50 protein-coding genes, 1 tRNA gene and 2 pseudogenes (2 of these 53 running past the window's edge) are annotated in these 57,671 nt (G+C 60.3%); 31 read left to right on the top strand and 22 right to left on the bottom strand.

Annotated features, from left to right (window positions below; genetic code table 11):
- From CV013_RS10610 to CV013_RS10545, 14 genes are all read left to right on the top strand, one after another.
- On the top strand, positions 1-999 hold the 3' portion of the coding sequence (locus CV013_RS10610) for a thiamine pyrophosphate-dependent enzyme (protein ID WP_102155471.1). The gene continues 231 nt to the left of window position 1, outside the view; the window shows 999 of its 1,230 coding nt (coding positions 232-1,230); the start codon falls outside the window, past its left edge; its stop codon occupies positions 997-999.
- 2 nt (positions 1,000-1,001) lie between these two features.
- Complete coding sequence (locus CV013_RS10605) at positions 1,002-2,015, top strand: alpha-ketoacid dehydrogenase subunit beta (protein WP_102155470.1); 1,014 nt, start codon at positions 1,002-1,004, stop codon at positions 2,013-2,015.
- Positions 2,016-2,019: 4 nt separating this feature from the next.
- Positions 2,020-3,297, top strand: a complete 1,278-nt coding sequence (locus CV013_RS10600; protein WP_102155468.1) for a dihydrolipoamide acetyltransferase family protein — start codon at positions 2,020-2,022, stop codon at positions 3,295-3,297.
- A 14-nt stretch (positions 3,298-3,311) separates the two neighbouring features.
- On the top strand, positions 3,312-4,760 hold the full coding sequence (gene leuC, locus CV013_RS10595) for a 3-isopropylmalate dehydratase large subunit (protein WP_102155466.1): 1,449 nt from the start codon (positions 3,312-3,314) through the stop codon (positions 4,758-4,760).
- Positions 4,757-5,335: a 3-isopropylmalate dehydratase small subunit gene (leuD, locus tag CV013_RS10590; protein WP_102155464.1), complete on the top strand. Its 579-nt coding sequence runs from the start codon at positions 4,757-4,759 to the stop codon at positions 5,333-5,335. The genes leuC and leuD overlap by 4 nt, the downstream gene beginning before the upstream one ends.
- Positions 5,336-5,363: 28 nt before the next feature.
- Entirely contained in the window at positions 5,364-6,407 is a 1,044-nt protein-coding gene (gene leuB, locus CV013_RS10585; RefSeq protein WP_102155463.1) for a 3-isopropylmalate dehydrogenase, read from the top strand.
- Between the two features lie 288 nt (positions 6,408-6,695).
- The gene (locus tag CV013_RS10580) at positions 6,696-7,181 is read left to right on the top strand and encodes a flavin reductase family protein (protein ID WP_102155942.1); all 486 of its coding nucleotides are present in this window, start codon (positions 6,696-6,698) and stop codon (positions 7,179-7,181) included.
- A 182-nt stretch (positions 7,182-7,363) separates the two neighbouring features.
- Positions 7,364-8,353: an MBL fold metallo-hydrolase gene (locus CV013_RS10575; RefSeq protein WP_102155941.1), complete on the top strand. Its 990-nt coding sequence runs from the start codon at positions 7,364-7,366 to the stop codon at positions 8,351-8,353.
- Positions 8,354-8,550: 197 nt separating this feature from the next.
- On the top strand, positions 8,551-10,713 hold the full coding sequence (locus tag CV013_RS10570) for a TonB-dependent receptor (protein WP_102155461.1): 2,163 nt from the start codon (positions 8,551-8,553) through the stop codon (positions 10,711-10,713).
- 320 nt (positions 10,714-11,033) lie between these two features.
- Positions 11,034-11,891, top strand: coding sequence for an enoyl-CoA hydratase/isomerase family protein (locus CV013_RS10565; RefSeq protein WP_102155459.1), 858 nt, complete (start codon positions 11,034-11,036; stop codon positions 11,889-11,891).
- Between the two features lie 191 nt (positions 11,892-12,082).
- Positions 12,083-12,973 (top strand): SDR family oxidoreductase, encoded by an 891-nt coding sequence (locus CV013_RS10560; RefSeq protein ID WP_102155457.1) that lies wholly within the window; start codon positions 12,083-12,085, stop codon positions 12,971-12,973.
- A 5-nt stretch (positions 12,974-12,978) separates the two neighbouring features.
- Positions 12,979-13,977, top strand: coding sequence for a zinc-binding dehydrogenase (locus tag CV013_RS10555; protein ID WP_102155940.1), 999 nt, complete (start codon positions 12,979-12,981; stop codon positions 13,975-13,977).
- Between the two features lie 241 nt (positions 13,978-14,218).
- Positions 14,219-15,037, top strand: a complete 819-nt coding sequence (locus CV013_RS10550; protein WP_102155456.1) for a TetR/AcrR family transcriptional regulator C-terminal domain-containing protein — start codon at positions 14,219-14,221, stop codon at positions 15,035-15,037.
- A gap of 124 nt (positions 15,038-15,161) precedes the next feature.
- The gene (locus CV013_RS10545; protein ID WP_102155454.1) at positions 15,162-16,136 is read left to right on the top strand and encodes an NADPH:quinone oxidoreductase family protein; all 975 of its coding nucleotides are present in this window, start codon (positions 15,162-15,164) and stop codon (positions 16,134-16,136) included.
- 54 nt (positions 16,137-16,190) lie between these two features.
- Here the strand turns inward: CV013_RS10545 and CV013_RS10540 are convergent, their stop codons facing one another.
- Positions 16,191-16,997 carry an SDR family NAD(P)-dependent oxidoreductase gene (locus tag CV013_RS10540; protein ID WP_223805220.1) on the bottom strand — a complete coding sequence of 269 codons (807 nt, stop codon included), beginning with the start codon at positions 16,995-16,997 and terminating at the stop codon, positions 16,191-16,193.
- A 308-nt stretch (positions 16,998-17,305) separates the two neighbouring features.
- Here CV013_RS10540 and CV013_RS10535 point away from each other — a divergent pair, with 308 nt between their 5' ends.
- From CV013_RS10535 to CV013_RS10515, 5 genes are all read left to right on the top strand, one after another.
- The gene (locus tag CV013_RS10535; protein ID WP_102155938.1) at positions 17,306-18,511 is read left to right on the top strand and encodes an acetyl-CoA C-acetyltransferase; all 1,206 of its coding nucleotides are present in this window, start codon (positions 17,306-17,308) and stop codon (positions 18,509-18,511) included.
- Between the two features lie 23 nt (positions 18,512-18,534).
- The gene (locus CV013_RS10530) at positions 18,535-20,715 is read left to right on the top strand and encodes a 3-hydroxyacyl-CoA dehydrogenase NAD-binding domain-containing protein (RefSeq protein ID WP_190276491.1); all 2,181 of its coding nucleotides are present in this window, start codon (positions 18,535-18,537) and stop codon (positions 20,713-20,715) included.
- A 47-nt stretch (positions 20,716-20,762) separates the two neighbouring features.
- The gene (locus CV013_RS10525) at positions 20,763-22,391 is read left to right on the top strand and encodes a fatty acid--CoA ligase (protein ID WP_102155452.1); all 1,629 of its coding nucleotides are present in this window, start codon (positions 20,763-20,765) and stop codon (positions 22,389-22,391) included.
- Positions 22,392-22,442: 51 nt separating this feature from the next.
- Positions 22,443-23,603: an acyl-CoA dehydrogenase family protein gene (locus CV013_RS10520; protein WP_102155451.1), complete on the top strand. Its 1,161-nt coding sequence runs from the start codon at positions 22,443-22,445 to the stop codon at positions 23,601-23,603.
- Between the two features lie 85 nt (positions 23,604-23,688).
- Positions 23,689-24,771 (top strand): CaiB/BaiF CoA transferase family protein, encoded by a 1,083-nt coding sequence (locus CV013_RS10515; RefSeq protein WP_102155448.1) that lies wholly within the window; start codon positions 23,689-23,691, stop codon positions 24,769-24,771.
- A gap of 65 nt (positions 24,772-24,836) precedes the next feature.
- Here the strand turns inward: CV013_RS10515 and CV013_RS10510 are convergent, their stop codons facing one another.
- The 4 genes from CV013_RS10510 to CV013_RS10495 all read right to left on the bottom strand — a co-directional run bounded on the left by CV013_RS10510 (position 24,837) and on the right by CV013_RS10495 (position 28,898).
- Positions 24,837-25,898: an aromatic ring-hydroxylating dioxygenase subunit alpha gene (locus tag CV013_RS10510; RefSeq protein ID WP_102155446.1), complete on the bottom strand. Its 1,062-nt coding sequence runs from the start codon at positions 25,896-25,898 to the stop codon at positions 24,837-24,839.
- Positions 25,899-26,005: 107 nt separating this feature from the next.
- Positions 26,006-26,779: an SDR family NAD(P)-dependent oxidoreductase gene (locus CV013_RS10505; RefSeq protein WP_102155444.1), complete on the bottom strand. Its 774-nt coding sequence runs from the start codon at positions 26,777-26,779 to the stop codon at positions 26,006-26,008.
- Between the two features lie 18 nt (positions 26,780-26,797).
- Entirely contained in the window at positions 26,798-28,036 is a 1,239-nt protein-coding gene (locus CV013_RS10500) for a thiolase family protein (protein WP_102155936.1), read from the bottom strand.
- Positions 28,037-28,112: 76 nt separating this feature from the next.
- Complete coding sequence (locus CV013_RS10495) at positions 28,113-28,898, bottom strand: enoyl-CoA hydratase/isomerase family protein (protein ID WP_102155442.1); 786 nt, start codon at positions 28,896-28,898, stop codon at positions 28,113-28,115.
- Positions 28,899-29,040: 142 nt separating this feature from the next.
- On the opposite strand from CV013_RS10495, the gene CV013_RS10490 reads away from it, so the two are divergent.
- A complete protein-coding gene (locus tag CV013_RS10490) occupies positions 29,041-29,991 on the top strand; it encodes an NAD(P)H-dependent flavin oxidoreductase (RefSeq protein WP_102155440.1) in 951 nt (316 codons plus the stop codon).
- Positions 29,992-30,143: 152 nt separating this feature from the next.
- Entirely contained in the window at positions 30,144-30,515 is a 372-nt protein-coding gene (locus CV013_RS10485) for a hypothetical protein (RefSeq protein WP_102155438.1), read from the top strand.
- Between the two features lie 100 nt (positions 30,516-30,615).
- Here the strand turns inward: CV013_RS10485 and CV013_RS10480 are convergent, their stop codons facing one another.
- From CV013_RS10480 to CV013_RS10470, 3 genes are all read right to left on the bottom strand, one after another.
- Positions 30,616-31,746, bottom strand: coding sequence for an acyl-CoA dehydrogenase family protein (locus CV013_RS10480; RefSeq protein WP_102155437.1), 1,131 nt, complete (start codon positions 31,744-31,746; stop codon positions 30,616-30,618).
- A gap of 214 nt (positions 31,747-31,960) precedes the next feature.
- Positions 31,961-33,220 carry an acyl-CoA dehydrogenase family protein gene (locus CV013_RS10475; protein ID WP_102155435.1) on the bottom strand — a complete coding sequence of 420 codons (1,260 nt, stop codon included), beginning with the start codon at positions 33,218-33,220 and terminating at the stop codon, positions 31,961-31,963.
- Between the two features lie 291 nt (positions 33,221-33,511).
- Positions 33,512-34,852 carry a homogentisate 1,2-dioxygenase gene (locus CV013_RS10470; protein WP_102155433.1) on the bottom strand — a complete coding sequence of 447 codons (1,341 nt, stop codon included), beginning with the start codon at positions 34,850-34,852 and terminating at the stop codon, positions 33,512-33,514.
- A 270-nt stretch (positions 34,853-35,122) separates the two neighbouring features.
- Between CV013_RS10470 and CV013_RS10465 the strand changes: the two genes are divergently transcribed.
- Positions 35,123-36,298 (top strand): alpha/beta hydrolase family protein, encoded by a 1,176-nt coding sequence (locus CV013_RS10465; protein WP_102155431.1) that lies wholly within the window; start codon positions 35,123-35,125, stop codon positions 36,296-36,298.
- 52 nt (positions 36,299-36,350) lie between these two features.
- Here CV013_RS10465 and CV013_RS10460 read toward each other — a convergent pair whose 3' ends face one another.
- On the bottom strand, positions 36,351-36,722 hold the full coding sequence (locus CV013_RS10460; protein WP_232806587.1) for a DUF1330 domain-containing protein: 372 nt from the start codon (positions 36,720-36,722) through the stop codon (positions 36,351-36,353).
- Positions 36,723-36,797: 75 nt separating this feature from the next.
- Here CV013_RS10460 and CV013_RS10455 point away from each other — a divergent pair, with 75 nt between their 5' ends.
- Entirely contained in the window at positions 36,798-37,307 is a 510-nt protein-coding gene (locus CV013_RS10455) for a redoxin domain-containing protein (protein WP_157935765.1), read from the top strand.
- A gap of 69 nt (positions 37,308-37,376) precedes the next feature.
- Entirely contained in the window at positions 37,377-38,897 is a 1,521-nt protein-coding gene (locus tag CV013_RS10450) for a class I adenylate-forming enzyme family protein (protein ID WP_102155426.1), read from the top strand.
- A gap of 8 nt (positions 38,898-38,905) precedes the next feature.
- Here CV013_RS10450 and CV013_RS10445 read toward each other — a convergent pair whose 3' ends face one another.
- The 8 genes and pseudogenes from CV013_RS10445 to CV013_RS10410 form a co-directional block, all read right to left on the bottom strand.
- A complete protein-coding gene (locus tag CV013_RS10445) occupies positions 38,906-39,760 on the bottom strand; it encodes a MaoC/PaaZ C-terminal domain-containing protein (protein ID WP_102155424.1) in 855 nt (284 codons plus the stop codon).
- Positions 39,761-39,959: 199 nt separating this feature from the next.
- Positions 39,960-40,305 (bottom strand): annotated as a pseudogene (locus CV013_RS10440) (hypothetical protein); the annotation flags it as partial.
- Positions 40,306-40,468: 163 nt separating this feature from the next.
- Positions 40,469-40,909, bottom strand: coding sequence for a carboxymuconolactone decarboxylase family protein (locus CV013_RS10435; RefSeq protein ID WP_223805221.1), 441 nt, complete (start codon positions 40,907-40,909; stop codon positions 40,469-40,471).
- A 122-nt stretch (positions 40,910-41,031) separates the two neighbouring features.
- Positions 41,032-42,234, bottom strand: coding sequence for a 5-aminolevulinate synthase (gene hemA / locus CV013_RS10430; protein ID WP_102155419.1), 1,203 nt, complete (start codon positions 42,232-42,234; stop codon positions 41,032-41,034).
- Between the two features lie 58 nt (positions 42,235-42,292).
- Positions 42,293-42,368 (bottom strand) — tRNA-Cys (locus CV013_RS10425).
- A 6-nt stretch (positions 42,369-42,374) separates the two neighbouring features.
- Positions 42,375-42,665 carry an aminotransferase class III-fold pyridoxal phosphate-dependent enzyme gene (locus CV013_RS10420; protein WP_102155417.1) on the bottom strand — a complete coding sequence of 97 codons (291 nt, stop codon included), beginning with the start codon at positions 42,663-42,665 and terminating at the stop codon, positions 42,375-42,377.
- Positions 42,662-43,495 (bottom strand): pyridoxal kinase, encoded by an 834-nt coding sequence (gene pdxY / locus CV013_RS10415; protein WP_198591859.1) that lies wholly within the window; start codon positions 43,493-43,495, stop codon positions 42,662-42,664. Before pdxY ends, CV013_RS10420 begins: the two co-directional genes overlap by 4 nt.
- A 5-nt stretch (positions 43,496-43,500) precedes the next feature.
- On the bottom strand, positions 43,501-44,283 hold the full coding sequence (locus tag CV013_RS10410) for a benzoate/H(+) symporter BenE family transporter (RefSeq protein ID WP_102155411.1): 783 nt from the start codon (positions 44,281-44,283) through the stop codon (positions 43,501-43,503).
- A 96-nt stretch (positions 44,284-44,379) separates the two neighbouring features.
- Here CV013_RS10410 and pdxR point away from each other — a divergent pair, with 96 nt between their 5' ends.
- From pdxR to CV013_RS10385, 5 genes are all read left to right on the top strand, one after another.
- Complete coding sequence (pdxR, locus tag CV013_RS10405) at positions 44,380-45,888, top strand: MocR-like pyridoxine biosynthesis transcription factor PdxR (protein ID WP_456243243.1); 1,509 nt, start codon at positions 44,380-44,382, stop codon at positions 45,886-45,888.
- An 87-nt stretch (positions 45,889-45,975) separates the two neighbouring features.
- A complete protein-coding gene (locus CV013_RS10400; protein ID WP_102155409.1) occupies positions 45,976-46,695 on the top strand; it encodes a glutamine amidotransferase in 720 nt (239 codons plus the stop codon).
- Between the two features lie 97 nt (positions 46,696-46,792).
- Positions 46,793-48,100, top strand: coding sequence for a serine hydroxymethyltransferase (glyA, locus tag CV013_RS10395; protein ID WP_102155404.1), 1,308 nt, complete (start codon positions 46,793-46,795; stop codon positions 48,098-48,100).
- Positions 48,101-48,126: 26 nt separating this feature from the next.
- Entirely contained in the window at positions 48,127-48,936 is an 810-nt protein-coding gene (locus tag CV013_RS10390) for a YggS family pyridoxal phosphate-dependent enzyme (protein WP_102155402.1), read from the top strand.
- Complete coding sequence (locus tag CV013_RS10385; RefSeq protein WP_102155400.1) at positions 48,933-50,144, top strand: MFS transporter; 1,212 nt, start codon at positions 48,933-48,935, stop codon at positions 50,142-50,144. Before CV013_RS10390 ends, CV013_RS10385 begins: the two co-directional genes overlap by 4 nt.
- Positions 50,145-50,159: 15 nt before the next feature.
- On the opposite strand, the pseudogene CV013_RS15705 reads toward CV013_RS10385, so the two are convergent.
- The 4 genes and pseudogenes from CV013_RS15705 to CV013_RS10365 all read right to left on the bottom strand — a co-directional run.
- Positions 50,160-50,888: pseudogene (locus tag CV013_RS15705) on the bottom strand (DUF3363 domain-containing protein); the annotation flags it as partial.
- Between the two features lie 319 nt (positions 50,889-51,207).
- Positions 51,208-51,318: a cytochrome bd-I oxidase subunit CydX gene (gene cydX, locus CV013_RS10375; RefSeq protein ID WP_102155398.1), complete on the bottom strand. Its 111-nt coding sequence runs from the start codon at positions 51,316-51,318 to the stop codon at positions 51,208-51,210.
- A gap of 23 nt (positions 51,319-51,341) precedes the next feature.
- On the bottom strand, positions 51,342-52,484 hold the full coding sequence (gene cydB / locus CV013_RS10370; RefSeq protein ID WP_102155397.1) for a cytochrome d ubiquinol oxidase subunit II: 1,143 nt from the start codon (positions 52,482-52,484) through the stop codon (positions 51,342-51,344).
- A gap of 20 nt (positions 52,485-52,504) precedes the next feature.
- Positions 52,505-54,094, bottom strand: a complete 1,590-nt coding sequence (locus tag CV013_RS10365; protein WP_190276493.1) for a cytochrome ubiquinol oxidase subunit I — start codon at positions 54,092-54,094, stop codon at positions 52,505-52,507.
- Positions 54,095-54,216: 122 nt separating this feature from the next.
- On the opposite strand from CV013_RS10365, the gene CV013_RS10360 reads away from it, so the two are divergent.
- A complete protein-coding gene (locus CV013_RS10360; protein ID WP_102155393.1) occupies positions 54,217-55,773 on the top strand; it encodes an ATP-binding cassette domain-containing protein in 1,557 nt (518 codons plus the stop codon).
- The gene (locus CV013_RS10355; protein WP_223805224.1) at positions 55,770-57,350 is read left to right on the top strand and encodes an ATP-binding cassette domain-containing protein; all 1,581 of its coding nucleotides are present in this window, start codon (positions 55,770-55,772) and stop codon (positions 57,348-57,350) included. Before CV013_RS10360 ends, CV013_RS10355 begins: the two co-directional genes overlap by 4 nt.
- A 62-nt stretch (positions 57,351-57,412) precedes the next feature.
- Here the strand turns inward: CV013_RS10355 and CV013_RS10350 are convergent, their stop codons facing one another.
- Positions 57,413-57,671, bottom strand: the 3' portion of a protein-coding gene (locus tag CV013_RS10350; RefSeq protein ID WP_102155389.1) for an amidohydrolase. It continues 1,169 nt past the right edge of the window; the window shows 259 of its 1,428 coding nt (coding positions 1,170-1,428); its start codon lies beyond the right edge, outside the window; the stop codon is at positions 57,413-57,415.

The following is a 57,671-nucleotide window of genomic DNA, read 5'->3' as shown; positions in this document are numbered from 1 at the left end:
ATCAAGGGGCTGCGCGCGATGATGCTGACGCGGGCATTCGACGACCGTCTGTTTCGCGCGCACCGTCAGGGTAAGACCAGCTTTTACATGAAGTCCACCGGCGAAGAGGCGATCGGGGCCGCGCAGTCGCTGGCGCTCGACCAGGGCGACATGAGCTTTCCCACCTATCGCGTTCTAAGCTGGCTGATGGCGCGAGACTATCCGCTGACCGATCTGGTGAACCAGATTTTCAACAATGCCAAAGACCCGTTGCAGGGCAGGCAACTGCCGATCCTCTATTCGGCGCGTGACTACGGTTTTTATTCGCTGTCGGGCAATGTTGGCAGCCGGTTCGGCCATGCAGTGGGTTGGGCGATGGCGTCCGCCTATTCGGAAGACGATAAGATCGCGCTGGCTTATATCGGCGAGGGGACCACGGCCGAAGGCGACTTCCATGAGGCGCTGACCTTTGCCTCTGTCTATCACGCGCCTGTCGTGCTTTGCGTGACCAACAATCAATGGGCGATCTCCTCCTTCGCCGGCATTGCCGGTGCCGAAGAGACGACCTTCGCGGCGAAGGCGATCGGCTACGGAATTCCGGGGCTGCGGGTGGATGGCAACGATTTCCTCGCCGTCTGGGCCGCAACGCAATGGGCGGCGGAACGCGCGCGCAGCAACCGTGGTGCGACGTTGATCGAGTTGTTCACCTATCGCGCTGAGGGGCACTCTACTTCCGACGATCCGACCAAGTACCGCCCAGCTGACGAAGCCTCCACATGGCCGCTGGGCGATCCGGTCGAGCGGCTGAAGCGCCACCTGATTGCGACTGGCGTGTGGGATGAGGAGAAGCACGCTTCGCTGGCGTCCGAACTCGACATCGCCGTGCGGGCTGCTGTGAAGGAGGCTGAGAAGATCGGTACTCTGGGTAAATCCAAACCGCCAATCGAACAGATGTTCGAGGACGTTTTCGAGGAACATGACTGGCGGCTGGTCGAACAATTACGCGAAGTGAGGGACTGATCATGGCGGCGATGAACATGATCCAGTCGATCAATTCGGCGCTCGACGTGATGCTTGCGCGCGACCCCAAGGTGCTGATCTTCGGTGAAGATGTCGGCTATTTCGGCGGCGTGTTCCGGGCAACCGACAAGCTGCAGGAGAAACACGGCCTCAAGCGCTGTTTCGACGCGCCGATATCGGAAGGCGGCATCATCGCGACTGCTATTGGCATGGGGGCTTATGGCTTGCGCCCGGTGCCCGAAATCCAGTTCGCCGATTATATCCTGCCCGCGTTCGATCAGCTTGTCTCAGAAGCTGCGCGATTGCGCTATCGGTCCGGGGGCGAGTTCTGGGCGCCGATCACGGTGCGATCGCCTTATGGCGGCGGTATTTTCGGCGGGCAGACCCACAGCCAGAGCCCCGAGGCGATATTTGCACATATCACGGGGCTAAAGACGGTCATTCCGTCCAATCCCTATGATGCCAAGGGATTGTTGATCGCATCGATCGAATGCAACGATCCAGTGATCTTTCTCGAACCCAAGCGACTCTACAACGGGCCGTTCGATGGCCGCCACGACCAGGAGGTAAAATCCTGGGCCGGGCATGAGCACGCCGAGGTGCCTGAGGGACACTACACGGTGCCTTTGGGCAAGGCCGCAGTGGTTCGCGAAGGTGAGGCGGCCACGGTGCTCGCATACGGCACCATGGTCCATGTCGCGCTAGCGGGGATCGAGGACAGTGGCATCGACGCCGAACTGATCGATCTGCGCTCCATCGTGCCGCTCGACATCGATACGATCATCGAGTCCGTGAAGAAAACCGGACGCTGCGTAATTCTCCACGAGGCGTCTCGCTATGGCGGCTTTGGCGGTGAGCTATCCGCTCTTGTGCAGGAGCGCTGCTTCTACTGGCTTGAAGCGCCTGTGGAGCGGGTGGCGGGTTGGGACACGCCTTATCCCCATGCTTTCGAATGGGACTATTTTCCGGGACCAAAGCGCCTCGTCAATGCGCTCAACAAAGTAATGCAGGATTGATCCCATGGCGAATTTCACCTTCAACCTGCCCGACATCGGCGAAGGCATTGCCGAGGCGGAAATCGTCGCTTGGCACGTAGCGGTCGGCGACACTGTTGAGGAAGATCAGCAGATCGCCGACATGATGACCGACAAGGCGACGGTCGAAATGGAAAGTCCGGTTGCGGGAAAGATCATCGAGATCGCTGGCAACGTCGGAGACACGATTGCAATCGGTTCGATGCTCGTGACGATCGAGCTCGAAGGCGAAATCCCTGATGAAATGGGCGAACAGAGCGCCAAAGCCGTTGAAGCGGAAACAGTTGCTGGGTTGCAGGACGACAAGGTCGGGAAGCCAATCGAGCTCGAAAACCCGGACGCAGGCAAATTGCTCAGTACCGATTCCGAGCCGACGCCCGAGCCAGAACCAGTGGTGGAAGCCGTGCGAGGCGATGTCCTCGCTTCCCCCGCAGTGCGCCAGCGCGCGAAGAACCTCGGCATCGACCTTGCCGATGTGAAGGGCCGCGATGGCCGCGTCCGCCATGCCGACCTCGACGCTTTCCTCAGCTACAATGCCAGCGGCGGCTATCTCCCTGCCGGTGGCAAGCGCCAGGACGAACAGGTGAAGGTGGTGGGCATGCGCCGCCGCATCGCCGAGAGCATGGCGGCGTCGAAGCGCGCCATCCCGCATTTCACTTATGTCGACGAGATCGACGTCACCAGGCTGGAGGAACTGCGCGCCGATCTTAACGCGACGCGCGGGGCCAAGCCCAAGCTCACTATGCTGCCGCTGCTGATCGCCGCGATCTGCAAGACGCTGCCTGACTTCCCGATGATCAACGCCCGCTATGATGACGAGGCGGGGATCGTCACCCGTTCTGGCGCGGTCCATCTTGGCATGGCGACCCAGACCGATGCCGGGCTGATGGTGCCGGTGATCCGCAACGCTGAGGGCCGCAATATATGGCAGTTGGCGAGCGAGATCGTGCGCCTTGCTGAAGCGGCGCGCAGCGGCAAGGCGTCCTCGCAGGAACTGTCAGGCTCGACGCTGACGCTCACTTCACTCGGCCCGATGGGCGGCATTGCCTCTACCCCGGTTATCAACCGCCCTGAGGTGGCGATCATTGCTCCAAACAAGGTGGTTGAACGTCCAGTGTTCCGCGACGGGAAAGTCGCCGCCGCCAAGCTGATGAACCTGTCGATCAGCTGTGACCATCGCGTCGTCGATGGTTGGGATGCCGCGAGTTATGTGCAGGCTCTCAGGCGTCTGCTTGAAACGCCTGCGTTGCTGTTCGCAGAATGATTGGATTACAGCCTATGACCAGCAAGCCCCGCACCCTGTACGAGAAGATCTGGGACGCGCATGTCGTCGATCGGCGCGACGATGGCACCTGCCTGATCTATATCGACCGGCATCTCATCCATGAGGTTACCAGCGCGCAGGCCTTTGAGGCGTTGCGCCTCGCCGGTCGCAAGCTGCGCCGGCCTGACCTGATGCTGGCGGTGCCCGATCACAACTTGCCGACCACGGCGCGAGTGGATGCGGACGGCAAGCGCATCCCGATCGCGGATGCCGCATCGGCCACCCAACTGGCCACGCTGGAAAAGAACGCGCCCGAGTTCGGCGTGCGTTACATCGATGCAGTCGCGGCGGAGCAGGGAATCGTTCATGTCGTCGGGCCGGAGCAGGGCTTTTCGTTGCCCGGCACCACGATTGTCTGCGGCGACAGCCACACCTCCTGCCATGGCGGACTGGGCGCGCTGGCCTTCGGTATCGGCACATCCGAAATCGAGCATGTCATGGCCACTCAGACGCTGTTGCTGACGCCGTCGAAGACGATGGAAGTGCGCGTCGAGGGGCAGCTGGGGCCGGGCGTCACGCCCAAGGACGTGATCATGCACGTCATCGGCGTGATCGGAACGGCAGGCGGCACCGGCCATGTGATCGAATATACCGGCAATGTCTTCCGCGAGATGTCGATCGAGGGGCGACTGACCGTTTCCAATATGTCGATCGAGGCCGGTGCGCGCGCCGGTCTGGTGGCACCCGACGAGAAAACCTACGCCTATATCAAGGGCCGCCCGATGGCCCCGACGGGCGAGGACTGGAACAAGGCGCTGGCATGGTGGAAAACGCTGCCGACCGACGCGGGCGCGAGCTACGACAAGGTCGTCGTGATCGATGCCGCCGACATCGCGCCGTCGCTGACCTGGGGCACCAGCCCCGAGGACGTGCTGCCGATCACCGGCGTGGTGCCCGATCCGGCAAACTTTGCCGATCCGTCCAAGCGGGCCGCTGCGCAGAAGTCGCTCGAATACATGGGTCTGACCCCCGGCACACGGATGGAGGACATACCGGTCGAGAATATCTTCATCGGAAGCTGCACCAACAGCCGGATCGAGGATCTGCGCGCCGCTGCGGAGGTGGTGAAGGGCCGCAAGATCGCCGGCAATGTGCGTCAGGCGCTGATCGTACCGGGCTCCGGCCTCGTGAAGCGTCAGGCTGAGGAAGAGGGGCTCGACCGTATCTTTATCGACGCAGGCTTCGAATGGCGCGAGCCGGGCTGTTCGATGTGCCTCGCGATGAACCCAGACAAGGTGCCGCCGGGCGAACGCTGCGCCTCCACTTCCAACCGCAACTTCGTCGGAAGGCAGGGGCCGGGCTCGCGCACCCATCTGGTCAGCCCGGCGATGGCTGCCGCTGCGGCGGTGACCGGCCATCTGGCGGACGTCCGCAAACTCGAACCGCTGGGAGCAGACGCATGAACCCGATCCACGTTGTAGAAGGCAGGGCGATCCCGCTGGGCATGAAGAATGTCGACACCGATGTGATCATTCCGGCGCAATATCTGAAGACGATCACCCGCAAGGGACTGGGCGAGGGCGCATTCGAAACGATCCGCGCGCAACCCGGCAACATCTTCGACGATCCCGAATATGCCGGCGCCAATATCCTGATCGCAGGCGATAACTTTGGGTGCGGATCGAGCCGCGAGCATGCTGCCTGGGCGTTGCTCGATATGGGGATCAAAGCGATCATCGCGCCGAGTTTTTCCGACATCTTTTCGGGCAATGCCTTCAAGAACGGCATTTTGACGGTGGTCCTGCCACAGGAGGTGGTAGACCGTCTGCTGGAGGTCGCGCAGACCGATCCGATCATCATCGACCTTGAGAGTCAGGCGGTGACGACGCCATTCCAGGACCGCTTCACCTTCGAAATCGACCCCTTCCGCAAGCACTGCTTGCTCAATGGGCTCGACGAGGTCGGCATGACTTTGGAGCAGGATGCGGAGATTGCCGCTTTCGAAACGAAAATGGCCATGGATCGCCCCTGGCTTTGAACAATCCGACACAGAAGAGGAAAACGAGATGTTGATTGCCTTGCTGCCCGGAGACGGCATCGGCCCCGAAGTCATTGCCGAGGCGGTTCGCGTGCTCGACAAGGTCGTCGGCGACACGCTGAGCTATGAGACTGCTGATGTCGGTGGCGCGGCCTACAAGAGTGCCGGGCACCCGCTGCCGCCCGCAACGCTCGACATTGCGAAGCGCGCCGACGCGATTCTGTTCGGCGCGGTCGGTGATCCTGAGTGCGATGGGCTGGAGCGGCATCTGCGTCCGGAACAGGCGATCCTGGGTCTTCGCAAGGAACTGACCCTGTTCGCCAATCTGCGCCCGGCCACGCTGTTCAAGGAACTGGCCGACGCTTCGGCGCTGCGGCCAGAAGTGGCGCAGGCGATCGACATGGTGATCGTCCGCGAACTCAATGGCGATGTTTATTTCGGCGAAAAGGCCATGCGTAAGACCGCCTCGGGCCGCCGCGAAGGCTATGACATCATGTCCTATGACGAGGACGAGGTGTCCCGCATTGCGCGCGTCGGTTTCGAGACGGCGCGTGCGCGAAAGGGCAAGCTGTGTTCGGTCGACAAGGCCAATGTGCTCGAAACCTCGCAGCTTTGGCGCGATGTCGTGATCGAGGTTTCGGCAGAGTTCCCCGATGTCGAGCTTAGCCACATGTATGTTGACAATGCCGCGATGCAGCTGGTGCGCAATCCCGGCCAGTTCGACGTAATCGTTACTGGCAACCTGTTCGGCGATATCCTGTCCGATTTGGCGTCGATGTGTGCCGGTTCGATCGGCATGCTACCCTCCGCTTCACTCGATGCAAATCAGAAGGGTCTTTACGAGCCGATCCACGGCTCCGCGCCCGATATCGCAGGTCAGGGCAAGGCAAACCCGCTTGCCACGATCCTGTCTGCCGCGATGATGCTGCGCTATTCGCTCGGCATGGGTGCGGAGGCCGACCGGATCGATGCGGCAGTGGCGAAGGCGCTGGAGAGTGGTGCCCGCACGCCGGACCTCGGCGGCACGCTGACGACGGCGCAGATGGGTGACGCGGTGCTGGCCGCCATCTGACGGGCAAGCACGAAAGGATACCTCACGGTTGCCCTTCGAAGGCTGAAACTGTCCTCCGGCCAGACTCCGGGAATTGACCGAGCGCAACTAACTTGATATTTATCACCCGTATAAAATATGATTCCGGTGAGAGATGCTCTGCGTTGGGGACTGCGGCGAAGCCATGTCCCGACTGCAGATTAGGCGGAGAAGGTAATGTCGAACAAGCTGGCAGCAGTACGATCCTCGGATACGCCGGAGGGCGACGAGGAGTGTCAGGATACCGCTCACTCCGATCACGCCCTGGCCATGATCGACCCTCGCAAGTTTCGCGACGTCCTTTCGGCCTATCCGACCGGGGTCTGCGTGATAGCGGCGCAAGGCACGGACGGGCGCAAGCATGCCATGGTCGTGGGTACGTTTTCCTCGATTTCCCTCGATCCGCCGCTGGTTGGCTTCTGCGCGGCGAAAAAGTCGTCGAGCTGGCAGGGAATCGCCAAAGTGGGGCGCTTCTGCGTCAGCGTGCTGGGTCACGAACAGCTGGAATACTGCAAGCGCTTCGCGGCGAGTTCTCCCGACAAGTTTGCCGGGCTGAGCCACCGTTCGAGCCCCGGCGGGCAGCCCATCCTCGATGATGTTCTGGCCTGGATCGATTGCGAGACGGAAGTGGTCCATGAAGTCGGCGATCACGTGCTCGTGGTGGGGAAGGTTGAACAGCTCGAGAAAGAGCATGACACTTTGCCGTTGCTGTTCTTCGGCGGGAAATATCACAAGATCGAGGGTATAAACAAATAAGTAGATCGGGGCGCAGAACCCGCGCTCTGAATGGCGGATAAAATAGGACCGCTATTAAATACGGCGCCGCCGAAAAAACAAGTTCTATAGAATTCCAGGAGTAGAGGATGAACCGAATGCCCAAGATCGGGAATGGTATCAAACGTGCGCCATTGCATGCTGGAGGCACTCTTCTTGCCGCTATGGCTATTGCATGCCTTCCAGCCCCGGCTGCGTTTGCTTCCAGTGGAGACACAACCGCAGAAGAAAGCGCCGTTTCAACCACCGAGGCGACGCGCATCATTACCTTGGGGACTGTGGCGGGGCCCATCGCTCTCGTGAAGCGATCGGGGTCTGCCAATGTCTTGCAGGTGGGCTCGCGTATCTATCTGATCGACGCCGGGCCGGGTGTGTCGCACCAGTTGGCGATGGCCGGTGTTCAGCCCGCGCAGATCGATCGCATCTTTTTGACCCACCTGCATTTCGACCATGTCGCCGGACTTGCTCCGCTTCTGGGCTATGCCTGGATCGCGCGCACCGGGAAGCCGATTGAGATCTACGGTCCTCCCGCGACCAGCACTTTCGTGAGCGATGCGGAGAAATATCTGTCGATCCCCGAGGGAATATACACGGCCCAGATTCCCCCGTCTCCGACGATTGCCGATCTGGTGAAGCCGCATGACGTTGATGTCACCGGACCGAGCGTGATCTACGAAGACGACAAGGTGCGCGTGACCGCAGTCGAGAATACGCATTACAGCGCTATGCCCGATGGTCGTCGGCCGCTGGGCGCGGCTCGGTCCTACTCCTATCGTTTCGATACCCCTGATCGTTCGGTCGTCTTTACCGGCGACACGGGCCCGTCGGATGCCGTCGTGGAACTCGCAAAGGGCGCGGATGTGCTGGTGAGTGAGGTGCTCGACCTAGAGGGCGTGATCGCGCTAATGAAAAAGACAGCATTTGCAGGGGCCACGGACGCTGAACTTAAGCCTACGATCGACCACCAACGTGAAGAACATCTGACCCCCACCGAAGTGGGGCGCCTTGCTGCACGAGCCGGGGTGAAGATGGTCGTCCTCACCCATGTCGGGCCGGGTTCCGACAATGAAACCGACATGCGCCAGTATACGCAGGGTGTACGCGACGTGTTCGACGGTGTCGTGGTGATCGCGCGGGATGGCAGCGAATTCTGAGATGCTGCTTGGGGGATGGCCTTTCGCCTACTGGTGGATGCAGTCTCGAATGAGTTGACAAATTAACCCCCCTATCATAAAACTTTTAGTGAAAATTCTGGTGTGCAGACTGACCTTTAAGTCGCCTGATGGCGACTAATTTTTGGCAGTTATTTTTTGCATTATAATAATAAATTGAAGTGGATGAGGGTATAAAGATGAAGGCAAAACTGGTATTGTTGTGCGGGGCTTCGGCCTTAACTTTCCTGAGTCAGCCGGTGCTTGCACAGGCGAGCAGTGATTCACAGTCTTCGGAAGCGGTGGCCGAGGAATCTGGCGAAGCTGTCGGTGGTGACATCATTGTCACAGCTCAACGGCGTGAGCAGCGCCTTCAGGATGTGCCGATCTCCATCAGCGCGGTGAATTCATCCACATTGGAAAATACCGGGGTAACCGGTACGTCACAGCTTCAGTCGGTCGTTCCCAACCTGGTTGTGGTCAAGTCGGTCGGTGCTGCCGCTCCGTTCCTGCGTGGGATCGGTTCTTCTTCGGCTGACATTGCCGCAGAGAGTTCTGTGGCGATCTATGTCGATGGCGTCTATCAGCCGTCCGTTTACGCCAACGTGTTTGAGTTCAACGGTCTCGAACGAATCGAGGTGCTCAAAGGTCCGCAGGGCACCCTTTTCGGTCGCAATGCCACAGGCGGTGTTGTGCAGGTCGTTACCAAGGCGCCAAGTTTCAGTCCCGAAATGAACTTTGCGGTCAGCTATGGTAACTACGAGACTGTAAGTGCGGCGGGCTATGTTTCGGCCGGCCTGTCGGACAATGTGGCTGCAAATCTGGCGGTTCAGTATCAAAATCAGAATGAGGGCTGGGGCAGGAACGTAACACTCGGTACAGACGATTATTATGCCCGCGATTTCAATGCGCGTGCAAAGCTCTTGTTTACGCCGGGGGATGCAACCGAAATTACGCTGGCGGGTAACTATGGAAAGTTCACCCACCACAATATTGGACTCCAGAACCCACCCGGCGCGGGGCAGGGATTTCTCGGGCGATACCAGACTGCCGGGAATGACGATGCGTTCGTTGACGGCGAGGGCTACGGCGGATCGCTCACCGCTACGCATGATTTTGGCAGTTTCCAGATAAGGAGCATTACAGCCTATTCGAAATTTGATGCGACCCAGACGATCGATCAGGACGCCTCGCCGCTGCATGTCGTGAGGGGTGATTTCGTCATCGATACGCGTATGGTTTCCGAAGAGTTCCATATTATGGCCCCTTCGGATGCGAAGTTTCAATGGCTCGCTGGTGTCTTCTATTATAACTATGACGCCGCTATTAATCCCACGAAAATTACGGGGCTTGCTTTCTCCCCTCTTCCCGGCGTGTCGTTATTCGGGGTGGATGAGACCCGGTCGATCTCGGGCTTCGCTCAAGGTACATATCCTCTGACGGATAAGCTCAGTGTGACTGCGGGGATTCGGTACACCCGTGACGAGGTGACATATACCGGGTCGCAAAACATCTCGGATTCGCCAGTCGCTCTCGACCCCGAGCAGACTAAGAAACTGGTAACTGAGAAGCCGACGTGGCGGGTTTCCTTGGACTACAAATTCAGTCCCGAAGTGCTGGGTTATATTTCGTATAACCGTGGCACGAAATCAGGCGGCTTCTCTCTTGGAACTGCGCCGTCGTTCAATACGGGGTTCCTGCCCGAGCAGCTCGACGCCTATGAAGCCGGTCTGAAAACGGAACTGTTTGACCGAAAGCTGATATTCAACACGTCGGCCTTCTACTATGATTTCGAGAACATCCAGTTCCAGCGTGTGGTCGCGGGCGTGGTTCAGACTGTGAACGGGCCGTCCGCGAAACTTTACGGGGCAGAGGTAGAGTTGACGGGCAGGGTCACACCGGAACTCACCCTGCGTGCCAACGGGGGTTACCTGCACACGGAGATTGGCGATTTCCCTGGCGCTCCCAATACGAACCGTTTGCCCAATGGCCTTAACGACAATGGCGATCCAACGTACAATGCAAAGGGCAACCGTTTGCCCAATGCTCCAGAGTTCTCGGGGAATGTCGGTTTCGAATATCGCTATCCGATTAATAACGGTGCGATCAGGCTTAGCAGCAATCTGCTGTATGCCGGTAAAGCCTTCAACGAACTGGATAACCGTCTTTTCGTAGATGAGCATGTGGTGCTTTCGGCGTCGCTTGGCTGGGAAGGCGATGATGGGCTTCGCCTATCGGTCTGGGCCAATAACCTGACCGATTCCTACTACTACTCATTCCAGGCCGGAGTGGCGGGGGGATCTGACATCGCGCAGCCTGCTCCGCCGCGTACCTATGGTGTGACTTTGGGGTACAGCTTCTAAGTGCCGATGAATGCTGGCCGTCGGGTTCGCAGATTGCCGGTCTGACATCAGTGAAGTGACGAAGTGTGCAGGGCGCCGACGGGAGGGCAACTTTCCGTCGGCGCATCCTGTCTGTCTCCCGCTCCGGCGGCGCCAGCACATAGCGATTGTCTCAATTTTATTTTCATGTACCTTAATTATTAGTCGCGGCTTCTGGCAGGCGGATTGGCGATCTGGCGCCGTCGGCCTGATTTGGAAGCTGCCGAATATCGGGCGAGGGAGGCAAGGCCACCGAGCGGAGCCACTTCGCGCCTGAATGAGCTATTGGGAAGGATATTGAAATGGTAACCAGGTTCCTGCCGGACGAAGAGTTTGAGAGCTACTCCGAGCGCCTCTCCCCCTTTTTCAAGATGAAGCGCGAAGATGGCATCATCGAGGTGCGGGTGCATACGAACGGCGAGGAGGCTCTGTTCGGTCTCGAACTGCACCGCGCCTTCACACAGATGTTCCGCGCGGTCGGTGCCGACCGCAAGAACGAGGTGATGATCCTCACCGGAACGGGCGATTACTGGGTCAAGTCGGTGGATCACAACACCAGTGTCGGCAAGGAAATCGACGGCGAAGCGCCGCCGCCATTTACCGACCTGATCTACGATTTGTTTCACACCGACGGGACCAAGATCGTCGAAGAGCTGATCTGGAACGTGAACATCCCTGTCATCGGCGCGATCAACGGGCCGGGCTTCCACGCTGAAACACCCTTGCTGGCGGATCTTACGCTGTGCACCCCCGATACGACCTTCGTCGAACCGCATTTCACGCTTGGCCTCGTACCGGGCGACGGGAATTACCTGATCCTGCAGGAGTTGATGGGCCTGAAGCGCGCGAACAAGGCGATGTTCCTCGGCCAGCCCGTCACCGCGCAACAGGCGCTGGACTGGGGTCTGGTGAGCGACATCGTGCCGCGGGATGAGCTTCTCAAGCAATCTTGGGCAATGGCCCGGCATCTGATGGCCCGCCCCCGTGAGGTTAGAGCGCTGACGACCAACGTCGCGCGGCAGCGCTGGAAGAACCTCTTCACCCGCGAATTTGCGCTGCATCTTTCGCACGAGGTCACCGCGGCCATTCTTCGCCCTGCTTCGATCGACGGCCAGCCGGACGTGGTGACCGGCAAGTCGGGCTATTTCGAAATGAAATGATCCCAGCGGGTCCGGGCCTGCCGCGTCATGCGATGCGGCAGGCCCGGACCCGCTCGGCGCGCACCACCGGCTGGGCAGTTTTGCGGGTTCCGGTTGGCTAAAGGCCGCCTTAAATTGACAAATGTAATAATTATTTTGGCTAGCAGGAGCGCTTTCAAAAAAAGCGCATGGCCGATCTAGGGAGAGTTGAGATGAAGGTTCTGGTTACGGCCGCCTATGGCCATCAAGGCAAGCTTCTGATCCCAAAGCTGGCTGCTGCCGGATTCGATGTCCGGGGTGCGCGCGGAACGCCGGGGCGGGACGAAGAAGTGTTGCGCCTAGGGGCCAAGGAAGTCTTCGTCGGCGACCTTAGCGATCCCGAAGTCTATACCGAAGCGCTCGATGGCTGCGAGGCCGTCTACCATATCGGCCCTGGGGCCCATCCGCGCGAGCTGGCGATGGGATATGCTATGGTCGAGGCCGCGAAGAAGGTGGGCGTGCGGCACGTGGTCCTTCTCTCGTTGTTGCAGCCGTTCATCGACATCATCCAGCACCGCTACAAGCTCGATCATGAGCTGGCGCTGGTCAAATCGGGCCTTAATTTCACCGCGCTGCGACCATGCGATTTCATGACGCCGGAAGTCTATGTCGCTCCGGCCATGCACACAGGCACGCTGCCGTTCTTCCATGAAGATGACAGCCGGGTGCATAGCTATCTCTCGCTCGAGGATCTGACCGATGTGGCGGCCAAGGTGCTGATCGAAGGATCGGCCCACTATTTCGCGACCTATGAACTCGCCGGGCCGGACAAGCTCACCCATGCAGGCATGGCGCAGATCCTGACGCGCGTGATGGGCCGCGAGATCACGCCTGCCCCCGGGACCGCAGACGACCTGATCAACGCGCTATGGGCGGATCGCGAACCCGGCAGCGATTTCAGCCATCAGGAGGACATTATCCGGTCGATCATGGCCTGGTATAAGCAATACGACTTCGTCGGCAATCCGCGCACGCTCGAATGGCTGCTCGGACGCCCGGCCACAACTTTCGAGCAATTCGCGACCAAGGCCTATGCCGATCTCTCCGGTGGCAAGGGGGTGTGAAGGCCATGAAAGCCATCTGCTATACCGACGACCGTTCTCTCGAAGTCCGTGAGGTGCCGACGCTGACGGAGCCCGCCGCAGGCCATGTCCTTGTGAACATGGACTCGGCCAGCATCATGCATGGGGACAAGTTCTTCCTCGGCCACCCGCTTCCCAACGGCACCTGGGCAACCGCGCTGCACGACATTTATGGCTCGAACGGAGGCGGCACCATCGCTGCGATCGGGGCCGGTGTCCCGGAGCGATATCTGGAGCGCAAGGTGGCCATCTACAAAGCGCTGAAGCCGAGCGCCGAGGCGACGGGCTTGTGGTGCGAGACGGCTCAGGTTCCTTATGAGACCTGCCTCATCCTGCCCGATAACGTGCGGGTGCGAGACTATAATGGTTCGCTCGCCAACATCCTGACCATCTATGCCTTTCTGGCGCAGGCACAGAGTGAGGGGCATCGCGGCATCATCGCCACGGCGGGCTCTTCGGCAACCGGATTGATCGCCGCGGCTTTGACCCGCCGGATGGGCATTCCGGCCATCTTCCTTGTCAGGTCGGAAGCCTCGCGTGACACACTTGTCGGCAAGGGCATCGAGAACGTCTTGCTGACAAGCGATGGAGATTTCGAGGAGCAACTGCGGGATCTGGCCACTCGCCTCGATACGACCGCCGTGTTCGACGGCGTCGGGGGCGAACTGCTTGGCCGCATCGTGCCGGCATTGCCCGAAGGCGCGACAATCTATGTCGCCGGCATCATGGGCGCGGCAAAGCCTGCGGTGTTTTCCACCATGCACATCGTGGAGAAAAACCTCACCATCAAGCGCTACTCGGTGCTCGAAACGGTGACCTTGTCGGACCCTGTAAAGCTTGCTGCGGCGACCCGGGATATCGAAGCGCTTATCGATGATCCGCTGCTCGCGACGAGAATCGGCAAGGAGTTCGGCTTCGACAAGATCGAGGAGGCCATGACGTACGACTCCTCGGCAGGGCTCAGGCCCGTTCTGGTCACCCGCTGAGGGAAGCGCCGGACCGATTTCGGGTTTCCTCCGGCGGTCGATCGCAGACTGTCACGCTGCATTCGCAGGCCCCAAAACTGTATCGATCAGCTTGCTTCCACCGCGTTTCAAAGTGTGAGTATTGTCCGACCTTCGCCTCGGCAGACCTTTACATGGAGGTCATCCGTCTGACAGAAGGGATAAAATGGTGTCACTGCGCCGCTGTGCGGCGTAATTTTCTTGAAGACAGGGGCTTTGGGGTTTGAGCTGGAACAAGAGCAGCGGGGACGACGAGGACGGCAAGCCAAACCGCAAGCCTGCCCGGGGCGCGGGTCGACGGCCCGGACGTCCGGCGGCCAATGAGAAGGGCGGGGTCAGTCGGCGCAGCATCCTGCAAAAGGCGCTCAAGCTTTCCAAGACGGTCGCGTTGCAGGACCTTTCGATCGTCGTTGTCGCGCGGTCGCTTGAGGTCACGCCGGCGCTGATACACTACTATATCGGCGGGCGAGACTGGCTGACGTCCGGTATCATGAACCTGTTCTACAAGAGCCTGATCAGGAAGTGGCCGGAGGTGACCGGTGACTGGGAGCAGGATGTGCGGAATTCGTCGAGAGCCTTTTTCGACCATCTCGTGGCATATCCGGGGATCGCCGCCTATCTTGTCTTGAACCACCAGTTCCGCGTTTTCCAGCTCACCGCTTTCCGCGACCGCGACTACGGCGCCGAGATGCTAGACCGGTTCGTCGGTAGCGTGCGCGCGGCGGGACTTTCTGCCGAGCGCACGGGCATTTACGGGCAACTCATTCATGAGTTTGTGATCACCACGGCCCATCAGGCCTCGCACGCTCTGCTGCCCGCCGACCATCGCCAATTCCTCGAAGACAAGCTCGCCAGTCTTGACCCCGAGCGGACGCAGAACATCGTTTTCGGCAAGGTGGCTCCGCTCGAACTCAACGCTGACAAGCTGTTCGAGGAAGGGATGTCGATGTTCCTGCTGGGCATCGAACGCGATCGCAAGATCGAAGGCGTGTCCGGCACGACGAAAACCGCCTCGGCCAAGCGAAAAACCTCCGCCAACTAGGCACTGCTGCTGGGGCAGCCCCATCTCTTCCGTGAATTGCTAAAATTGCGGTGGTATCGCGCCGCCAGATATTTTATGCCCATCTCAATTATGCGTCGTTCAGAGCGCAGTTGAGGAGAGAGATATGTTTGCGTGGCAGGCCGAAAAATTTGGCGAACCGCTCGATGTTCTGGAACTGAAGGACATGGAGAAGCCGGTTGCAGGACCCGGCGAAGTGGTGATTAAGGTGGGCGCCGTTGGGCTGGGCCTTCCCGACCAGATGTCGGTGCAGGGCCGCTACCCCTTCGTGACCGAGTGCCCCGCAATCCCCGGGCATTCCTTCTCTGGAACGATCGATACCGCCGGGCCGGACAGCGCATTCTCTCAGGGCCAGCGCGTCATGGCCCGCACGATGTACAAGAACCAGGCCGGAGCGCTTGCGGAGTATGCGGTCGCGCAGGAAATCGACACGTTCCCCGTTCCCGATGCGCTCGATGACGAGCAGGCTGCGGGTTTCGTTGTTCCCTATCACACAGCCTATGTCGGGCTAGTCAGCCGGGGCAAACTTGCCGAAGGAGAGACGCTGCTGGTGCTGGGCGGCTCCGGTGCCAGCGGGTCGGCAGCGATAGAACTGGGCAAGGCGCTGGGGGCGACAGTCGTCGCGACCGCTCGCGGAGAGGCCAAGGCCGAATTCTGCCGGAAGCTGGGCGCCGATCATGTCATCGATACCACCCGGTCCCATATCGGCGAGGCGGTCCGCGAGGTGACGGGCGGCCACGGGGCAGACGTGATCTTCGATCCCGTAGGCGGGGAACCGAGCGACGCGGCTGCTCAGGGCATCGCTTTCGGGGGGAGGCTTGTCCTGATCGGCATTTCGGCAGGATTTCCGACCCTGAGCCCGATCGACATGATCAACCGGACCTATAGCGTGATGGGGGCGGCGCTGCCCAATCGCACGGCGGACGAGCGGAGTCAGGCCATCGCAGACCTCGATGCGCTCGCCACCAGTGGCAAGATCTCGGTGCCCATCGAAGGCCGTTATCCCTTCGCGGAAGCCCCCAGCCTGATTGCTCGCCTTGGTGGCGAGATCATGGGCCGGCACATCATCAAGGTGCAATAGTCTGAAAGCGGGCGGCGGCGTTCCTGCGATGGATTCGCCGCTGCCCGATCCAGCTCAGCGCGTTCCGGCGATCCCGCCGTCGACAGGCAGGACGATGCCTGTCAGATAGGCACCCGCCGCGCTCGACAGATAGATTATGGCACCAGCGATATCGGCGGGGTTTCCCATTCTACGCATGGGGATTTTGCCCGTGAGGCCTGAGTCTTCGTCTTGCAGATGCGCCGTCATGTCGGTGGGGAAATAGCCGGGCGCGACGGTGTTGACGTTGATGTTGCGCGAAACAAGATCCGCGGCGAGCTGGCTACCCAGAAAATGGATCGCAGCCTTGCTCGCGCCATAGCTGTACGCTTGCAGATCGGTGACGCCCGATCCCGCGATCGAACCAATGTTGATTACGCGCGCCGGATCTCCCGTGCTGGCAGCCGCTTCCAATTCGGGAAGCAGTTCCTGAATCAGGCGGAACGGTGCCTGTACATTGACCGCCATCACACCGGCCCATGCCTTGTCCGGAAAGCTGTCGAATGGCGCCCCCCAGGTTCGGCCCGCATTGTTGACCAGAATATGCAGCGCTGTTTCGCCTTTTTGGCGGAAAAGCGCTGCCAGCTCGGTAATTCCATCCGGGCTCCCGGCATCGCCCGGCAGTGCTTCGCATGGGCCCAGCGCGTTGAGATCTGCTGCGGCGGCGAGGGCGTCTTCTTCCTTGCGGGAGGTGATATAGACCTTCGCGCCAGCCCGCAGCAGGCCTGCGGCGATCATCTTGCCAAGGCCGCGCGCCCCGCCAGTGACCAGCGCAACTTTATCGGTTAGCGAGAACAGATCCGCGATGTCTGTGCTCGTCATGCCATTGGCCGTGTTAGCCATTTTAGATCTCCAATTGCTATGATTATTAATAGTTCGACGTGAGCGGGGTGCGTTGTCTCGTCGTGAATTGACCTGCGGGATGGTTGGGTTCGGCACACACTACACGGCCTTTTCTACCCATGTTTCCAAATGTCCCCCTGCCTCTCCATGCGCGGCGGGCATGACTGCCACGCATGCCCCGGCCACATTAACCGATTGCGGTTGACGATATTAGTTTTAATAGGCATGTCAATAAATGACCCGTCCTGATGGCCGTTTTCGGGCGTCAGTTCGGTGGCTATCAGGCGAATAAAATAACAGGATTCAGGATGACAGAGGCTTTAATCTACGATCATGTCCGCACGCCCCGCGGCCGAGGTCGTGACGATGGTTCGCTTCATGAAGTAACCTCGGTGCAATTGGCGACCCAGCTTCTCGTGGCGCTTCGCGACCGCAACGACCTCGATACCGCTCTGCTCGACGATGTCATTCTCGGCAGCGCGCAGCCGGTGGGCGAGCAGGGCGGTGTGCTGGCGCGCGCGGCGGTGCTCAACGCGGGCTATGCGCAGAGCGTCGGCGGCCAGCAGATCAACCGCTTCTGTGCCTCAGCGCTCGATGCAGTGAACCTGATTTCGGCGCAGGTGATGGCCGGGATGGTGCAGGGCGGCATTGGCGGCGGTGTCGAAGCGATGAGCCGGACGCGATTGGCCACCGATACCGGCCCATGGGCGGCGGACCCGGCGATTACCTTCAGCAATCACTATGCGCCGCAAGGCATTGGCGCGGATCTGATCGCGACGCTCGACGGCTATACGCGTGAAGACGTCGACAGCTATGCGATCGAAAGCCAGCGGCGCGCGGCTGAGAGCTGGGCCGAAGGCCGTTTCGATGGCGCTATCGTGCCGGTCCGCGATGTTCTGGGCGAGGTGCTGCTGGACCATGACGAGGCGATCAGGCCGGGCACCACGCTAGAACAGCTCGCCAAGCTGAAGCCCGCCTTCGAGGGCTTCGGCAAGGCTGGTTTCGAAGCCGTGGTGAAGGATCGCTATCCGCAAGTCGAACAGCTCGACTACGTCCACCACGGCGGCAACAGTTCGGGCATTGTCGATGGTTCGGGCATGGTTCTCGTCGGCTCAGCGGAGTTCGGCAAGAACGCGGGGCTCAAGCCGCGCGCAAAAATCCGCAGCTATGCCAGCATCGGGTCCGAGCCGACGATCATGCTCACCGCCCCGGCGGCGGTCAGCGAGAAGGCTTTGGCCATCGCGGGCATGTCCAAGGATGATATCGACCTGTTCGAGCTGAACGAAGCCTTCGCGAGCATGATGCTGCGCTACATGCGCACGCTCGACATTCCGCACGACAAGATCAACGTGAATGGCGGTGCGATCGCCATGGGGCACCCGATGGGCGCGACCGGGGCGATGATCCTCGGCACCGTCCTCGACGAACTGGAGCGGCGCGACCTCAGCACCGCCCTCGTCTCGCTGTGCGCGGCCAATGGCCTGGGCACTGCCACCATTATCGAGCGCGTTTGATCGCCCCATCGGAGCATAATACCATGCGACACATCAAGATTTCCAAGGGCGCCGATGGCGTGGCCACGCTCGTCCTCGACAATGCCGACGCTCCCATGAACGTCGTCTCGCAGGATTTCGTCAGCGAAATGACTGAGGCGATCGAGAGCCTCGCTAGCGATGACGATGTCCGCGGCGTGATCCTGACATCGGCCAAGCCCGCCTTCATGGCGGGGGCGGACCTCAAATTCCTGGTCGGAGCCTATGACCGGGCGACGACGCACGCTCATTTCGAATTCTCGCAAGGCGCAACCGCTATGCACCGCGCCATCGAGCAGTCGGGCAAGCCGTGGGTTGCTATCCTCGACGGGTTGGCACTTGGTGGCGGCTTTGAACTGGCTCTGGCGTGCCATCGCCGGATCGCTGTGGATCGCCCGGGTACGGTCGTGGGCTTGCCCGAGGTTAATGTCGGCCTCCTGCCCGGATCGGGCGGGACGCAGCGCCTGCTGCGTATCGCGGGTGTGAAGGTCGCGCTCGACCTGCTGTTGTCCGGCAGGCAGCTTGGTGTCGAGGAAGCGCTGAAACTGGGGATCATCGATGACGTCGTTGCTACCGGCGAAGCAGAAGCCAGCGCCAGGGCCTGGCTTGCGACCGACCCCGATCCGGTCAAGCCGTGGGACGTGAAGCGCGCCCCTCCGCCGCAGAAGCTCGGCATTCTGGTTCCAAGCGATGCTGCGGACTACTCGATGGCGGCGGCCAGCCTGGCGAAGAAAGGCTATAACCTGCCTGCAGGCCCGGCGATCCTGTCGACCGTGTACGAAGGTGCCCAACTGCCGATGGACAAGGCTCTGTCGGTCGAAAGCAAGTACTTCGCGCAGCTTTTGGGCAGCCCGGTCGCGCGCAACATCATCCGCACCAGCTTCATCAGTCGCAAGGCGGCGGAGAAGGGCGCCTGGCGTCCTGCCGACGTGCCCAAGTCCAAGGTGAGCAAAATCGGTGTGCTCGGCGCGGGCATGATGGGCGCGGGCATCGCTTTTGTTTCTGCAAAGGCCGGTATCGACGTCGTCCTGCTAGACCGCGATGTGCCCAGTGCAGAGAAGGGACGGCAATATTCGGCCAAGGTCACACAGAAGCTCATCGCCTCGGGCAGGATGGCCGAGAACGACGACGAGGCCATCCTCGACCGGATCACGGCGACCGACGATTTCGCCCTGCTTGAAGGCTGTGACCTGATTGTCGAGGCGGTGTTCGAAGACATGGCGATCAAGGCGGAGACCACCGCCAAGGCCGAAGCTGTCATTCCCGAACATGCCGTGTTCGGTTCGAACACCTCCACCCTGCCGATCAGCGAGCTGGCCAAGGCGTCCAAGCGGCCCGATCAGTTCATCGGCATCCACTTCTTCTCGCCTGTTGACCGGATGAGCCTGGTCGAACTGATCATGGGCCACCAGACCGCGCCCGAAACGCTCGCCAAGGCGCTCGATTTCGTGGCCCAGATCCGCAAGACGCCGATCATCGTCAACGACAGCCGCGGCTTCTATACCAGCCGCGTTTTCCAGACGCTGATCCACGAGGGCGCGGCGATGCTGGGCGAGGGCGTCCCGCCCGCCGTGATCGAGAATGCCGCCAAGGCCATCGGGATGCCCGTGGGGCCGCTTACACTGCTTGACGAGCTGAGCTTCGATCTGCCGCTGGCGATTGTCGATCAGGCGATCGCGCAGGAAGGCGACAACTACCTCGTCCCCGCTGGCGTTGCGACGCTGCGTCGGATGCGGGACGAACTAGGCCGTGGTGGCCGCAAGGCGGGCGGTGGTTTCTACGAATATCCCGAAGATGGCACGAAGCGGCTCTGGCCGGGGCTCGTCGAGCATTTCCCGCAGACCGACGACTGGGACATCGAGGATATCAAGGCGCGGCTGCTCTATACGCAGTCGCTCGAAACCGTCCGCTGCCTGGAGGAGGGCGTGATCGAGACGCCCGAGGATGGCGATCTCGGCTCGGTCTATGGCTGGGGCTTCCCGCTGTGGACCGGCGGGACGGTCAGCTACATCGATACTGTAGGTGCGCCTGCGTTCGTGCGCGAGGCAGACCGCCTGGCGCAGCTTTATGGCGAACGTTTCGCCCCGCCAAAGATGCTGCGCGACATGGCGAGCAACGGGGCGCAGTTCTACGCGGACAAGGGCGAGGCCGCCACAGAGAAGCGAACCGCGCTTGCAGACGCCTGAGTGCCGGTGGTTCGAGACATAAGAAAAATACTAAGGAGAGAGTCGCGATGATCGGTGAGATGTCGAACGGAGATTATCCGTTAATTGTCCGCCATCTCATGCCAACCGCCAACAGGTCGACCATAGCCGGTGAGATCGTGGATGCGAGCGGGCTGCGCTTTACCTATCCGCAGTTCGAGGAACGGGCTGCGAAACTGGCGGACGCGTTGACGGCGTGCGGTGTGAAGCAAGGCGAAACCGTCGCCGTGCTGGACTGGGATACCCATCGATATCTGGAGTGCTTCTACGCCATTCCGTCGATGGGCTGCGTGCTGATGACCGTGAATATTCGCCTGTCGCGCGATCAGGTCCGTTACACGATCGATCATGCCGGGGCGAAGACGGTCATCGCGCATCCCGATTTCCTGCCGCTGCTGACGGCTGGCGATCCGGAACTGAATCTGGAACGGATTATCGTCGTCGGCGATGCAGGCGATTTCGAAGTGCCGCCCGGGGTGGAGATGACGGAATTCTACGCCATCACCGATGCTGCCGCGCCCGAGTTCGATTACCCCGAGATCGACGAACGCTCGCGCGCCACGATGTTCTACACATCGGGCACCACCGGCAATCCGAAGGGCGTCTATTACTCGCACCGGCAGCTGTTCCTGCACACGATGTCCATACTTGCGACGTTCGGCGCCGCGCCCGCGCAGGGCCGGTTTGATGCCGACGACGTCTACATGCCGATCACGCCGCTGTTCCACGCCCATGCCTGGGGTTTTCCCTATGCGGCAACGCTGCTCGGCACCAAGCAGGTCTATCCGGGGCGCTATAAGACCGACACGCTGCTCAAGCTGATCGAGGAAGAAGGCGTCACCTTCTCCCACTGCGTCGCCTCGGTTCTGCGGATGATGCTCGATGAAGCCAAAGTCCGGAAGATCGATCTGTCGGGCAAGAAGATGCTGATCGGGGGCGGGGCGCTGCCCGAAGGCTTGGCCCGCGCCGCGCTCGAACAGGGCATCGACATCTTCAGCGGATACGGCATGTCCGAGGCCTGCGCGGTTCAGACGATCAATCACCTGACTGCGACCGAAGTCGCCGCTCCGTTTGAGGAGCAACTGCAACTACGCACCAGGCCCGGTCGTCCGATCCTGTTGTGCGATGTGCGGACCGCGAATCCCGATCTCAGCGAGGCAGCGGTTGGTGAAGAAGGCGAAGTCGTCTTCCGTGGCCCGTGGCTGACGCCCGGCTACTGGCGTAACGAAGAGGCGTCGAAGGAATTGTGGCGCGGGGGCTGGCTGCATTCGGGGGACATCGGCAAGTTCGGCGCAGACGGTGCCTTGCGGATCACCGACCGCGTCAAGGATGTGATCAAGTCCGGCGGCGAATGGATCTCCTCGCTGATGCTGGAAAGCCTGATCTCGCAGGTCGAAGGCGTCTCCGAAAGCGCGGTGATCGCGGTGCCCGATGCTCGCTGGAGCGAACGGCCGATGGCGCTGGTCGTGCCGCAGGACGGCTGCGATCTCGACGTCGAAACAATACGAGCCAGGCTGACCGAGGCTGCCGAAGCGGGTGCTATTCCGCGCTACGGCGTGCCGGAGCAGATCAGGATCGTCGATCAGCTGGAAAAGACCAGCGTCGGCAAGCTCGACAAGAAAGCGCTGCGTGCGCGCTATGTGGAACGGGTTGAATAAGATGGTTTCGTTTACTCAGGACAGCAGCATTACGAGCCGGGAGATCATGCTATGCAACGTGTGATCTTCGAGCCGGAGCACGAGCAGTTTCGCGATAGCGTCCGCGCTTTCATGCAGGCTGAGGTGGCGCCCCATGCGGAGCGCTGGCGCGAAGCGGGCATCGTGGATCGCGATGTCTATACCAAGGCGGGCGAGGCCGGGCTGCTGTGCACCTGGGCGGACGAAAAGTACGGTGGCGCGGGCGTCGACGATTTTCGCTTCGAGCAGATAATCGTCGAAGAGAATATGCGCCACGGCGATATCGGCTTCTACATTCACCTGCACAGCGATCTGGTCGCGCCCTACATCGCGAAGCTCGGCAATGACGAGCAGAAGGATCGACTGATGCCCGGCATAGTCAGCGGTGAGACAATCCTTGCCGTGGCGATGACCGAACCGTCGACCGGCAGTGATCTTGCCGGGATGCGGACCACGGCGGTGCAGCGCGGCGACGACTGGGTGCTGAACGGAGCCAAGACCTATATTTCGAACGGCATCCTTGCCGATGTCGTCATCGTCGCAGCGCGGACCGACCCCGATAAGCCCCATGCAATGGGCCTGTTCATCGTCGAACGCGGGATGAAGGGCTTCGAACGTGGCGGCAAGCTCGCGAAGATGGGCCTCAAGTCGCAGGATACTGCGGAGCTGTTCTTCGACGACGTCGTCGTCCCTGCGAGGAACCTGATTGGTGAGGCCGGGCAGGGCTTCCGCTATCTGACGCGTCTCCTCGCGCAGGAGCGGCTGGTTGCCGCGATCGGCTTCATGGCGACTGCGCAAGTCGCGTTCGACCTCACGCTCGAATACGTCACCGAGCGCAAGGCCTTCGGCCGGCCTATCGGCACCTTCCAGAACAGCCGTTTCAAGATGGCGGAGATGCGCACGAAGCTCGATGTCGCGCAGACATTTATTGACCAGTGCGTGCTACTGCTCAACGCTGGCGAACTCAGCGGTGACGATGCCGCCAAGTGCAAGCTGCACGCGAGTGAGGTGGAGGCCCAGGTGATCGACGAGTGCGTCCAGCTTCACGGCGGCGCCGGTTACATGGAAGAGTACCGGATCAGCCGCCTGTACACCGACGCGCGCATCAGCCGGATCTTCGCCGGAACGAGCGAGATCATGAAAGAGATCATCGGTCGCGGCCTTGGTCTCGACGAGCGCAAGCTGGCGAAGTGACAATCACTCAGGTTGCCGGGTGCCAGCGCTGCGCGGAGGGTGTGATATCGCGCAATAAAAATAGCTTGATGGAAGGAGTTGCGACGTGACCGAACAGGGTGCCCTGGCTGGCGTGCGGGTCATCGAATTCGAGGCAATCGGTCCCGTGCCATTGGCCGCGACGATCCTCGCCGACATGGGGGCCGAAGTCGTGCGCATCACCCGTCCGAAGCGTGCGGATGACGCATGGGACGACGTTGGCGGTTCCGTGCTCCACCGTGGGCGCCGGACCATCGAGCTGAACCTCAAGACCCAGTGCGATCAGGCCCTCGAACTTGTCGCACGCGCCGACATCGTGCTCGAGGGAATGCGGCCTGGCGTCATGGAGCGGCTCGGCCTCGGACCCGATGCCTGTTTCGACGTCAATCCGGCGCTCGTCTATGGGCGTATGACCGGGTGGGGGCAGGACGGGCCGCTGGCCCAGCAGGCCGGGCATGACCTTAACTATCTGTCGATCACCGGTGCGCTGTGGGCGATGGGTTCGCCCGGCTCGCCGCCTCCCGTACCGCTCAATCTCGTTGGCGATTATGGCGGCGGATCGATGTTCCTGCTGACCGGCGTGCTCGCCGCGATGGCCAGTGCCCGCACCAGCGGCAAGGGGCAGGTCGTCGATGCCGCAATGGTCGACGGGATCACCATGATGACCTCTGTATTCCACGCCTGGCGTGCCAGCGGCATGTGGCGCGATGGCCGGGGGGACAACCTGATCGACGGAGGGGCGCCCTTCTATCGTTGTTACGAATGCGCGGATGGCGAATATATCGCCGTCGGCCCGCTAGAGCCTGCCTTCTTCCGCGCGTTCCTCCGCGGCCTCGGCCTGCCTGAAGACACGCCGCAGAATGACCGTGCGACCTGGCCGGAAATGGCCGCGCTGTTCGCCGAACGCATCGCACAGCGCACGCGCGACGAATGGGCGCAGGTGTTCGACGGGACCGACGCCTGCGTTACGCCGGTGTTGAACTGGGAAGAGGCAGAACGCCATCCGCACAATGTCGCGCGCGGAACCTTCGTCGAGCAAGCGGGTGTCGTGCAACCCTCGCCTGCACCGCGCATGTTGGGTACGCCTTCGTCTATCCATGCCGGGTCCGAACCCACGGTCGAAGAGATGCTGGCGCGCTGGACGCGCTAGAGTAACAAAATGCGCTTCCTCGGAGGCTCACACTCCGAGGAAGCGCGTTCTCACCAACTGTTCGGCTATTTCGCGCTCGCGAGAGCCTTTTCCGATTTGGCTTTCTGCTCGGATGCTGCACCCGAGCTCTCCTCGTCGATGAGCTTTTTGAGTATTTGCCGGGCACGCCCCGCCGCCCGGTCGGTGGTGAGGAAGATCGGCTTGAGATCGTCGAAATCCTCGCCCGCCATTCGCTCCTGAACCATAGCGATCATCGGCTCATCTTCGTTGCGGAAGGCATTGTCGGTGATCTGCCAGACCAATTGTGTGATGGCGTCGTCATCGACCCGGCGATTGCGGGCAAGCATCCAGAAATAATGCGTGTTGGTTCCGTTCTCGGGCGTCAGGAAGTGTGTTGCGGGGAACAGGATGGCGCCTTCGCGCGAATCTCCGCACTCCTTCACGCCGACCTCGAGATAGAGGTTGCTTGGCGCTTCCCAGCGCATGTCTGCCCACCGGTCGCAGGTCTCGGACTCGCTTTCCCAAAACGGCTGCACCGCAGGGGCGATCACCTCTCCGTCGAAGCGATAATTGGCGTGAACGGTCGTACCTTCCCACTTGGTTTCGAACTTCGTGGAATCCGGACTTCCGAACGCGGTATGCAGGAACTGGCCGTGCGTCAGATCGAGCAGGTTATCGACCACGAGCTGATAATTCCCGGTCACGGGGAGATAGCCGTGGGCGAAGGCATAATCGCTGTCTGTGGTGAAGCTTCCTAAATCCGGCAGCTTGTCCTCATCGGCCAGTTCCGGATTGCCCATCCAGATCCACGCCAAGCCATATCTTTCCATCAAGGGGTAGCTCGGAACCTTGGCAGCCTTGGGCACCGGGCCGTGATAGTTGTAAACGCAGCTACCCTGGCCATCGAACCTCAGCCCGTGGTAGGGACACTGGATCGCATCGCCGACGATCTTTCCCTGCGATAGAGGTGCGAAGCGGTGTGGGCAGCGGTCTGCCAATGCGACGAGAACACCCGACGTATCGCGAAAGAGAACCACCGGCTCTTCAAGAAATGTCCGCGCGAGTGGCTTGTCGTCGATCTCTTCCAGCCACGCCGCCGCATACCAAGCATTTCGCATGTAGTTCATCTTCGCCTCTCCAATCGCGTTGCCAGACTCTTTTTTCGGTCTGAGCTTTCGAGTAATTTACAGTACCATTAAAAAACTGCAAGCTGGCATTGTCTGTGATGCAGCGATCAACGCGGCGTCATGCGGGCGCCGGCATCGAGATCGAGCGTAGTCGCGTTCAAATAGGCATTCTCGACAATGTGTTGCGCCAGCTTGGCGAATTCCGATGGCTGGCCCATCCGCTCGGGATAGAGGATCATCCGGTCAATGATCGACTGAGACACGTTGTCAGGCATGCCCGCCACCATCGATGTATTGAACAGGCCCGGTGAAATCGACACAACGCGAATGGCTAGCTGAGCCAGATCGCGCGCCACGGGGAGGGTCAGCCCGACAACGCCTGCTTTGCTGGCGGCGTAGGCGGCCTGGCCGACCTGTCCCTGCGTCGCTGCACCCGAGGCCGTGTTGATGATGACCCCGCGCTCTCCGGTCTCCGCGTCCGGCTCGTTGGTGCTCATGGCCAGCGCGGCAAAGCGGATCACGTTGAAGGTGCCGGTCAGGTTGATCCCGATAACCTTGTTCCAGGTAGCGAGCGGGAAGACTTCGCCCCGCGACACTGTTTTCGCGGCATCCGCGACGCCCGCGCAGTTCACTGCGACATGGATAGCGCCGAATTCGGACACGGCGGCCGCGATCCCATCCTTCACGCTTGTCTCGTCGACCACATCGACGATCCGCGTCAGGCAGGCATCGCCAAGGTCGGACTTGAGCGCCTGCAGCTTCTCCTTGTCGCGATCGAACCCGACGATTCGTGCACCGGCGGCGGCCAACCTGTTGCATGTGGCGAGGCCCAGCCCGGAGGCTGCGCCGGTGACGACGGCGACTTTGCCCTGAAGATCCATGGAAGTTCCTTCTGTCTGTTATTTGCCGAGGATGGTCACGCAGGCGACCGCCTCTTCAATGCCCTGCAATCCGCCGCCATTCTCTGCGATCGCAAGCCGCGCGCCTTCGACCTGACGGGCCCCTGCCTCATTGCGTAATTGCGCGACGAGTTCGTAAACTTGGGCAAGGCCGGTGGCGCCGACTGGATGACCTTTGGATTCCAGCCCGCCGGACGGATTAACCGGCACGCGACCACCAAGGGTGGTTTCGCCCCGCTCGCTCGCGGGGCCGCCTTCGCCGAGCGCGCATAGACCCAGATTTTCGATCTGGATGATCTCGCCCATGGCAGTGGCGTCGTGCACCTCGGCAACGGAGATATCGGCGGGGCCGACGCCCGCCTTCTCGTAAGCGCGCCGGGCAGCGCGCGCGGTGCAGTGGTTCTCGAAGTCCGTCTTCTCGCGATCGCTGCCGGTCTGGACCACCGATGCCAGCACCCGGATCGCGCGCGATGGGTCGATGCCGTGGCGTTTCATCCCCGCAGCGGTCGCCAGCACGACCGCGGCACCGCCATCGGAAACCGGCGAGCACATCGGCAGCGTCAGCGGATAGGTGATCGGCGGCGCGGCCAGCACTTCGTCGATGGTATAGGGCACCCGGTATTGCGACAGCGGGTTTTCGACTGAGTGCTGGTGGTTCTTGGCGGCGACGGCAGCAATCTGGCGCTGCGCAGTTCCGAAGGTCGCCATGTGGAGGCGGGAGAAGGCTGCGTATACGTCCATGAAAACGCTGTAGGGCTTGTCGGACGTGGTGCCTGGCGGCGGCACGATGCCTTCGCCGAGCGCCATGAGGTTCTTGCTGATCTCATCCTTGTCGCAGACGTCCCACGCGCTGTCGAAGGCCCCGAACATCAGCTCGCGGTCCTTGGAAAACATCTTCTCCGCACCCACCGCGAGCGCAATGTCCGCTTCGCCTGCTTTCAGGACGTTGACCGCAAGGTTCAGCGCGGAACTGCCGCTAGCGCAGGCATTTTCGACGTTGACGATCGGGATCTGCTCGATGCCCATAGACCGCAGCGCAATCTGTCCGCGAACCATATGCTGGGCTTCCATGTGGCCTTGCGTTGCGTTGGAGAAATAGGCAACCTCCAGCGCTGACGCCTCGATCCCGGCATCGGCGAGCGCTGCGCTCACCGCTTCCCGGGTCAGGGACTTGATGTCCTTGTCGAGCAGGCGGCCGAACGGTGTCATGCCAACCCCAACAACGTAGATATCTTCCATTCTTCCTGCTCCCAATGTCAGCGTGCGTGTGCGTGCCTTGTCAGCACTGTCAATTTTCTTGGCTGTGAAGCGTGCTTCAGCGACCAATAAACGAAGGCGCGCGCTTTTCCTCGAAGGCGACGAGCCCCTCTTTCATGTCATGGCTGTGGACGTGGATTTCGGAGACGAGCAGTTCGGACCTGAGCGCCACGTCCTTGGGTTGTTCGAGACCATCGTCGACCAGCGCCTTCATCCGGCGCAGCACCAGCGAGCTTTTGGCCCCCAGCTTGGCAACCAGACCTTCGACGGAGGACATGAGTTCGGAATCGTCGACGACCTCGTTGACCAGACCGCAAGCGACCAAGTCCTCAGCCGGCACGAAATCGCCCGTGAACATCAGGTATTTCGCACGGGTCGAGCCGATCTTGCGCGGCAGGCGGACCGATCCGCCACCACCTGGCAGTAGGCCAAAGTTGGCGTGCGCGTCGCCCAGCTTTGCCGAGCGTGCTGCAATGACCAGATCGCAGCACAGCACCACTTCCAGCCCGCCTGCCAGCGCCATTCCATTGACCGCAGCGATCACTGGGCGCGGGCAGGCTTCGAGCGCGGCCATCATGTCGAGAAGGCTGTCGAGGAACTTCGCGGTGGCGGCTTCGTCGCCCGGGGAGGTTTCGTTGACATATTTGAGGTCTGCCCCTGCACAGAACGCGCGACCGGTGCCGGTCACCACGACGGCTTTGATGTCGGGGGCCTCAGCCAGCGTCAGCGCGTCCATGACGCCTGCCACGATATCGGGCGTGATCGCATTGAGTGCCGCCGGGCGGTTGAGAGTGATCCAAACTGCGCCGTCTCGCGTCTCTACTATGACGCTTTGGTCTGACATGTTTCTCTCCCGAATTAGCATAGCGACGCCCTATGCGAGCTATGGCCATAGGTATTTCCTTTGTGAGGATTAGTGCAACAGGTTAATTATCATATATCAAAATAAATTTGCCATCATTCACGCGCATTCTTATGCGGAATGCATGATTGGTGACCCCGCTATTGCGTCGACATTGCGCGCGACACTCACTCTGCCCGTGCTGGCGGGCCCCATGTTTCTCGTGTCTGGGCCCGGTCTGGTCGTAGGCTGTTGCCGGGCCGGTGTCGTCGGGTCGTTTCCTACGCTCAATGCGAGGACACCCGAGATTCTCGACGAATGGCTCGCAACCCTATCAGTCGAGCTGACAGCGGATGCGGCCCCCTATGCGGCCAATCTGATCGTGCACCCGACCAACGAGAGGCTGCCGGATGATCTTGCTTTGGTGGTTCAGCACAAGGTGCCTCTGGTGATCGCCAGCGTGGGAAATCCCGGGCCCGTGGTCAATCAAGTGCATGAGTACGGCGGGCTGGTCTTCTCCGACGTTGCTTCGGTCAAACACGCCCGGCGCGCGGCAGAGTCCGGAGTGGACGGGCTGATCCTGCTCTGCGCGGGCTCTGGTGGCCACACCGGCTGGCTCAACCCCTTTGCATTCGTCACCGAGGTGCGGAAGTTCTTCGCCGGGCCGCTCGTCCTCGCCGGAACGATTTCGAACGGCCACACCATCCACGTTGCCGAGGAACTGGGGGCGGACTTCGCCTATATCGGCACGCCGTTCATCGCGGCGACCGAGAGCATGGCGGAGGACGATTATCGCCAGATGCTGATCGACAGCTGCGCTGACGATATCGAGCTGACCGCCGCGCTCACCGGCATGCCCGCCAATATGCTGCGGGAGAGCATCGTGCGCAGCGGCTTCAAGCCCGAGGCGAAACATGACGGGCCGTTCCACGCGGAAGAGGGCGCCAAGGCGCTGCGGGCATGGCGCGATATCTGGAGCGCGGGGCAGGGCGTCGGCGACATCGACCGGGCCGAGCCCGCTGCGGGCATCGTCGATCGCATGAAGCGGGATTACGACGCAGCGCGCAAGGTGAGCCTCCAACGCCTGGGCGGGTGAGGTCGGCGTAGCTTAAGTCGGGTGGACAAATTCAGAACAGCGCGCCTTCCGGCGGCTGGCACGTAAGAGCGGGCTTTCCGGACTCGACCCCATTGCGGACATTGCGCGAACGGTCGTATGTTCGTTGGAGGAGAAATACGGGTGACTGCGGATTGAAGTATCAAGATCAGAAGCTTCGAGCGATTGGTCGGCTCACCCTGATTACCTTGGTGCTAAGTGTTCTGCTGGCGCTCGCTTTGCTCTATCCCGAGTCAACGGATGGCATCGTCCGTCATTTTCCGCTCTCCAGAAACGGCGGCGAATATGTTGTTTTGGTCGGCATTTTAGGCACCCTTGTTCCCGTGTGCTGGGGAGTATTGATTGGCCTCATTTTGACCTCGCCCGAGCAGGAAGTGCGTTTCGTCCGCTGGACCAAGCGATGGCGGAAGGCCCCTGTACCCTTTGAAGCTATCGAATTCGATACGGGTGACCCAGACTATCAGAAACCTGCGTGGCGCTATTTAAAAGACCGTCGCAGCCGATGACCGGCCCATGTCCGCTTTCCAGCTAATTTCGGCCACTTAACTCCATGCCGAACCGACCCAAAAGCCGCCGTTCGGTGGGGTTGGAATGGGTCGGCGCGCCCTAGTCGAGATTCCGCGAGATGATGAGCTTCTGAATGTGGCTCGTGCCCTCGTAGATCGTGCAAACCCTCGCATCGCGATAATAGCGCTCCACGGGGAAGTCGGTCAGATAGCCGTAGCCACCGTGGATCTGCAGCGCTTCCGAGCAGACCTTCTCGGCCATTTCGCTCGCGAAGAGCTTCGCGATGGACGCTTCCTTCGCGCAGGGCAGGCCAGCCTCGTGCAGGCGGGCAGCGTGGATGTAATACTGTCTGGCAACGTCGACCTGCGCCGCCATTTCGGCGAGCGTGAAGGCGATGGCTTGCTGTTCGATGATCGGCTTGCCTGCAACCTCGCGTTCGCGGGCATAGTGTACTGCGGCGTCCAGCGCGGCTCTGGCAATGCCGACCGACTGCGCGGCGATTGAGATGCGTCCGTCGGAAAGCCCCGACATCGCGATGCCGTAGCCTCCATCAACCTCGCCCAGAACATTCGCCATGGGCACGCGCAGCTCGTCGAGCTGGATCTGCGCGACATGCGCCGTGTGCTGCCCCAGCTTGTCCTCGATCCGGCTGACGACGTAGCCGTCGGCAGGCGGCTCGACCAGGAACGTGGTGAAGCCGCGCTTGCCGGCATCGGGATTGGTGCGTGCAAAGACGATCGCCAACCCGGCCTCGCTGCCGTTCGAGATGAACTGCTTCGTGCCGTTGAGCACGAAATCGTCACCGTCGCGGCGCGCCGTCGTGCGGATCGCCGAGGTGTCCGATCCCGCTTGCGGTTCGGTCATCAGGAAGGCGCCGATTTTCTCACCCGCCGCCATGGCCGGAAGAAGCCGCTCCTTCTGCTCCGCATTGCCGTGTTTTGCGACGATATGCGTTGCGCCCAGGCTATGGACATGGACGATCGTGCTGATCCCTGCATCAGCGGCGGCGATCTCCTCGACCGCGAGACAATAGGCGAGAAATCCCGTGTTCGACCCGCCAAACTCTTCGGGCACCGTCATGCCCATGAAGCCTTGAGCAGCAAGCATCCGGAGTTCGTCGGTCGGCCATGCCGATGTGCGATCGCGCTCGGCAGCGGTGGGAGCAAGAAAGTCGTTGGCGATCTTTCGGGCCAGATCGCGGATCATGCATTGCTGGTCGGACAACATCATTCGGCTTTCCATTGAAGAGCGCCCAGCCGCGATTGCAGGGGCAGCGCGGCCGATCTTTGGCGATACGAAACGGCGGCCCCGTCATCAGCCGATCGGAACATCGGTTGTGTGTGGGGCGCGTCTCGTCAGATGCAAGGCAGGGTTCGACGGATAATGATCGGGGCGGCAAGGTGCCGCCCCGACATTCAGCGAAAGCCGCCCATTTCGTCTGGCCTTACAGTTCCGCGTCGTTCGACACGTTCTTTCCGAGCAGACGGCCGGCATAATCGCGATCAAGTTGGTCGAACCGCGTGTTAAAACCATGCGAGCGGGCGGTCGAGATGTCGCGGTAGATCCGCTGCCAGCGCTGGCCGTTGAACATCGCTGTCGTGCCCGCAATGCGGTAGAGATGCTGCATTGCTTCCCAGCACATTTCCATCACTTCGCCGCAGATCACGTTCGAGGTGATCTCCAGAATCATGTCCGGCGTCAGACGGCCTTCCATGTTGAGCTTGGCGTCCTCGCTCCATTTCTCGCAGGCGATCGCGTAGGCCGCCTCTGCCGTTGCGATCTTGGTCGCAGCGGCCCCATACCAGCGCTGAAAATCGGGATTTTCCTCTTTCAGCATGATGGGGGGAATCGGGACCATCTTCTTCTTCATGAACATGGTGCACTCGTCCAGCGCACCCTTGACCGTTCCGAGGGTCAGGGCAGTGGGTTCGAGCAGCCAGAGGCTCAAGGTGCCGCCGTAATAGATCGGATTGTCGAAATCGGGGCCTCCCTGGCCCTTGGGCGGCAATCTGTGCTGCGTGATCGTCGCATTTTCGTTCACGTAGTTTGCCGGAATATGCGCATCCTTGAACTCGATGCTGTGCGATCCGCTGCCCCGCATGCCCAGCGAACCACCCCAGTCATCGAGCATGGTCCATTGGCTGCGCGGTCCGACGAAGGTGATGACACCGACCTCGCTGCCGTCGGCTTCGAAGCCCATGGTGTGGCCCATGAAGTGCGAGGAGTAGGGCGCGCCGGAACAGAAATTGAACACCCCGGTCAATTTCCAGTCGCCGTTGGGCTGACGTACCGCTTTGCCTTGCGGGCGAGTGGTCATCGCGCAGATGAAGGGCTCGTCGAGATCGAAGATTTCATTCTGGGCTTCCTCATCGATCATGCCGCACAGCGTCACCGCGTGCGCCGAACCGAGGCAGAACTGCCATGCCGTCGACGGGCAACCGATCGCGATCTCCTGAACGACCCGGTAATAGGTCATAACGTCGAGATCCAGACCGCCGAACTTTTTCGGCATCAAGATCCGATAAAAACCCGCTTCCTCGAACGCTTTGTGCGTTTCCAGCCCATAATAGGTGCGCTCTTCGGTCTCTGCCTGCCGGGCGATGAGATCGGGGATCATGGCGCGCGCACGTTCGACGAGAATGTCACTAATGTTCTCGTCTTCGGGTGTCGCCAGAGTATGAATTTCTGCGGGCTTGCTCGACATCTGTTTTTCCGCCTAACTAAAGTTGCACCACGGCAATCTACCGAAATTCGACTGTGTCGATTCCCGCAGAGCACCTCTCTCCATAAGATTTAATAGGGGTACTAAAATAGGGCTGTGTGGTCAATCCCCGGATGCAGCGGATTTTGGCCGCTGGCAGTGCCTATTTTGCTGAGTTTTTCGGATGGTAGGGGCGGACTTCGCCGCGCCTGAATAGTGCTCGATCTTGCGATGAATAACCCTTGCAGCTTACCGGCATCGGCCCTGTTGGCCGATGCCGGACATGCGCGGCGATCAGCCCTCGGGAAAGCGCTTAACGTAGCCGCTCAGCCCCGCATTGATGTCGCGAATGCGCTCTTTCATATCCATCGCGGCTTGCGTGAACTCGAGCGGATAGCGGGTCTCGACCAGAATCGAGATGAGGTTTTCGACCCTCCGCGGATCGAGGTTCTCGGCCGCGCGGACCGCTTCGAACGCCTTGGCGTCGGGCCCGTGAGGGGTCCAGTTGTTGGTCACGCCGATGCTGCCATTCAGATCCATGCCATTCATCTCTGGCAGGCCGCACACGATGCTGCTGATTTCGGCCACGGTATTGCGGTGGAAACCGGGCAAGTGCAGCGTCTTGTCGCCAACGATCCAGCGCGGCGGGAGGATCATGAAGTCGGCGTTGCAGCCGCTCATATCGTGCGCGGGGGAGGTGAGCGCGCAAAAGATCGACGGATCGGGATGGTCGACGGTCGACGTGCTCATCGCGACGAACTTGCGCATGTCGTACTTGTACGGCGTAAGGCTACCGCGCCAGGCGACCACATCGAAGGGGGAGTGATCCAGATCGACCGTCCAGTGCTTGCCGCCAAGCTTGTGGATCAACTGGGTCTGGACTTCCTTATCCTCGAAGCTGGCGACCGGGGCCTGGAAGTCGATCTGGTTGGCGAGACCGTTCGAACCGATCAGGCCCAGATCGGGCAGCACCCAGGGATGCCCGTAGTTTTCGTAGATCAGGCCGCGCGCGAAGGCGCCCATCAGTTCGACGCGGAATTTCACTCCGCGCGGCATCAGCACGAATTCGCAAGGGCCCGCTTCGATCACGCCGAATTCGGTCACGATGCGAAGATCGCCCTGCTGCGGAACGATGATCATTTCGCCGTCCGCATTGCTGAAAACGCGGTTCTCCATCGATCTGGTAGCGCGGTAGAAATGGACCGCGATGCCTTCGTGAACATTGGGCGAGCCGCAGCCCATCAGGGTCGTGATGCCTTCGAGGAAGTCGGCGTCCACGCCTTCGTCCTTGCGCTGGAGCCAGCGCATGCGGTTCGGCAGCGGTGGCACGTCGAGCGGGGGAGTGCGGAAATCGACACCGCCGTCCCACGGCTGGTAATCCATGCTGAAGACGGAAGGGCGAATGCGGAAGGTATAGCTGCGCCGGTTCAGGTGCCGCGGCGTGTAGAAAGCCGTGCCCGAAACGAGTTCGCTATAAAGGCCGTGGGGCGCCCTCTGTGGACTGTTCTGTCCTTGCGGGAGCGCGCCGACCACCGCCTCGGTCTCAAACTCATTGCCGAAGCCAACCTGATAATCCAGCGCGCCGCGCGCTTCTCCGGTGGCCGCGAATTGTTTGGCATCTGAAATATCGTTCATGTGCTTGATCCTCTCGCGCGTACTGACCTCGACAGGGCCGGTTCAGCTGTATTTATGGGTTCGAATCGCTATCATCAATTTATAGGGCTGGCAAATGTTTTGCCATGGTGTAAGCCAAGGGAAAGCCGCTGAACGAACCGCCGCAAGGTGGTGAAACCTGACATCTCTTGTGGCGGACAGTGGTGAGTGTTGAACGAAAAGAGTCCCCAGCGTTGCCGGCGAAATTGTGCATGAGCGGCGACTTGAGGACCGAACCGAGAGGATTGGCCGATGGCAGCAAAAGAACAGTTCGAAATCGATCGTACGCTCATAAGCCTGGCGTATAACGACAGTCTGGCGACGCGGGACGTCTATGGGTTCCGCAGTTCCGCCGGGAACGTGCAACTCGACGGGTTCCTGTTCCGCCCGATCGGAAAGCCGTCCAAGACGCTGATCATCTACATGCATCCGGCATCGACCGTGCATCACCTGCCGCTGCCGATGGAGCTGGTGCGGATGGGCTATCATGTCCTGTGTGCGGGCAGCCGCTACAACCGCAACGAATCAGCGCTGATCATGGAAAACGTCGTGCGCGACTACGGCGTCTACGTGCACCACATGAAGGAGCGGATGGGCTACGAGAAGGTCGTGGTCGCCGGATGGTCGGGCGGCGGCTCGCTCACCGCGTTCTATCAGGCGATGGCCGAGAAGCCGACCATCACCCAGACGCCCGCTGGCGACCCGGTCGACCTCACCGGGATGATCCCGGGCGACGCGATGATTTTCCACGCCGCGCACCTGTCGCGCGCGGAAATCCTGCGCGACTTTATCGATCCGTCGGTGGTCGATGAGCACAACCCGGCGATCCGTGATGTCGAGCTTGATCTTTACGATCCGCGCAACCCCAACAAGCCGCCCTACAGCGCGGACTATCTGGAACATTTCCGCCAGAGCCAGCTCGCGCGCATGCGCCGCCGCACGGCACTGGCCAGGGAAACGCTGGAACTGATCCGGTCGGGCACGACCGACGAGATCGAGCGCTGTATGCTGACTCACCGCACGCTCGCCAACCCGCTGTTCCTCGACGCGACCATCGACCCGAACGACCGGCGCATCAACTGGTGCTTCATGGGCGATCCCAAGACCGCGAACAGCAGCCCGGCCGGGGTGGGGCGTTTTTCGAACACCCGTGCATGGCTGTCGCAATGGTCGTTCGACGACACCAATGCCCATGCCGAAATTCACGCGCCGAACATCTCGGTCCCGATGCTGGCGATCGAGAATTCAGCCGACGATGCTATCCCGGGGACGCACACGAAGCGGTTCTTCAACGCCTATGGCGGTGAGGACAAGACCTACAAGCTCATGAAGGGTGCCAACCACTATTATGTCGATCAGCCGCAGGAATTGGCGGACGCGATCGACCTGATCCACGGCTGGCTTGATGCGCGGGGCTTCGTGGACTGACACCGGGATGCGGCGTCTCGCGAGCTCTCCCCTTGCGAGACGCCGCTACAAATCAGACGCCTTCGGTGATGAAGGCGCGATAGTCGGCGCCGAGGTGGCGGTGCTTGCGGGCCTCGGTATATTCCGGGGAATCGTACCAGGCCCTGGCGTCCTCCATGCTTGGAAAGGCAAAGATCACCGCGCCTTCGATTGGTGCGCCTTCCAGCGTTTCGCATTTTCCGTAGGCGGCCAGGCGCTCGAATTCATGATCGGCAAAGCTTGCCCGTGCACGCGGCACATAGGCCTCCATGTCCGACGCGTTTCGCGTCCGCTCGCGGGTGAAAACGACATAAGCGGTCATCGGCAATATCTCCCTCTTGGCTTGAACCCCGGCGCGTATCACGATCTTGACAGGGGGCATAATTAATATGAAGATCGCCGCCATAAAAACGCAAGCAATTTACAGGATGAGGTGTCGTCGTGATCGGTCAACAATGTGCTGCGGTCAGGGAATGGTCGCGTGCTTAAGCCCGGGCAACAGGTTCCGAAATTGGAGTTTCCGCTGGTGTCGGGGGGGGCGTGGTCGCTCGATCAAGGCTCCGGCGCATCGCTCCGTCTGATCTCGTTCTACCGAGGTGCTTTCTGCGGGTTCTGCACCCGCTTCATGCAACAGCTCAACGGGTTGCATGGCGCATTCGCGGAGCTCGGCATCGACCTGGCTGGTGTCAGCGTCGACCCGGAGGGCGTCGCGAAAGCCTGGGCCGAAGATAACGGGATCGACAGGATCGCGGTCGGCTATGGATTGTCGCGAGAGCAGATCGAAGCCTGCGGCGTGTTCGCATCGCACTTCACCCGCGACGGGAAAGAGCTGTATTTCGCCGAGCCCGCGCTCTGGCTGGTCCGGCCGGATGGCGAGCTTTTCCTCACCATTCAGAGCTCGGTCTCCTGCGGCCGCCCCGATCTCGAATCGCTGCTGACCGGCCTGAAGCTGCTGGCCGGTCAAGGCTTTCCCACCCGCGGAAATGCCTGACACGCGCGCCCGGCCATTCGGGCGCTCGCTTCCAGCCTGAGGCGCCTTTTCCCAACAAGGACTCCCCTTATGAACATTGCTGTCCTGCTGAAGAACTCGGCCCGTTCATTTGCAGCCCGCCCGGCCATATCGGTCGGGACCGATCTTTACGCGACCTATGGCGAGTTCGGCGAACGCGCCGCCCGGCTCGCAGCGGCATTTCGGGCGCAGGGCCTCAACAAGGGCGACCGGGTCGGCATCGCGATGGGCAATGCCCCTGAATATCTCGAGATCATGTTCGCCATATGGCACGCCGGCCTGTGTGCCGTGCCGATGAACGCCAAGCTGCACCCGCGTGAGATCGCCTATGCGCTGACGAATTCGGGCGCGCGCTGGTTTTTCACCTCGAATGAACTGGCGGGCAAGCTCTCTTCGCTGTTGGACGACGTGCCTTCGCTGGAGCGGATCGTGATCGCTGGCAGCGATGACTACCGCGCGATGTTCGATACGCCACCGATGGAGATGGCGGATGCGGACGACCTCGATCCGGCGTGGATTTTCTACACCAGCGGGACCACGGGTCGCCCTAAGGGCGCGACGCTGACTCATCGCTCTCTGCGAGGAATGATGCTGCGCTATCTCTCCGACGTGGACAGTCTGACGGAGTATGACTGCATGCTCCATGTCGCGCCGCTCTCGCACGCCTCAGGGCTCGAGTCGCTGCCCCACATCGCAAAGGCCTCGCATCATGTGATCCCGAAAAGCGGTGGATTCGACGCGGCGGAGGTCGCCGACCTGACTCACCACTACAACAACATGATGTTCTTCGCGGTGCCGACGATCATTGGTCGGCTGGTCAACGATCCGGCGTTCGCCAACGCAAATCTCGATGCGATCAAGACGATCTTCTACGGTGGCGCACCAATGTACTTCTCGGATCTGAAACGTGCGCTGGCGAAGTTCGGCCCCAAGCTGGTCGGCGGGTACGGGCAGGGTGAAGCGCCTTGTGCGATTTCCGTGCTGCCCAAACACCTTCATGCGAATGTCGATAATCCGCGTTATGAAGAACAGCTCTCGTCCGTCGGCACCGCCTTCACGGGCACCGAGTTTCGGATCGTCGGCGAGGACGGAAAAGATCTTCCCGCCGGTGAAATAGGCGAGATCGTGGTGCGTAGCGATGTCTGCATGGCAGGCTATTGGGAGAACCCGGAAGCGACCGCGAACGCGCTACGCGATGGCTGGCTCTATACCGGCGATGTCGGGTGCGTCAGCAAGGATGGATATCTTTCGCTGAAAGATCGTTCGAAGGACCTGATTATCTCTGGCGGGATGAACATCTACCCGCGCGAGATCGAAGAGGTACTTCTCCTCCATCCCGCCGTGCTCGAAGTGTCGGTGGTCGGGCGCCCGCATCGCGAGTGGGGCGAAGACGTGGTCGCGTTCGTGGTGGCTAAGCCAGGGCAATCGATGGAGCGGGACGAACTCGACCAGATATGCCTCGATAATATCGCGCGCTTCAAACGGCCGAAGGACTACTTCTTCATCGAAGAGCTTCCCAAGAGCGACTACGGCAAGATCCTGAAGCGGGAACTACGCAAGCGCTTCGACTAGCCGCGTGGTCATGTGACCACCGCCTCACAGCGGTCCAGCACGGGAGCATCGCCTTCGTTGACGGCAACCGCGCGAAATTGAATTCGTCCAGGCGCCTCGCCCCAGAATTCGAACCGCAGCACATCTCCGGGCATCACCGGGCGCGTGAACCGTACCGCCATCGACATGAGCCGCTTGGCATCGAGATCGCAGAACTGCCGCAACAGCGCATAACCCGCCATGCCCTTGGTCGCGAGGCCGTGAAGCAGGGGGCGGCGGAGACCCGCAGCGCTTGATACGGCAGGGTCGATGTGAATCGGGTGCAGGTCGCCGGACAGACGATACAGCAGCGGCTGCATCTTGCTGGTTGCCAGTTCGATCGTCGCGTCTGGATTGCGCTCGGGCACTCGCTCCAGAGAAGGCGGCGCATCCCCCCAGTCGCCGCATCCGCCATCTCCGCGCGCGATCACCGACGTGATCAGGGTGGCAAGCGGTTCGCCCTCGTCCGCCAGGGTAATGTCGGTCTGATAATGTACCATCGCCCCGCGCGGACCGAGATCGCGCAGGCCCGTCACGCGGTTGGTGGAAACCGTGGACGCCGCGGGGGGCAGGGAGCGGTGCAGGGTCATCCGATGCTCTGCATGAAGCATCTTCACCCAGTCGATTTCGACGCGCGGGTCGTTCATCCACAGCCCCGGGTAGCCGAGAACATTGGCAAATGTCGGGGCTGTAGTCAGCGAGTTTTCATACAGGTAGCGGAGGTGCAGTGGATCGAGAGGCTGCGTCGCATAGCCCGTTGCCAGCGCGTATAAAATGGCATCGCGAGCCGAATAGGATTGCTCGATGGTTTCGAAGCAATAATTAACGACCTCTTGTGCGTTCATATCCAGCCTTTCCGAGTTCGCACTCGCCCGTCAAGCAAGCCGGTAGGTCGATGGAGCGAGGTCGTTAGATAGTTATATTAATAGCCCTATTATAAAAAGCGAGCGATGTCACCATTTGGCTCGTCCTCTATGATCAACGAGCGAAGGTTCGCTGTAGCTCCCTAAGAGCGCGTGACGGTGATGGAGATGCCCTTCAGCCCTACGCATAAAGTGTATCATCGCCCCCTAGGGTCAGGCTCGTTGACCAGAGCCAGAAGATGACGGTAGCGTCGAGGGCGAGGGCGGAGAAGAAAGCCATCGGGCACCGATCATGGCGGGTTGCGATCTGTCTCCAGTCTTTAAAGCGGCCGAACATGATTCCGATGCGGAACCAGTCCGCGCCATAACCCGTCGGCCCGCATCCATTGGCCTTGGGCAGACTGTTGAGGAGTGCGGCCAGGCCCGTGTAATCGCTGACCTGTCCGGTGGTCACGAAGAAGCCTGATCGGCCGACCATTCGCATCGGTCACGGCATGCGGCTTGGTGCTCATGCCGCCTTTCGTGCGGTCTTCACCGCACGATCGAGCTGGTCGATGCCTGCTGAGACTTGCGCTGCGGACCGACGCTCCTTCGCTGGGGGTTGCATTCTGGGCTTGCCGTCCACGCCTACGCATCACCGTCAAGCTCTCAGATACTTGTTAAGCGGACGTCTCCTTTGACATCGCTCGCTTAGTTTTCTTCACCCAATGGATGCTGCAAACGAGAGCTAACCGCAATCCTGTTCCAGATGTTGATTGTTCCAATAGCGATTGTCAGTTGTGCTATCTCCGTTTCTGAGAAAACACCTCTAACCATTTCAAACACATTATCGGGAATGCCACTCTGGGCGACAAGAGTTACGCTCTCTGTCCATTCCAGAGCTGCGCGATCCCGGCTGTCGAAGAATGGAGACTCTCGCCACACAGCCACAAGATGTAGCATTTGTGCATCCAACCCATCGTCAAGAGCTTCCTTCACGTGAAGGTTAACACAAAACGCGCACCCGTTGATTTGCGAGGCACGCAGCTTGACAAGGTGCAACAGGCGATTGTCCACGCCCGACTTTTTCACTGCAGTATCGAGGGCTGCGACGGCACGATATAGTTCAGGAGTAAGCTGAGCGATGTTCATTCTGGTTTGCATTGTCTTATTCTTTCAGAGGGAATGAATTTGAGCCGTGAAGCGGGGCGGTCTCTTGGTTAGCCCGGTTATGCCAATGCCCGAATTGAACATTGGGCAGTTGCCAGATGTCGCTAACGCGGGAAGGCATCGCGTGCACCAACAAGAGCGGCGATCAGGATATCCTCATCCTCATCCGTATGAAGAGGGGTTGGAGTGATGCGCAAGCGCTCGGTCCCTCGCGGCACGGTTGGATAGTTGACGGGCTGGATGTAGATGCCGTTTTCGGCCATGAGATGATCGGTTATCGCCTTTGCCAACGTGGCCTCACCAATCATGACCGGCAGGATATGGCTAGGGCTCGGCATTACCGGAATATCGTTTGCCAGCATCCTACCCTTCAGCGACGCTGCTCGTCTCGCCAGCGCCTGCCGGGGAGAGCTGTTTTCTTTCAAATGATGCAGGGCCGCGCGGATGCCTGCGACCACGGATGGTGGCAATGCCGTGCTAAAGATGAATCCTGACGAGAAGCTGCGAACGAAATCGACCACATCGCGACTACCGGCAATATAGCCACCGATAGAGCCAAAGCCCTTGCTGAGCGTTCCTTGGAACATATCGATACGGTCGAGGAGACCGTCCCGTTCGGCGATGCCAGCTCCGCGCGCGCCGTAAAGACCGACGGCATGGACTTCATCGACGTAGGTAAAGGCATTGTGCTTATCGGCGAGATCGCAGATCGCTTCCATCGGGGCAAAATCGCCATCCATGGAATAGCAGCTTTCGAAGCAGATTAGCTTCGGTCGATATTTGCAGACGGTTTCAAGCTGGCGCTCAAGGTCACGCCAGTCATTGTGTGCGAACACGCGCTTTTCCGCTCCCGAGTGGCGGATGCCTTCTATCATCGACGCATGGTTCAGAGCATCGGAAAAGACCACGCAGCCCGGCAGAAGGCGACCAAGCGTGGAAAGCGCCGCATCGTTTGCTACGTAGCCCGATGTGAATAGTAAGGCGGATTGCTTGCGATGCAGGTCGGCGAGTTCCTGTTCCAGCAGGACATGCTCATGGCTGGTGCCGGAAATATTGCGTGTACCACCGGCTCCCGCGCCATATTGCTGCAACGCCTCGCGTGCTGCGCTTATGACATCGGGGTGAACGCCCATGGACAGATAGTCGTTTGAACACCAGATGGTGACACGCCTACCAACACTATGATCGAAGGCGTATATGTCGCTTTTCGGTTCACGTTCGAGGTCTGCGAAGACACGATATCGCCCCTCCCGATGCAGTTGGGCGAGTTCATGCGCGAAGAAATCTAGATAGTTGAAAAGGGGCATTGGGGAGGCTCCACGTTATTTGGGAAGAGCTCTGTCAGACAAGCATCTGACGATTTTCTGGAGGCCCCGCGCTGGATTCGAACCAGCGGTGCAAGGATTTGCAATCCTTCGCGTAACCACTCCGCCACGGGGCCACATCTCTACGCTTCCTCCGCGCCGGATTTGGCAAAGGACAGAAAAACGGCAAAACTGGCGGCCGTCAGGCGTTCCCCTTCGGGAATGCGATACACATCGGACAAGTGCCACAGTTTGCGTTCCTTCCGCTCCGGCGCGGACATGATATGGGGGTGCGAATGGCCTAGCGCGTTGACGACGTTTCCAGCGCTGAGATTGAGATAGCGTTCGCCATTGGCTGTCGTCAGCCATGCGCCTTCGCCCTGTTCGAAAACCATCGGCGCAGGCTGGAATACAGGGAGTAGTGCGCTGCTCATTCTGGATTCTCCACCAGTGCATCAATCACGCTACCAAGCTGCATTTCCTGTTCGCCCTCGACGATGGTTCGCCCAAGGATCTCAAGCAGAACGCTTGCGGCATTTCGGGCAGCGCCCACCAAATCCCGGCCATGCGAAAGATTGGCCGTGAGAAGCCCGGTAAAAAGATCGCCGGTTCCCACCGGTACGATGGGAAGCCGGGGCGATGTCAGCCTTGTTCGCATCTCCCCATCGAAGACAACATTCTCAAGCGATCCCTCCGGCGTGTCGGGAAAGGTGCAACCGGTGACGACAAGCCGGGCGCCGCGGAATACCTGCACCTTTGATGCGGCAGTGGTCAGCTCCTGCCATAATGTCGTTTGTTCCTGTGTTATCAGACCAAGCTCGAACTGGTTGGGAGTCAAAAGATCGGCGAGCGGGACAAGATCGTCGCACAGGCATTCGACAACCTGATCCGCGACAAAAATGCCAAGACTGGAATCTCCCATCACTGGATCGCATATATAGATGATGTCGGGATTGAGCTTGCGGGCGCGCTCCACGAAAGCGGCGACAACCTCGCCATTGGCGCGCGAACCGAGATAGCCAGAAACGATGTAACGGCTTGTCTCAATCAGGCCGCGTTCCTCTACCCCGCGCAACAGATCGTCCACCAGTTCCGACTCCAGAACCCGGCCCCGCATGGTTTCAAAATGGGGGTTGTTGGACAGCAGCGTTGTCGGCACCGCCGCTACGTTCAGTCCCCGTGCCTGCATGGGCAGCACGGCAGCGCTGTTGCCGACATGCCCGTGAACGACCTGACTCTGGATGGAAATGATGGATGTTTGCATGGTCATCACTCTGCTGCGCTTTCAGTGATTTCTGCTTTGATGGTGCGTTTGCGGGGCAACTTCCCGTTCAGGATCACGTACGCGATCAGCCCGATTACCAGTCCCCAGAACACACCAGCAAACCCCAGCATGTTGATGTTCGCTGCCGAGGCGAGAAAGGTAATTAACGCAGCCTCCCGCGAGGCGGGGTTGGCCATAGTTCCGGCGAGACTTCCTCCGATTGTACCGAGCAGAGCAAGGCCCGCCAACGTGGTGATGGACGTCGCAGGGAACGCCATGAAGACGGCGGCAAGAGTTACGCCGAACACGCCGACCAGAACGGGATCGGCGCTCGCGCCACCAAACGCCCAGATTCCGAATTGCAGCAGGATGCCCGCAAACAAACCCGATGCAATGCCGGGCGGGATCAGCCGGATTACTTTCTCAAAATATCCCGAAAGCCCAAGTATGATGAAAGCGATAGCGGAGAGAATATAGGCTCCGACCGCTTCGGCATAAGATGTGGTGGCGAGCGCAGTGATCAGGAAAGTGGCGGCTGGTGTGGACCATGCGGTGATGATCGGCTCACGATAGCGCCAACTCAGGAACAGGCCGGTCAGGCCAACACCAATCGAGAGCGACAAGACCCAGAATGCCGTCAGTTCCGGGCTGAGACCGGCCACTCGCGCGGCCTGGAAGACAAGAATGAACGTCCCTCCATAGTTGACGATGACGGAGATCAGACCCGCAACAGTTGGATGGGCGAGATCGCTTAATCGTGTAGATGATGGTAACGAACTGGGCGACATGGTTCCTGACTGTTCTCCGATGAAAGGGCGTGCTGTCGCGAACATGTCTTGACTTCTAGCTGCTCAATGGCCTGATTATCCCATCCAATTAATTCCATGGAGCCAGACCATTTGCTGAGACATTCCCAACTTGAATCGGTGAAGGCATGGCTCGCGCATCCGGCTCATGCAGCCATGCCACTGCACGCGCGGATACAACGGGCGATTCGGCAACTGATCCTTGATGGTGCGCTTGCTCCCGGAAGGCCGCTTCCGGCCTCACGCGCTCTTGCCAGATCGCTGGGCGTTTCGCGTGATACGGTCGAGTCTGCTTACGCCCAGCTTCACGCTGAAGGTTTTATCGAGCGGCGCGTCGGGAGTGGCAGCTTCGTTGCGGAAATCACTGAGTTCATGTCTGGGCATCGGCGGTCAGGGCGCAGCGCGCTTTTGGCCAATCAGGCTCCGAACCTGAGCGCACGCGGGAAGGACATGTTTCGCAGCGGCGGATTGCGCCAAGTGCTGGCGCCGCGCCCGTTTACCCATGGGGTGCCGGAGACGCGCAACTTTCCCCTGCCGTTATGGGAGCGTCTGGAACGGCAGGTTCTGAAAGAGGTCGGCACGCAGGCGCTGCTTCAGGGCGATCCACAAGGAAACGAGGCGCTCCGGCGGGCCATTGCGGACTATGTGAACCTCGAACGCGGCGCACGCGCCACTGCGGACCGCGTGCTGGTTCTGACAAGTTCGCAGCAGGCAATTATGCTTTGCGCGAATATGCTGCTCGACCCCGGAGACCGTATTTTCATCGAAGACCCGGCCTATTACGGCGCCCGCAAGGCCTTCGACGCGGCAGGGCTGACCTCTGTCCCGGTCAAGGTGGATCGGCAGGGCGTGATGGTTGAGCCAATTCTTGACGATCCGCACGGGGCCAAGGCGGTCTCTCTCACGCCTTCACACCAGTTCCCGACCGGGGCAACGCTGACGCTGGATCGTCGTCTGGCGCTGATCAAATGGGCGGCGCGGCACCAGGCCTGGATAATTGAGGACGATTACGACAGCGAATTTCATTATTCCGGCAAGCCGACGGCGTGTGTGCAGGGCCTCGACCCTCATGACCGGACTATCTACATTGGCACCTTCACAAAATCCCTCTTTCCGGGATTACGGATCGGCTACGCCATTCTGCCTCCGCAACTGGTGAAGCCAATGACCGTCGCGCGCACATTACTTGACGGCCATACGGCATCCATTGCTCAGTTGACGCTTGCCCGCTTCATGGAGGGTGGCCATTTTGGCGCTCATATTCGCACCATGCGGAGCATTTATGGGCAGCGGCTCGACACGTTGGCCGGGTTGGTTCGAAAGCACCTGTCTGATTTCGTCGAGCCACGTGTCCCCATTGGTGGCTTGCAGATGCCTTGTGTATTGACGGGCGATATATCCGAGCGTGCGGCGGTTGATGCGGCGCGGCGCGTTGGTGTCGATCTGCTTGGTCTATCTGGCCTTTATTCGGCACGCGATGGCGAGGTCGGGTTCCTGATGGGGTTCGCCGCATATACGCCGATGGAACTGGAAGCGGCTGTCAGGAAACTGGCCAGCGCATTTCAGGCGCTGCGAATGTCAGCATAAATGGTCTGGTTCATAGCGTAAAATTGGCGGGGATAATCAGTCCAAATATCCGATAAGCGTGCTGACAAGCTCGCAACGGAGAAAGGCATGACAGTACGCCCCGCCACCAGCAAAACAGCCGTCGTCATTCGGCATATTCTATTTGAAAACCTTGGGCTTTTTGAGCCGGTGCTGACGGCGGGAGGATATGGCGTCACCTATCTCGATCTGGATAGCGATGATGTTTCGACGCTCGACGCGCTGGCGCCAGACCTGTTGATCGTCCTCGGTGGGCCTGTCGGGGTCTATGAGAATGATGCCTATCCCTACCTTAGCCAAGAGCGCCGGATACTCGCCGCGCGGCTGGCGAAGGAACGCCCGACGCTCGGGATTTGTCTGGGTGCACAGCAAATCGCGGCAACGCTTGGCGCCAATGTTGCGCCGATGGGACACAAGGAAATCGGATTCGGTCCCGTTTCGCTGACAGATGCCGGGCGGGTTGGGCCGCTCCGTCATCTGGAAGGCATCCCCGTGTTGCATTGGCATGGGGATGCCTTCCGTATCCCGGATGGAGCCGAGAACATTGGGGCGACGGAATTGTGCGATACTCAGGGTTTTTCCATTGGTAGCAACATATTGGCATTGCAATTTCACCCCGAGGTGGACGCGAGCGCGGGGATCGAGCGCTGGCTTACAGGGCACGCGGTTGAGTTGACATCGTCGGGCATCGACCCGCGAACGCTCAGAGAGCAGGCGAGGAGCATTCCCGCAAATGCCCGCATCGCTGCAGGGAAAATGATGGAAGAATGGCTCGCCCAGATCGCCTGAGTTGATCGGCGTTACCGTCAAACGAAGAGGCCAACAATCGTCCGCTGCATGGGTCTCATGTGGTGCACATTTTACACCCCAATCTTGGAACACATCAATGAATGCACAATCGATAGACATCCCCTTGAGCCAGCCTGTAGCTGACGGGAGCGTCGGGAATGCCAGCCTCTCAGATCGAGACAGTGCTATCTTCGCCGCCATTGCCGATGAACGGGGCCGCCAGCGTAGTTGCATCGAACTGATTGCTTCGGAGAATTTCGTCAGCCCAGCCGTTCTGGAAGCGCAAGGGTCGGTCCTCACCAACAAATATGCCGAAGGCTATCCGCATCGGCGCTATTATGGCGGTTGCGCCAATGTCGATGTGGCAGAAGATCTCGCCATCGAACGCCTGAACAGGGTTTTTGGCAGCACTTACGCCAATGTACAGCCGCATTCGGGCAGTCAGGCCAATCAGGCGGTGCTTCTCGCTCTACTGAAGCCTGGCGACACGATCCTTGGGCTCGATCTCAAGGCGGGCGGACATCTGACCCATGGCGCCGCCGTCAACCTGTCGGGCCGGTGGTTCGATGTCGTCAGCTATGGGGTCGACGCTGACAGCCATCTGATCGACATGGACCAGGTGGCGGACCTGGCGCGAAGACATCGCCCTGAATTGCTGATCGCGGGCGGGTCGGCCTATCCTCGCACGCTGGATTTCGCCCGTTTCCGTGCAATCGCGGATGAAGTGGGGGCGATCCTGATGGTCGATATGGCGCATTTCGCGGGGCTGGTCGCAGGCGATGCCTATCCGTCGCCAATCCCTTTCGCCGATGTCGTCACCTCGACCACGCACAAGACGCTGCGCGGTCCGCGCGGCGGGTTCGTTCTGACCAATGACGCGCAGATTGCGAAGAAAATCAACTCGGCTGTCTTCCCCGGCCTGCAAGGCGGCCCGCTCATGCATATCATCGCGGCTAAAGCCGTGGCGTTTGGCGAAGCGCTGGACCCTTCGTTCAAGACCTACGCGCGGCGTGTTGTCGAAAACTGCCGCGTTCTGGCGCAAACGCTGATTGATGGCGGCCTGGCGATCACCAGCGGCGGCACCGATTGTCATTTAGCGGTGGTCGATCTTCGCCCCTTGGGCGTCACGGGCAACATCGCCGAGCAGGCGCTGGAATCTGTGGGGATCACGCTCAACAAGAACGCGATCCCCAATGACCCTGAAAAACCCATGGTGACCTCGGGAATACGGGTTGGCAGCGCGGCGGGAACGTCACGCGGATTCGGCCCTGAAGAATATAAGCAAATCGCCGTGCTGATGCTCGACACGCTCCATGCCGTTCGTGCCGGAACACTCGACGCTGAGCGGGAACGGATCAGCGGGCTGGCTCGCGATCTCGTTCATCGCTTTCCTTTGCCTTACTGACGGCATCAGCCCGGGGACCGTTTGATATGACGCCATCGATGAAAAGCGACCTTTCACCCGAGGACATCGCGCGTTTCGGTGACCATCCGGCTGAGGCCTTCGCCGCGAACCTCCAAACGGTCAAAGACCGTATCGCGGCGGCCTGTCTTCGCTCTGGCCGTTCGCCCGGCGATGTACGGTTGCTGCCCGTCACCAAGACGGTTCCCGCACATATCCTGCGCCACGCTTTTGCGGCTGGAATCACGGATTTTGGTGAGAACAAGCTACAGGAAGCAAGAAACAAGCAGGAGGTGCTGGCCGATTTGGCAATCCGTTGGAACATCATCGGCCACCTTCAGACCAATAAGGTCAAATACCTCATCCGCTTCGCATCTGAATTTCACGCGCTTGATAGCCTTCGGCTGGCGAAGGAACTGAACCGCCGGCTCGACGTGCAACGGCGCGATCTCGACGTGTTCGTGCAGGTGAACACCTCCGGCGAGGCCAGCAAATACGGGCTGCATCCCGACGACCTGCCCTCTTTCGTGGAATGCCTGCCGGACTATCCCCGGCTGAAACCGCGCGGCCTGATGACGCTGGCGATTTTAAGCGCGGATACCGAGCGTGTGCGCCGGTGCTTCCGCTTACTTCGCGATCTGCGAGAGCGGACGGTCGCCGTACATCCCGGCCTGACGCAGCTTTCCATGGGCATGTCCGGGGATTACGAGGTTGCGATTGAGGAAGGCGCTGATGTCGTGCGCGTCGGCCAGGCCATATTCGGCCCACGCCCAACCCCGGATTCCCTCTACTGGCCCGGCATGGCCACGGAAGGGGAGGAAGCAGAAACTTCGTCATGACGGCTCCACAAAGCGGGTTGTTAGGGCAAGTCTCCGCCGCCCATCTGGTCAGCCATTTCCACATCATGACGGTCCCGGCTCTGCTTCCGCTTCTGCCGACCATCATGAACGTCAGTTTCGTCGACCTCGGGATTGCGCTGACGGTTTTTAATATTGTGACCGCCGTTGTGCAGGCTCCATTGGGCTATGCAGTGGACCGATTTGGCGCAATGCGGTTGTTGAAAATCGGACTTGCGCTTGGCAGCATCAGTTTCGCACTGCTCATCCTTCAGCCAACATTTTGGGTGCTGATCATCGCTATGGTGCTCGCCGGAGTCGCCAATGGCGTCTATCATCCGTGTGACTACGCGCTACTATCACGCGGCATTGCGCCAGACAGAATGGGGCGAGCTTTTTCGATCCATACCTTCGCAGGATTTCTCGGCAGCGCGCTAGCACCGCTGATATTGATGTGGCTGGCGATCGATCTGGACATTCGGGCAGCCTTTATCGTCAGCGCCGGGCTGGGGCTGCTTGTTCTCCTGCTGCTGGTGATCAGGGCGCCGCCCGCAGCTAAGGCGCCGCCAATCAGGACGCACACCAACGGGAAAGCAACTCGCTCTCGGCTTCGGATGTCGGCTCTTGGCGCGATACCGCTATTGACGCTGTTCTTCCTACTCCTGAATCTCAGCACAGGAGCTATAGAGAAGTTCTCGGTCGCCGCTCTGGTTGCAGGAATCGATGTGCCCCTGCCAGCCGCCAATCTGGCGTTGACCGCGTTTCTGTTCGCCAGCGCATTCGGAGTTCTTGTCGGCGGCGTCCTCGCGGATCGGACCGAGCGCCATGGTATTGTCGGGGCGACTGTTTTTGCTCTGGCCGCAATACTCATCGTCAGCGTGACTCTTATTCCGATGGCCGACATCGCTTTGATCGCGACGCTCGGTTCGGCGGGGTTTCTGACTGGCTGCATCGCACCGTCGCGCGACATGTTGGTGCGCGCAGCGGCCCCGGCTGGAACCGAAGGACGAGTCTTCGGGATTGTTTCAACCGGCTTCAACCTAGGCGGCGTGATCGGCCCCCTCTTGTTCGGCTACTTGATGGATAGCGGAGCGGCGATTGGGGTGCTTTGGGCTTCGGCTGGGTTCATGATGGCGACAACCGTGATTGTGCTGCTTCAAGAGAGATTGATACGCCTCAGCAAAAAATGCGCCAACACCGTTACAACGTGATTCCCTCTTTCTTCCCAACTGGCATGACATCGATCCGCCCTCCACGACGCCGATGCCCTCGCGGCCAAGCTGGCGGTCGATAACCAGCCGCCACCGGATTAGCGAGAACTCATCAGATTTCTCGATCACGGCGATATTGCCGCTGGATAGCTGCAGGATTCAGGTGAAATTGCCGCTGATGGTCTCGCCGTCCGTGGCGGTTCGGAACGACAGGCCCTTGTTCTCGATCATCTCCGCGCCGACGCGGGCAACTTCGCGCTCGCGCATGACGGCGAGCAGATTGCGCCGATAAGAAGATACGGCCATTCCGTGCTCTGGTGGTGTAGCCCTGTTCCATATGATGCTCGCTGCGCTGGCCCATCGACTCGCGCATCTGCTGGCCGAAGCGAGAGTTGGGGCAAGGTCGGCTGAATCACCGTGGATCAGCTGCCTGCCTGGCCAGGTCGGGCCCTCCGCTCCGATCTGCCTGCCTAGATCGACCAAAGACAGGACGCGAACGCTGGCCGTGCGGTCGCGGCCGCCATCATAGGTGGTGGCGTGGCTGACGAGATCGTCTGGGATGCGCCGTTGGTCGGCGTTGACCCGCGCGAGGATGCCCGCCCGGCGCAGCGCCTCCAGCCGGCGGAAATGGGCATCGACATAGCCCTCATAGTCGCCGCTCCAGTGGGGCCATTCGCTCGTGCCCCAATTTAGAGGGCTATGGCGTAAGCGGAATCCTCCGTTTCGTCTGCTTCGGCCCGCCAACTGCTCGGTAATAGGAAGCAGATACCGCTTATCTGCGAAAACAGTTACGTATCGATACCAGTGTGTGTTGATTGTGGTCCTGTCGAGGGGGCTGACCGCCGCTTAGGTAGGCGGCACGATGAACTATATCAGAGCCAGTGCCATCGTTTACTTCGAGACGATCGGCAACCTGTCGGAGCCGACAGTAAAGATCCTCACAACCATTGACTGAAGCGAAGGCAGTTTCTCCAAGATCAGGAGGCCGCTGCAATCGCTTCAGGGAACATAGTTTCCGGCATTGTATTACTTTGGCAGGCAGAAGGAGTATTCAAACGTCGATTCAGTCCAGACCATCTTCGCCGGGCAAGCTATGGAATTCGTGCCAGATTCCGTTGAGCACAGCCAGACTCACTGCAAGCCCAAGACCGAGAACCCATGCGAAGTACCACATCGTAAAATCCTTCCGCAGACCGATCAGTAAAAGTCGGGATTCTGTTTGACTTCGTCTTCACTGACGCGCCCAAACATCACCTTGTAAGCCCATGCCGTGTATAGCAGCACCAGGGGCAGGAGCACGGCCGTAACCAGCAGCATAACAAATAGCGTCAGATGGCTGGAAGAGGCGTTCCAGACTGTCAGGCTCGATTGTGGATCGATTGAGCTGGGCAGAATGAAGGGGAACATGGAGGCGCCAACCGACCCGATAATCCCGACATTAGCGGCAGACGAACCGGCAAATACGAGCGCGTCTTTGTTACTGCGGATGCCGAACAAAGCGATCACAGGGCCGAGCAGGCCGAGGGCCGGCAAGATTGTGAGGAGTGGGTAGGCAGAGTAATTTGACAGCCATGCGCCAGCTTGTCTGGCAGTTTGTGCCATCAGCGGGTTGGACGGTCCATTCGGATCGATTGCCCCTACAGTTGTGAAGCCCAGATTGCCGACGGCAAGCCAAACTCCGCCCAACGCATACAGAACCAGAGCGGCAATAGCAGCAAATGTCCCGAACCGAATGGCTCGATCGCGCACCGGCCCGTGGGTAAGCTTGATCGCCAGCCAGCCTGAGCCATGCAGAACGATCATCGCAACTGAGACGAGGCCGGCAAGAAGAGCAAAGGGCGAGAACAGGCCGAGCAGAGAGCCTTCGTAAAACGCGCGCAGATTGTCATCGAGGCGGAATGGCGCTCCGGTCAAGACGTTGCCCACGGCCACTCCGAAAACCAGCGCGGGGACGAACCCACCGACAAACAGGGCCCAGTCCCAGCGTGTACGCCAGGCGGCGTCAGGTTTCTTCGAGCGATACTTGAAGGCCACCGGCCGTAGGATCAGTGCCGCCAGCACGAGGAACATCGCGAGGTAAAAGCCGGAGAAGCTGATGGCATACACGAACGGCCAGGCTGCGAAGATTGCCCCGCCGCCGAGAATAAACCAGACCTGATTGCCTTCCCAGGTCGCCCCGATCGTATTGATGACCTGTCGTCGCTCGACATCGGTGCGAGCGACGAAGGGCAGAAGGGTACCAACGCCGAGATCGAACCCGTCTGTCAGTGCAAATCCGATCAGCAGAATGCCCAGCAGGGCCCACCAGATGACACGCAGCGTTTCGTAGTCGAGTGGCATGACAAGTCTCCTCGGTGGCTTTATTCGGCGGGAACAGAGGTGATGGTGGCGGATGATTTCGGATCAGCTGATGCGTCGCTTCCTGCGCGTTGCGGCGTGTAAGGCTCAGGTCCTTTCCGTATCGTGCCAATCATAAGGCGGATTTCGATAACGGCCAGCGTCCCATAGAGGAGGGTGAAACCAATGATCGTAGTCCAGATTTGCGATACCGTCAGGCTCGAAGCGCCCAGGAAGGTCGGCAGCACGCCTTCGATGGCCCAAGGCTGGCGACCATATTCGGCTACGACCCAGCCAACTTCCGCTGCCAGCCAGGGTAGCGGGATGGCGAAGACCGCGAGCCGCAGGAACCATGTCTTATCGAACCGGCGCGCAGTGGAAATCCAGGTGGCGAAAGCAAAGAAAGCGATGAATGCAAATCCTAGTCCGGCCATGATACGGAACAGCCAGAACAAGACAGGGACGTTGGGTACCGTGCTCCAAGCCGCGTTCGAAATATCGGCATCGGTTGCCTGAAGCGGATCTTCGACAAACCGCTTGAGCAGTAGCGCATACCCGAGATCATATTTGTGCTTTTCAAACACTTCGCGTGCCGCGAGATCGTCCGGATTTTTCTTCAGAGTTTCCAGTGCGCGATAGGCAGGCAAGCCATTGCGGATGCGGTTATCTGCCCGTTCGACCAGAGGCGTGATCCCCATCACTTTTCCGTCAAGGCTGCGCGTCGCAATCAGGCCAAGCACATAGGGGATTTTCACTTCGTATTCGGTTTTGCGCCCCTCGTTGGATGGAATGCCGAATATTGCCAAGCCTGCAGGGCTTGGCTCGGTTTCCCAAGCACCTTCGATCGAGGCGAGTTTCATTTGCTGGTTTTCCGTCAGCGCATAACCGCTCTCGTCGCCAAGCACGACGGCAGACAGTGACGATGCCAGACCAAAGGCCGCAGCAACAGCGAAGCTTCGCTTGGCGAGCCCGACATGGCGATTGCGAAGGAGATACCAGGCGCTGACACCAAGTACGAATACCGATGCGGTAACATAGCCCGCGCTGACCGTGTGAACGAACTTGGCCTGTGCTACCGGGTTGAAAAGAACCGCCATGAAGTCGGTAACTTCCATCCGCATTGTTTGCGGATTGAATTCTGCCCCTGTGGGGTGCTGCATCCAGCCATTGGCCACGAGAATCCACAGAGCTGAAAGGTTCGAGCCGAGCGCCACCATGAAAGTCGTGAACAGGTGCTGGCGCTTCGTTAGGCGATCCCAGCCGAAGAACATCAGGCCCACGAACGTTGCTTCGAGGAAGAAAGCCATCAGGCCTTCGATAGCCAGTGGTGCGCCGAAGATATCTCCGACATAATGGCTGAAATAAGACCAGTTTGTTCCAAACTCGAACTCCATGGTGAGGCCTGTTGCCACGCCGAGCACGAAGTTGATGCCGAATAACTTGCTCCAGAACCGAGTGATGTCTCGCCACACGGGGCGGTTGGTCATCACATATACACTTTCCATAATTACAAGAATAAAGGAAAGACCAAGAGTAAGGGGTACAAAGAGGAAGTGGTACATCGCAGTCAATGCGAACTGGAGTCTTGAGAGTTCTACGACTGCCATTTCCACTGGATTTCTCCTACTGCGGCACTAAGGTTCGAGAAAATTTCCTCTCGCCAGCTACGCCCTCGCAATCGAGCAGTCAAGGAACAGATGTGCCGATAAATGCAACAATTATTGAAGTTATGTAAATGAATAGGCTTTCGTCCCGCTTTATCCTGTTATTTGACACAGTGGGGGCGGCTATCTTCGCTCTCGCGCTGGCATCGGCTGTATCCGCAGCGGCGCGCGGCGGCGACTCCGGGGTATGGGTGCTCTGGGCAGCGTTGCTTCTGGTCGCGAGTGGGCTGTTTCGCGCGACGGCGCTGAGTTCGTCCGATATTGCTGCCACTGGCAGGGCATCTATCGTGGTTGCCGATATCCGTGAAAGGTTGTTGCCGCACCTGCTTGCGGGTCGTGCGGTTGTACCTCTTGCGCCGGGCAGTGCGGCAAGTGTGGCGATCGATCATGTGGAGGCGTTGCGGATGCGGGCAATACGGTTCGAGCCGGTTCGCATCGCCGCTGTTGCCGGGCCCGTGCTCGTGCTCGGCCTGACTGCCTGTGCGTCGCTGGTTGCGGCAGCGATCCTGTTGTTCACTTTCGTTTTTTTCGTGCTGACTATGATCGTTACCGGCAGTGCGGCGGCGCGGGAATCGGACGCGCAACTGGCTGCGTTGAATACCCTTTCGGGATTGCTGGAAGATCGCTTGAGGCATTTGCCGATCATCCGCCATTTCGGAGCGGAAGAGCGGATTACCCGGCAGATCGGCACCTCGTCGCACAGTCTTTCGGATCGCACTGTTGCGGTGTTGCGGAAGGCATTTCTATCGAGCGCAGCTCTGGAATTTTTTGCCGCGCTCGCTGTGGCGCTTGTCGCGGTGTATTGCGGGTTCAGCCTGCTCGGTCTGTTGCCATTCCCGGATCCCGAACACCTGACGTTAGGCGAGGCATTTTTTGCCCTTGCGCTGGCGCCTGAGTTCTATTTGCCGATGCGGCGTCTGGCTGCAGCCTATCATGAGAAGCAACTGGGTGAGGCGGCTGATCGCGTTGTCGAACCGTTGCTGGCGGAAGCCGACTTACCTGACGTTGCAACCGCTCCTTTCGCCGGGATGGGCGCGCATGGGTTGGAGGTCCGCTTTGGAGAACGCGTTATCGGGCCTGTCGATTTCGATTTGGGTCAATGCGGGATTCTGGTGCTGTCCGGGCCGACTGGCAGCGGCAAATCGACCATTCTTGCGACAATCGCGGGACAGATCGCGCCATCGACGGGGCAAGTCACTGTCCCGGGTAGTGGTCGGCCGCCTGATCCCAGGACTATCGCATGGGCGGCCCAGCGGCCGCTGATCCTGCCCGGCACTCTGGCAGAGAATATCGCGATCGCCCGGCCCGATGCTTCGGCCGACACGATCCGTCAGGTGGCGGATCGTGTCGGGCTGGGCGCGGTCATTGCCCGCAGAGGGATCGATCTGGCGCTGGATGCCAGCGGCGCGGGGCTTTCCGGCGGAGAGCGGCGGCGGATCGGGATCGCACGTGCAGTCGTGTCAGAGCGGCCCCTGATACTGTTCGATGAACCGACTGCCGATCTCGATCGTGCGGCTGCGGAGGAAATCGTTGCTCTGTTGGCGCAACTGGCAACTACCCGCGCATTGGTGATCGCAACGCACGATCCGCGCCTGATGTCCCTTTGCGATAATGTGGTGCGGCTGTGACTGAACGTGAGATGCTGGACGAATTGCTCGCCGCAACAGGAGCCGGACGTCGTCGGCTACGCATCGCCGGCGCCTGTGGCGTGCTCGCGAGCTTGTCTGCGGTGGCGCTTCTGGGTTTGTCGGGATGGTTCCTGACGGCAGCGGGATTGGCCGGGCTGGCGGGCGTCGCTGCGGTTCAGGCCTTCAACTACCTGATACCCTCCGCTGCGATCCGGCTGCTGGCTATTCTGCGAACGGTCGGGCGTTATGGTGAACGGTTGCTGGGCCATCAGGCCGCGCTGGAAGGTATGGCCGATCTGCGGACGCGGCTGTTTTCGCGGCGCGCTGCTATCGATACCCGCAAAGATGCGCGGGACCCACGCGCGGCGAGCGCCATTCTGCTGGACGATATCGCGGCGCTTGAAGACATCGTCATACGAAGGCCTGCTGTCGTTGCAGGTGTCGCGGGAGGTGTGGTGTCGGTCGCGCTCGTCGCATTGGCGGGGTGGGGGGCTGCGTTGTTTCAGGCGGTGGCGCTGTTCCTCCTCCCAATGGCAATCTGGAAAATGGCCGAGCGCTTTACGGCGATGCCATCGGCTGATGTCGCGGATCGGCTGATCGCAATGCGAGCTACCTTTACCGATTACGCTGCCGCCCGTTCGGAGATTGCAGCTTACGGTCTCACACCACGTGTCATGAAACAACTGGAGCCGACCTTTCGCGGATACGAAGTAGCCAAGGCCCGGCTGTTGAAGGGAGAAGCGATCACCGCCGCCGCGCTTGTACTATACGCCGCAGTCGTTGTGGCTGGCGTGCTCCTGCTTGCCAAGGGGGCGGCGCCACTCCTTGCTACTGCCCTGCTCGCCAGTGCTGCTGGTACAGAGGCGGTGGCGGGTTTTTCGCGCAACGCGATGCGAAAATCGGGGATCGAAAAATCGCTCGAGCGTCTGGCGATGTTGTCTCAGGCCCCCGACACAGTACATGCATTCGCATCCGATCAGGCAGTGGCGGAGCCGATAGAGATCGACGGCCATCGGATCGAACCGGGGGAGCGTGTCGCGATCACGGGCATATCGGGTTCGGGGAAGACGCGGTTGCTGGAAGCTCTCGCCGGGCTGCGATTACCTGTCCGGCCCTTAACGCTCAACGGGGTGCCGGTTGAAAGCGTCGATGCGGATCATCTGCGTCGTCAGTTCGCGCTGATGCCGCAGGATCCGATGCTGCTTATGGGCAGTATTGCGGACAATCTGCGTATCGCTGCCCCGGCGCTGGACGAGGGAGCAATGCACGCGGCGCTGGAAATCGCCTGTCTTGATGAGCGTGTCGCCGCAGCGCCGCAGGGATTGAACACCTGGCTGGAACCCGATGGCGGGATACTGTCGGGCGGCGAGCGCAAACGTCTGGCGCTGGCGCGCGCGCTCCTTGCTGGTCGCCCCTGGTTGCTGCTCGACGAGCCGACCGAAGGCTTGGATGCGGAAACCGAAAAGAGGCTGGTTGCCAATCTGGTGCAATGGCTGGATCGGACGGAGGCGGGCCTCATCGTGGTGTCACACCGTCCTTTCCCGCTGACGATGGCTGAACGGGAACTATCGCTTTGATCCCAAATGTATCCGGCGGCGCAATCGCACAAGATTGATTGCACCGCCGTAGCTGGCTGTTCTTACTTGCGATAATCGAGCGGTGGCTCACGGTCCCCTAGCAGCGACTGGTATTTGTAGTTCGGACCCAGAGCTTGCTTGAATTCGGCTTTGGCCTGCGCGCGCAATTCAGGGTTCGAATACAGTTCGACGCCCATCAGCGCCATCGCCTTGGCGGCATGGTTGGCTCCTTTGAAGCCAATTGACATGCCGCTCGCAGCGACTGCCTGCCAGCTATGTGCGGCGGTTCCGGGAACCCAGGTGGCCGTGCGGACGCTAACA

The organism is Tsuneonella flava, from assembly GCF_002870965.1.
Classification (GTDB): Bacteria; Pseudomonadota; Alphaproteobacteria; order Sphingomonadales; family Sphingomonadaceae; genus Tsuneonella; species Tsuneonella flava.
This window is presented reverse-complemented; position numbering and strand designations above follow the sequence as displayed.

What these genes read in the sequence shown, in the direction of transcription:
- CV013_RS10605 (WP_102155470.1), top strand. Translation starts at nt 1,002, where the DNA reads ATGGCGGCGATGAACATGATCCAGTCGATCAATTCGGCGCTCGACGTG.
- CV013_RS10600 (WP_102155468.1), top strand. Translation starts at nt 2,020, where the DNA reads ATGGCGAATTTCACCTTCAACCTGCCCGACATCGGCGAAGGCATTGCC.
- leuC (WP_102155466.1), top strand. Translation starts at nt 3,312, where the DNA reads ATGACCAGCAAGCCCCGCACCCTGTACGAGAAGATCTGGGACGCGCAT.
- leuD (WP_102155464.1), top strand. Translation starts at nt 4,757, where the DNA reads ATGAACCCGATCCACGTTGTAGAAGGCAGGGCGATCCCGCTGGGCATG.
- leuB (WP_102155463.1), top strand. Translation starts at nt 5,364, where the DNA reads ATGTTGATTGCCTTGCTGCCCGGAGACGGCATCGGCCCCGAAGTCATT.
- CV013_RS10580 (WP_102155942.1), top strand. Translation starts at nt 6,696, where the DNA reads ATGATCGACCCTCGCAAGTTTCGCGACGTCCTTTCGGCCTATCCGACC.
- CV013_RS10575 (WP_102155941.1), top strand. Translation starts at nt 7,364, where the DNA reads ATGGCTATTGCATGCCTTCCAGCCCCGGCTGCGTTTGCTTCCAGTGGA.
- CV013_RS10570 (WP_102155461.1), top strand. Translation starts at nt 8,551, where the DNA reads ATGAAGGCAAAACTGGTATTGTTGTGCGGGGCTTCGGCCTTAACTTTC.
- CV013_RS10565 (WP_102155459.1), top strand. Translation starts at nt 11,034, where the DNA reads ATGGTAACCAGGTTCCTGCCGGACGAAGAGTTTGAGAGCTACTCCGAG.
- CV013_RS10560 (WP_102155457.1), top strand. Translation starts at nt 12,083, where the DNA reads ATGAAGGTTCTGGTTACGGCCGCCTATGGCCATCAAGGCAAGCTTCTG.
- CV013_RS10555 (WP_102155940.1), top strand. Translation starts at nt 12,979, where the DNA reads ATGAAAGCCATCTGCTATACCGACGACCGTTCTCTCGAAGTCCGTGAG.
- CV013_RS10545 (WP_102155454.1), top strand. Translation starts at nt 15,162, where the DNA reads ATGTTTGCGTGGCAGGCCGAAAAATTTGGCGAACCGCTCGATGTTCTG.
- CV013_RS10540 (WP_223805220.1), bottom strand. Translation starts at nt 16,997, where the DNA reads ATGGCTAACACGGCCAATGGCATGACGAGCACAGACATCGCGGATCTG.
- CV013_RS10535 (WP_102155938.1), top strand. Translation starts at nt 17,306, where the DNA reads ATGACAGAGGCTTTAATCTACGATCATGTCCGCACGCCCCGCGGCCGA.
- CV013_RS10530 (WP_190276491.1), top strand. Translation starts at nt 18,535, where the DNA reads ATGCGACACATCAAGATTTCCAAGGGCGCCGATGGCGTGGCCACGCTC.
- CV013_RS10525 (WP_102155452.1), top strand. Translation starts at nt 20,763, where the DNA reads ATGATCGGTGAGATGTCGAACGGAGATTATCCGTTAATTGTCCGCCAT.
- CV013_RS10520 (WP_102155451.1), top strand. Translation starts at nt 22,443, where the DNA reads ATGCAACGTGTGATCTTCGAGCCGGAGCACGAGCAGTTTCGCGATAGC.
- CV013_RS10510 (WP_102155446.1), bottom strand. Translation starts at nt 25,898, where the DNA reads ATGAACTACATGCGAAATGCTTGGTATGCGGCGGCGTGGCTGGAAGAG.
- CV013_RS10505 (WP_102155444.1), bottom strand. Translation starts at nt 26,779, where the DNA reads ATGGATCTTCAGGGCAAAGTCGCCGTCGTCACCGGCGCAGCCTCCGGG.
- CV013_RS10500 (WP_102155936.1), bottom strand. Translation starts at nt 28,036, where the DNA reads ATGGAAGATATCTACGTTGTTGGGGTTGGCATGACACCGTTCGGCCGC.
- CV013_RS10495 (WP_102155442.1), bottom strand. Translation starts at nt 28,898, where the DNA reads ATGTCAGACCAAAGCGTCATAGTAGAGACGCGAGACGGCGCAGTTTGG.
- CV013_RS10490 (WP_102155440.1), top strand. Translation starts at nt 29,041, where the DNA reads ATGATTGGTGACCCCGCTATTGCGTCGACATTGCGCGCGACACTCACT.
- CV013_RS10480 (WP_102155437.1), bottom strand. Translation starts at nt 31,746, where the DNA reads ATGATGTTGTCCGACCAGCAATGCATGATCCGCGATCTGGCCCGAAAG.
- CV013_RS10475 (WP_102155435.1), bottom strand. Translation starts at nt 33,220, where the DNA reads ATGTCGAGCAAGCCCGCAGAAATTCATACTCTGGCGACACCCGAAGAC.
- CV013_RS10470 (WP_102155433.1), bottom strand. Translation starts at nt 34,852, where the DNA reads ATGAACGATATTTCAGATGCCAAACAATTCGCGGCCACCGGAGAAGCG.
- CV013_RS10465 (WP_102155431.1), top strand. Translation starts at nt 35,123, where the DNA reads ATGGCAGCAAAAGAACAGTTCGAAATCGATCGTACGCTCATAAGCCTG.
- CV013_RS10460 (WP_232806587.1), bottom strand. Translation starts at nt 36,722, where the DNA reads ATGGCGGCGATCTTCATATTAATTATGCCCCCTGTCAAGATCGTGATA.
- CV013_RS10450 (WP_102155426.1), top strand. Translation starts at nt 37,377, where the DNA reads ATGAACATTGCTGTCCTGCTGAAGAACTCGGCCCGTTCATTTGCAGCC.
- CV013_RS10445 (WP_102155424.1), bottom strand. Translation starts at nt 39,760, where the DNA reads ATGAACGCACAAGAGGTCGTTAATTATTGCTTCGAAACCATCGAGCAA.
- CV013_RS10435 (WP_223805221.1), bottom strand. Translation starts at nt 40,909, where the DNA reads ATGAACATCGCTCAGCTTACTCCTGAACTATATCGTGCCGTCGCAGCC.
- hemA (WP_102155419.1), bottom strand. Translation starts at nt 42,234, where the DNA reads ATGCCCCTTTTCAACTATCTAGATTTCTTCGCGCATGAACTCGCCCAA.
- CV013_RS10420 (WP_102155417.1), bottom strand. Translation starts at nt 42,665, where the DNA reads ATGAGCAGCGCACTACTCCCTGTATTCCAGCCTGCGCCGATGGTTTTC.
- pdxY (WP_198591859.1), bottom strand. Translation starts at nt 43,495, where the DNA reads ATGCAAACATCCATCATTTCCATCCAGAGTCAGGTCGTTCACGGGCAT.
- CV013_RS10410 (WP_102155411.1), bottom strand. Translation starts at nt 44,283, where the DNA reads ATGTCGCCCAGTTCGTTACCATCATCTACACGATTAAGCGATCTCGCC.
- pdxR (WP_456243243.1), top strand. Translation starts at nt 44,380, where the DNA reads ATGGAGCCAGACCATTTGCTGAGACATTCCCAACTTGAATCGGTGAAG.
- CV013_RS10400 (WP_102155409.1), top strand. Translation starts at nt 45,976, where the DNA reads ATGACAGTACGCCCCGCCACCAGCAAAACAGCCGTCGTCATTCGGCAT.
- glyA (WP_102155404.1), top strand. Translation starts at nt 46,793, where the DNA reads ATGAATGCACAATCGATAGACATCCCCTTGAGCCAGCCTGTAGCTGAC.
- CV013_RS10390 (WP_102155402.1), top strand. Translation starts at nt 48,127, where the DNA reads ATGACGCCATCGATGAAAAGCGACCTTTCACCCGAGGACATCGCGCGT.
- CV013_RS10385 (WP_102155400.1), top strand. Translation starts at nt 48,933, where the DNA reads ATGACGGCTCCACAAAGCGGGTTGTTAGGGCAAGTCTCCGCCGCCCAT.
- cydX (WP_102155398.1), bottom strand. Translation starts at nt 51,318, where the DNA reads ATGTGGTACTTCGCATGGGTTCTCGGTCTTGGGCTTGCAGTGAGTCTG.
- cydB (WP_102155397.1), bottom strand. Translation starts at nt 52,484, where the DNA reads ATGCCACTCGACTACGAAACGCTGCGTGTCATCTGGTGGGCCCTGCTG.
- CV013_RS10360 (WP_102155393.1), top strand. Translation starts at nt 54,217, where the DNA reads ATGAATAGGCTTTCGTCCCGCTTTATCCTGTTATTTGACACAGTGGGG.